At 45.8% G+C, this 57671-nt stretch carries 47 protein-coding genes (1 of these 47 running past the window's edge); 32 read left to right on the top strand and 15 right to left on the bottom strand.

From position 1 onward, the window contains the following. Positions 1-2357, top strand: partial view of a glycoside hydrolase family 3 protein gene (locus ACFI6J_RS03500; RefSeq protein WP_156087125.1) — the 3' portion only. Its footprint begins 196 nt before the window's first position; the window shows 2357 of its 2553 coding nt (coding positions 197-2553); its start codon lies off the left edge, out of view; the stop codon is at positions 2355-2357. A gap of 232 nt (positions 2358-2589) precedes the next feature. Beyond that, entirely contained in the window at positions 2590-4077 is a 1488-nt protein-coding gene (gene nhaC, locus ACFI6J_RS03495; RefSeq protein ID WP_348670367.1) for a Na+/H+ antiporter NhaC, read from the top strand. 133 nt (positions 4078-4210) lie between these two features. Here nhaC and ACFI6J_RS03490 read toward each other — a convergent pair whose 3' ends face one another. The 3 genes from ACFI6J_RS03490 to ACFI6J_RS03480 all read right to left on the bottom strand — a co-directional run bounded on the left by ACFI6J_RS03490 (position 4211) and on the right by ACFI6J_RS03480 (position 11924). Beyond that, positions 4211-6094, bottom strand: a complete 1884-nt coding sequence (locus ACFI6J_RS03490; RefSeq protein WP_348670366.1) for a GGDEF domain-containing protein — start codon at positions 6092-6094, stop codon at positions 4211-4213. 136 nt (positions 6095-6230) lie between these two features. Further along, positions 6231-9176 carry a TonB-dependent receptor gene (locus ACFI6J_RS03485; protein WP_321824911.1) on the bottom strand — a complete coding sequence of 982 codons (2946 nt, stop codon included), beginning with the start codon at positions 9174-9176 and terminating at the stop codon, positions 6231-6233. A 66-nt stretch (positions 9177-9242) separates the two neighbouring features. Next, positions 9243-11924 carry a glycoside hydrolase family 16 protein gene (locus ACFI6J_RS03480; RefSeq protein WP_321824910.1) on the bottom strand — a complete coding sequence of 894 codons (2682 nt, stop codon included), beginning with the start codon at positions 11922-11924 and terminating at the stop codon, positions 9243-9245. A 394-nt stretch (positions 11925-12318) separates the two neighbouring features. Here ACFI6J_RS03480 and ACFI6J_RS03475 point away from each other — a divergent pair, with 394 nt between their 5' ends. The 5 genes from ACFI6J_RS03475 (at position 12319) to ACFI6J_RS03455 (ending at position 18985) form a co-directional block, all read left to right on the top strand. Next, the gene (locus ACFI6J_RS03475) at positions 12319-13311 is read left to right on the top strand and encodes a cation diffusion facilitator family transporter (protein WP_168532766.1); all 993 of its coding nucleotides are present in this window, start codon (positions 12319-12321) and stop codon (positions 13309-13311) included. 115 nt (positions 13312-13426) lie between these two features. Beyond that, positions 13427-14422 carry a YeiH family protein gene (locus ACFI6J_RS03470; RefSeq protein WP_342284780.1) on the top strand — a complete coding sequence of 332 codons (996 nt, stop codon included), beginning with the start codon at positions 13427-13429 and terminating at the stop codon, positions 14420-14422. Between the two features lie 158 nt (positions 14423-14580). Further along, positions 14581-15663 (top strand): methyl-accepting chemotaxis protein, encoded by a 1083-nt coding sequence (locus tag ACFI6J_RS03465; RefSeq protein WP_458733681.1) that lies wholly within the window; start codon positions 14581-14583, stop codon positions 15661-15663. 88 nt (positions 15664-15751) lie between these two features. Then, positions 15752-17257 carry a sensor histidine kinase gene (locus ACFI6J_RS03460; RefSeq protein WP_278343837.1) on the top strand — a complete coding sequence of 502 codons (1506 nt, stop codon included), beginning with the start codon at positions 15752-15754 and terminating at the stop codon, positions 17255-17257. 156 nt (positions 17258-17413) lie between these two features. Beyond that, the gene (locus tag ACFI6J_RS03455) at positions 17414-18985 is read left to right on the top strand and encodes a methyl-accepting chemotaxis protein (RefSeq protein ID WP_168463116.1); all 1572 of its coding nucleotides are present in this window, start codon (positions 17414-17416) and stop codon (positions 18983-18985) included. A 129-nt stretch (positions 18986-19114) separates the two neighbouring features. Here the strand turns inward: ACFI6J_RS03455 and ACFI6J_RS03450 are convergent, their stop codons facing one another. The 3 genes from ACFI6J_RS03450 to ACFI6J_RS03440 all read right to left on the bottom strand — a co-directional run bounded on the left by ACFI6J_RS03450 (position 19115) and on the right by ACFI6J_RS03440 (position 21741). Continuing rightward, entirely contained in the window at positions 19115-20428 is a 1314-nt protein-coding gene (locus ACFI6J_RS03450) for an ABC transporter permease (RefSeq protein ID WP_462585705.1), read from the bottom strand. After that, positions 20428-21231 (bottom strand): ABC transporter ATP-binding protein, encoded by an 804-nt coding sequence (locus ACFI6J_RS03445; protein ID WP_278343839.1) that lies wholly within the window; start codon positions 21229-21231, stop codon positions 20428-20430. Before ACFI6J_RS03445 ends, ACFI6J_RS03450 begins: the two co-directional genes overlap by 1 nt. 222 nt (positions 21232-21453) lie before the next feature. After that, on the bottom strand, positions 21454-21741 hold the full coding sequence (locus ACFI6J_RS03440) for a YebG family protein (protein ID WP_061096102.1): 288 nt from the start codon (positions 21739-21741) through the stop codon (positions 21454-21456). A 246-nt stretch (positions 21742-21987) separates the two neighbouring features. Between ACFI6J_RS03440 and rpsF the strand changes: the two genes are divergently transcribed. From rpsF to ACFI6J_RS03405, 7 genes are all read left to right on the top strand, one after another. Further along, positions 21988-22389 (top strand): 30S ribosomal protein S6, encoded by a 402-nt coding sequence (gene rpsF / locus ACFI6J_RS03435; RefSeq protein ID WP_014951120.1) that lies wholly within the window; start codon positions 21988-21990, stop codon positions 22387-22389. Between the two features lie 11 nt (positions 22390-22400). Then, complete coding sequence (gene rpsR / locus ACFI6J_RS03430) at positions 22401-22628, top strand: 30S ribosomal protein S18 (RefSeq protein WP_012519954.1); 228 nt, start codon at positions 22401-22403, stop codon at positions 22626-22628. A gap of 26 nt (positions 22629-22654) precedes the next feature. Next, a complete protein-coding gene (rplI, locus tag ACFI6J_RS03425) occupies positions 22655-23107 on the top strand; it encodes a 50S ribosomal protein L9 (RefSeq protein ID WP_012519953.1) in 453 nt (150 codons plus the stop codon). A gap of 459 nt (positions 23108-23566) precedes the next feature. After that, the gene (locus ACFI6J_RS03420) at positions 23567-26752 is read left to right on the top strand and encodes an efflux RND transporter permease subunit (protein ID WP_462555567.1); all 3186 of its coding nucleotides are present in this window, start codon (positions 23567-23569) and stop codon (positions 26750-26752) included. A 13-nt stretch (positions 26753-26765) separates the two neighbouring features. Further along, positions 26766-27854: an efflux RND transporter periplasmic adaptor subunit gene (locus ACFI6J_RS03415; RefSeq protein WP_101566222.1), complete on the top strand. Its 1089-nt coding sequence runs from the start codon at positions 26766-26768 to the stop codon at positions 27852-27854. Positions 27855-27950: 96 nt separating this feature from the next. After that, entirely contained in the window at positions 27951-29996 is a 2046-nt protein-coding gene (locus ACFI6J_RS03410) for a TonB-dependent receptor (protein WP_061096100.1), read from the top strand. Between the two features lie 13 nt (positions 29997-30009). Beyond that, the gene (locus tag ACFI6J_RS03405) at positions 30010-31140 is read left to right on the top strand and encodes a PepSY-associated TM helix domain-containing protein (protein ID WP_076011982.1); all 1131 of its coding nucleotides are present in this window, start codon (positions 30010-30012) and stop codon (positions 31138-31140) included. Here ACFI6J_RS03405 and ACFI6J_RS03400 read toward each other — a convergent pair. Both ACFI6J_RS03400 and ACFI6J_RS03395 read right to left on the bottom strand, forming a co-directional pair. Next, positions 31118-32548, bottom strand: a complete 1431-nt coding sequence (locus ACFI6J_RS03400; RefSeq protein WP_462555574.1) for a histidine kinase sensor domain-containing protein — start codon at positions 32546-32548, stop codon at positions 31118-31120. The genes ACFI6J_RS03405 and ACFI6J_RS03400 overlap by 23 nt on opposite strands. Continuing rightward, complete coding sequence (locus ACFI6J_RS03395; protein WP_014977663.1) at positions 32545-33234, bottom strand: response regulator transcription factor; 690 nt, start codon at positions 33232-33234, stop codon at positions 32545-32547. The genes ACFI6J_RS03400 and ACFI6J_RS03395 overlap by 4 nt, the downstream gene beginning before the upstream one ends. A gap of 289 nt (positions 33235-33523) precedes the next feature. Here ACFI6J_RS03395 and ACFI6J_RS03390 point away from each other — a divergent pair, with 289 nt between their 5' ends. After that, entirely contained in the window at positions 33524-34636 is a 1113-nt protein-coding gene (locus ACFI6J_RS03390; RefSeq protein ID WP_342313169.1) for an MBL fold metallo-hydrolase, read from the top strand. Between the two features lie 21 nt (positions 34637-34657). Here ACFI6J_RS03390 and ACFI6J_RS03385 read toward each other — a convergent pair whose 3' ends face one another. Beyond that, entirely contained in the window at positions 34658-35308 is a 651-nt protein-coding gene (locus ACFI6J_RS03385) for an MOSC domain-containing protein (protein WP_252119292.1), read from the bottom strand. A gap of 383 nt (positions 35309-35691) precedes the next feature. Between ACFI6J_RS03385 and ACFI6J_RS03380 the strand changes: the two genes are divergently transcribed. From ACFI6J_RS03380 to dnaB, 5 genes are all read left to right on the top strand, one after another. Then, on the top strand, positions 35692-36267 hold the full coding sequence (locus tag ACFI6J_RS03380; RefSeq protein ID WP_014951111.1) for an RNA polymerase sigma factor: 576 nt from the start codon (positions 35692-35694) through the stop codon (positions 36265-36267). Then, positions 36260-36772: a hypothetical protein gene (locus ACFI6J_RS03375; RefSeq protein ID WP_462555671.1), complete on the top strand. Its 513-nt coding sequence runs from the start codon at positions 36260-36262 to the stop codon at positions 36770-36772. The genes ACFI6J_RS03380 and ACFI6J_RS03375 overlap by 8 nt, the downstream gene beginning before the upstream one ends. Positions 36773-36785: 13 nt before the next feature. Beyond that, on the top strand, positions 36786-37787 hold the full coding sequence (locus ACFI6J_RS03370; RefSeq protein ID WP_014977658.1) for a DUF4097 family beta strand repeat-containing protein: 1002 nt from the start codon (positions 36786-36788) through the stop codon (positions 37785-37787). A gap of 254 nt (positions 37788-38041) precedes the next feature. Further along, positions 38042-38512: a hypothetical protein gene (locus ACFI6J_RS03365; RefSeq protein WP_014951108.1), complete on the top strand. Its 471-nt coding sequence runs from the start codon at positions 38042-38044 to the stop codon at positions 38510-38512. Positions 38513-38627: 115 nt separating this feature from the next. Next, positions 38628-40013 (top strand): replicative DNA helicase, encoded by a 1386-nt coding sequence (gene dnaB / locus ACFI6J_RS03360; protein ID WP_014951107.1) that lies wholly within the window; start codon positions 38628-38630, stop codon positions 40011-40013. Between the two features lie 126 nt (positions 40014-40139). On the opposite strand, the gene ACFI6J_RS03355 is transcribed toward dnaB, so the two are convergent. The 5 genes from ACFI6J_RS03355 to ACFI6J_RS03335 form a co-directional block, all read right to left on the bottom strand. Then, complete coding sequence (locus ACFI6J_RS03355) at positions 40140-41336, bottom strand: OmpA family protein (protein ID WP_014951106.1); 1197 nt, start codon at positions 41334-41336, stop codon at positions 40140-40142. Positions 41337-41437: 101 nt separating this feature from the next. Continuing rightward, a complete protein-coding gene (locus ACFI6J_RS03350; protein ID WP_014951105.1) occupies positions 41438-41875 on the bottom strand; it encodes a secondary thiamine-phosphate synthase enzyme YjbQ in 438 nt (145 codons plus the stop codon). Further along, positions 41865-42329 (bottom strand): chemotaxis protein CheX, encoded by a 465-nt coding sequence (locus ACFI6J_RS03345; RefSeq protein WP_014951104.1) that lies wholly within the window; start codon positions 42327-42329, stop codon positions 41865-41867. The genes ACFI6J_RS03350 and ACFI6J_RS03345 overlap by 11 nt, the downstream gene beginning before the upstream one ends. Then, entirely contained in the window at positions 42319-42792 is a 474-nt protein-coding gene (locus ACFI6J_RS03340; protein ID WP_014951103.1) for a transcriptional repressor, read from the bottom strand. The genes ACFI6J_RS03345 and ACFI6J_RS03340 overlap by 11 nt, the downstream gene beginning before the upstream one ends. A 35-nt stretch (positions 42793-42827) precedes the next feature. Continuing rightward, positions 42828-43292, bottom strand: coding sequence for an Rsd/AlgQ family anti-sigma factor (locus ACFI6J_RS03335; protein ID WP_014951102.1), 465 nt, complete (start codon positions 43290-43292; stop codon positions 42828-42830). Positions 43293-43453: 161 nt separating this feature from the next. Here ACFI6J_RS03335 and nudC point away from each other — a divergent pair, with 161 nt between their 5' ends. The 3 genes from nudC (at position 43454) to ACFI6J_RS03320 (ending at position 46294) form a co-directional block, all read left to right on the top strand. Continuing rightward, positions 43454-44287: an NAD(+) diphosphatase gene (gene nudC / locus ACFI6J_RS03330; RefSeq protein WP_156087087.1), complete on the top strand. Its 834-nt coding sequence runs from the start codon at positions 43454-43456 to the stop codon at positions 44285-44287. A 268-nt stretch (positions 44288-44555) separates the two neighbouring features. Further along, positions 44556-45647, top strand: a complete 1092-nt coding sequence (hemE, locus tag ACFI6J_RS03325; protein ID WP_014951100.1) for a uroporphyrinogen decarboxylase — start codon at positions 44556-44558, stop codon at positions 45645-45647. A 23-nt stretch (positions 45648-45670) separates the two neighbouring features. Then, positions 45671-46294, top strand: a complete 624-nt coding sequence (locus ACFI6J_RS03320; protein WP_014980563.1) for a hypothetical protein — start codon at positions 45671-45673, stop codon at positions 46292-46294. A gap of 62 nt (positions 46295-46356) precedes the next feature. On the opposite strand, the gene queG is transcribed toward ACFI6J_RS03320, so the two are convergent. Further along, complete coding sequence (gene queG, locus ACFI6J_RS03315; protein ID WP_462555590.1) at positions 46357-47499, bottom strand: tRNA epoxyqueuosine(34) reductase QueG; 1143 nt, start codon at positions 47497-47499, stop codon at positions 46357-46359. Between the two features lie 6 nt (positions 47500-47505). Here queG and ACFI6J_RS03310 point away from each other — a divergent pair, with 6 nt between their 5' ends. From ACFI6J_RS03310 to hflC, 9 genes are all read left to right on the top strand, one after another. Next, positions 47506-49005, top strand: a complete 1500-nt coding sequence (locus ACFI6J_RS03310; protein ID WP_462585702.1) for an NAD(P)H-hydrate dehydratase — start codon at positions 47506-47508, stop codon at positions 49003-49005. A gap of 74 nt (positions 49006-49079) precedes the next feature. Beyond that, complete coding sequence (tsaE, locus tag ACFI6J_RS03305; RefSeq protein ID WP_014951096.1) at positions 49080-49562, top strand: tRNA (adenosine(37)-N6)-threonylcarbamoyltransferase complex ATPase subunit type 1 TsaE; 483 nt, start codon at positions 49080-49082, stop codon at positions 49560-49562. An 85-nt stretch (positions 49563-49647) separates the two neighbouring features. Beyond that, entirely contained in the window at positions 49648-50997 is a 1350-nt protein-coding gene (locus tag ACFI6J_RS03300) for an N-acetylmuramoyl-L-alanine amidase (RefSeq protein ID WP_462555597.1), read from the top strand. Positions 50998-51091: 94 nt separating this feature from the next. Beyond that, on the top strand, positions 51092-52951 hold the full coding sequence (mutL, locus tag ACFI6J_RS03295; protein WP_462555600.1) for a DNA mismatch repair endonuclease MutL: 1860 nt from the start codon (positions 51092-51094) through the stop codon (positions 52949-52951). A 43-nt stretch (positions 52952-52994) separates the two neighbouring features. After that, a complete protein-coding gene (miaA, locus tag ACFI6J_RS03290) occupies positions 52995-53888 on the top strand; it encodes a tRNA (adenosine(37)-N6)-dimethylallyltransferase MiaA (RefSeq protein WP_462585736.1) in 894 nt (297 codons plus the stop codon). A gap of 78 nt (positions 53889-53966) precedes the next feature. After that, positions 53967-54215, top strand: coding sequence for an RNA chaperone Hfq (gene hfq / locus ACFI6J_RS03285; RefSeq protein ID WP_014951092.1), 249 nt, complete (start codon positions 53967-53969; stop codon positions 54213-54215). Between the two features lie 17 nt (positions 54216-54232). Next, entirely contained in the window at positions 54233-55522 is a 1290-nt protein-coding gene (hflX, locus tag ACFI6J_RS03280) for a ribosome rescue GTPase HflX (protein WP_014951091.1), read from the top strand. Between the two features lie 67 nt (positions 55523-55589). Continuing rightward, complete coding sequence (gene hflK, locus ACFI6J_RS03275; RefSeq protein ID WP_014951090.1) at positions 55590-56741, top strand: FtsH protease activity modulator HflK; 1152 nt, start codon at positions 55590-55592, stop codon at positions 56739-56741. Between the two features lie 5 nt (positions 56742-56746). Then, a complete protein-coding gene (gene hflC, locus ACFI6J_RS03270) occupies positions 56747-57628 on the top strand; it encodes a protease modulator HflC (RefSeq protein ID WP_014951089.1) in 882 nt (293 codons plus the stop codon). The last annotated feature ends 43 nt before the right edge of the window (positions 57629-57671 follow it).

The raw sequence follows: 57671 nt of genomic DNA, 5'->3' as shown, positions 1-57671 counted from the left end.
TGTCTACCATGACTATCGAGCAAAAAATTGCGCAGATGATCCAGCCTGAAATTCGCAATATCACGGTAGAAGATATGCGCAAATATGGATTTGGTTCTTATCTTAACGGCGGTGGTGCATTCCCTAATAACGACAAGCACGCCACACCAGAAGACTGGGTAGCACTTGCAGAAAAGCTTTATCAGGCTTCCATCGATGACAGTTTGGACGGCTCGACAATTCCTACAATGTGGGGGACAGACGCTGTTCACGGTCATAACAATGTTATAGGCGCAACCTTGTTTCCTCACAACATTGGATTAGGTGCGGCAAATAACCCTGAACTGGTAGAGAAGATTGCGCACATTACAGCTAAAGAGGTCATGGCGACGGGTATCGATTGGGTATTTGCGCCTACCGTTGCTGTGGTACGTGACGATCGCTGGGGCAGAACCTACGAGAGCTATTCTGAAGACCCAGCCATTGTTAGAGAGTATGCCGCTTCAGTGGTTAAAGGTCTTCAAGGCGCGGCTGACAAAGACTTCTTAAGCGACCAGCGTGTAATTAGTACAGTAAAGCACTTTGTAGGTGACGGCGGTACGGTTGGCGGTGATGACCAAGGTGACAATGTTGCCAGCGAACAAGAGTTATTTGATATTCACGCCCAAGGCTATGTGGGCGGATTAACGGCGGGCGCGCAGTCTGTCATGGCGTCGTTCAATAGCTGGAATGGCGAGAAGCTTCATGGTCATAAATACTTACTAACCGACGTACTTAAAGAGCAAATGGGCTTTGACGGGTTTGTTGTTGGTGACTGGAACGGTCATGGGCAAGTTAAAGGTTGCAACAACGAAGATTGTGCGCAGGCCATTAACGCAGGCTTAGATATCTTCATGGTGCCAAACGATTGGAAGGTGCTGTATGACAATACCCTAGCTCAAGTAAACGACGGCACCATCCCTATGTCGCGTATTGATGATGCGGTACGCCGAATTCTTCGAGTGAAAGTACGCGCTGGACTTTTCGAAAAGCCAAGCCCGGCAAACCGCCTGTTATCTGGCGACCGTTCGCTTATTGGCAAGGCAGAGCATAGAGAAGTGGCGGCGCAAGCGGTGCGCGAGTCTCTGGTACTGCTGAAAAATAAAAATAAAACCCTCCCGATTTCTGCAAGCAAACGCATATTGGTAGCGGGCGATGGTGCGGATAACATCGGCAAGCAATCAGGTGGTTGGAGTATTACGTGGCAAGGCACAAATAATACCAACGATGACTTCCCCGGCGGCAGCTCTATTTATGACGGCATTAAAGCGCATGTAGACAATGCTGGTGGTAACGTACAGCTATCGGTTGACGGTAGCTTTGAAACTAAACCTGATGTCGCCATAGTGGTGTTCGGTGAAGAGCCTTATGCCGAGGGTCATGGCGATAGAGAAACCTTAATTTATCAACACGGGAGCAAGACAGATCTAGCGTTGCTAGAAAACTTGAAATCTCAGGGCATTCCGGTGGTGTCGGTGTTTATCAGCGGCCGACCGATGTGGGTTAACGCAGAGCTTAATGCATCTGATGCATTTGTTGCAGCTTGGCTTCCTGGCTCTGAAGGTGCAGCGGTGGCAGACGTTTTGTTTGGTGAGCAGGACTTTAAAGGCAAGCTGTCTTTCTCGTGGCCGTCAGAGCCTCAGCAGATCGTTAACAAGGGCGATGAAACCTATGAACCTTTGCTGCCTTATGGCTTCGGCTTAACGTACAGCGATGACAATGTTCTAAGCGATACGCTAAATACTGAAATTAAGGTGAGTACTGACAGCAACAAGCCGATGGAAATTCTAAAGGGCTCGGTTGAGGCACCTTGGGTATTATGGCTCTACTCTGGTGATGATTCTCTGGCAGTGAACGCAAGCACGCATACTGTTGGAGCCATTACTTATCGTACGGTTGATAAGGAAGTGCAGGAAGATGCGCGTAAAATCACTTTCGATGGCACCGAGTTCGCCGCTATGCGTTTTGCAAGCAAGAGCTTCTTCCGTGAAGATTTAAGTGCGCAACTACTTACGCATGGTGCCTTAAGCTTTAACGTTAGTCGTCACTCAGACATAAATGCACCTGTAACCGTAGGCATGAACTGTGAAGGCGAGGGAGACGCAGCGGGCAGCTGTTCAACTCAAATTGATATTAGCGAGCAGCTAAAGGCAATGCCAGCTGACACATGGACAAACATAAGTATTGACCTACAGTGCTTTGTTAATGAAGGTATCGATTTTACCGGCCTTATTGTGCCGTTTGAGCTGGGAAGTTCAGGGAAGGCTAGCTTGAGTGTGGCAGATATTCAGTTTACCCCTGAGGCTGACAAATCGGCGAGTATAAGTTGCCAAAACTAAACAGTAAGTAGCTCTCAACGCTACTAGAAAAAACAACGCCGCCAACCTCAAAAACTGGCGGCTTTTTTTTGTTTGCACCGACCTTGAGCCTTCCGTTTATCGATCTATTATGCAGTTCATCCCGTAGCCAACCTGTAATATAAACAACAATCGTTGGTGAGATGAAAGTAGATAAGACGTGTTTCCGTCCTGCATTCATTCTTGTCATTCGGGAAAATTACAGGGTAGTAAAATGACAGATGAACAGCGTGAAACACCAAGTCTCTTACTTGCGTTAACACCTGTTGTATTGACGCTTTTAATCCTCGGCACCCAGATATTTTACTTCGGCGTGTTTGAGCCTCATATACCGCTTGCCATTGGCATAGCATTAACAAGTTTTGTTGGTACTTATCTTGGTCTAACGTGGGAAGAAGTGCGGGCAGGAATCTTTAAAGTTATCCATGTTGCGTTGCCGTCGGTAAGTGTACTTATTGTTGTAGGGATGATCATAGGTATTTGGATAGCCAGCGGTACGGTACCCACCATTATTTACTACGGGTTAAAGACCCTGTCTCCCCAAATTTTTCTGGCCGCGGGTATGGTTATCTGTGCAGTCGTTTCAGTTTCTTTAGGCACAAGTTGGGGCAGCGTAGGCACCGTTGGTTTAGCATTAATGGGTATCGGTGAAGGATTCGATATCCCCATGTACTGGACGGCGGGAGCAGTAGTTTCAGGCGCCTTTTTCGGAGACAAGGTATCGCCGCTGTCGGATACCACAAACCTTGCTCCAGCGGTTACATGTACCGACGTGTTTTCACATATCAAGAATATGATGGCAACGACAATCCCTGCCATGGTGCTCGCATTTCTGATTTACCTTGGCGTCGGCTTCTTCGTTATCGATGCTCAGAGCGTCTCATTTGCAAAAATTGCAGGTATCACCAGTGCATTAGAAGATAACTTTACCGTTACGGGGTGGGCGTTATTGCCAGCGCTTGTTGTTATGGGGTTAGCCTTAAAGAAAATTCCCCCCCTTCCTGCGTTATTTGCAGGAGCGGTTGTGGGAGGAGCCTTCGCCATGTTTATGCAAGGGCAGAGTTTGCAAGCCGTTTTCGATTATGCAAATAACGGATATGCCATCCAAACGAATATTGTTGAAATAGATAGTTTGCTTAATCGCGGCGGCGTTCAGTCAATGATGTGGACTATTTCATTGGTATTGATTGCGCTTGGTTTCGGTGGAGCGTTAGAAACGACAGGCTGCCTAAGAAGCATTATCAATGCAATAAAGAGCAAAGCGAAAACCTTTGCTGGTACACAGATAGCAGCGGTTGGTACGGCGTTTTCTACTAATCTGGTGGCTGGCGACCCGTACTTGTCGGTAGCCTTGCCGGGAAGAATGTATTCACCCGTTTATAGAGGCATGGGTTATTCCACGCTTAACCTGTCCCGTGGCATTGAAGAAGGGGGCACGTTAATGTCTCCGCTCATCCCTTGGAATGCCGGTGGTGCGTTTGTGATATCTGCTCTTGGCCTGGGTATTTCTGGCGCAAACTTAGAAAACCTGCTGTACATCCCTCTTGCCTTTGCATGTTGGACGGCGCCCCTAATAGGGATATTTTACGCCTATGTCGGTTGGTTCTCACCCAAAGCCACTAAAGCTGAAAAGGAAGAGTGGGAGTCTTCTGGCGCCGAAATAGCGAAATTTAATAAGGACGGAACGCCCGTTACCGAGTAATGTTGGATAAGCGAAAACAGTCGCTTGAAACGCGCGAGTGACCGTAGCTAAAACTAGTTACTACAGTGTTAAAGTCTGATGACTCTAATACTGTAGTACGCTCGACTTATTGGCGTTCAATTCTTTGGTTTTCTTAGTCATCCTGACTGAAAATACAAACTCTATTCCTACCAAACCTTTTAGCGACATAAAGCGCTTCGTCACACTGCTTAATGAGATTCGATGTTTCAATCCCTGTTTGATACTGCGCAATGCCAGCAGAAAAGGTTTGTGCGCTGATATTTGGCGTAATACGCACTTTTCGATAACTATCAAGGATAGAGCTAACAACTTCTTTAGCCTCGGCAGCCGACGTGTTAGGAAGGCACAGAATGAACTCCTCTCCACCATAACGTCCAAATGTATCTGTTTTTCTAATGGACTTGGAAACGTGTTCACAAAAGGCTTTGAGTAAATCGTCCCCACACTCATGGCCATAGTTGTCATTGATTTCTTTGAAGTTATCTAAATCGATTAACACCAAAGATAAGTCGTTTTTATACGCCTTTGCTTCATTTAGCTCTAACTGCACTGCGCCGAGTAAACTTCTTCTATTACGAATGCCTGTGAGCGTATCTACGGTCGCTAATGTTTCCTGTTCTCTTTTCAATCTTCGCTGGACAGCATATAGATAGCTAATGAGGGCCAAAAGTCCTAATAAAGTCAGCGCCCCAGCAGTAAGAATTAGATTCATTCTGTTGCTGTTTGCAAGTTCCAGTTGAGATAATTCGTGCTGTTGTTTTAAGAGTTGTAGTTTTCGCTCAGCTAACGCACTTTCATAATAGTCGCTAAACAGTTCTTTTCTGTCGTCAGTTTGATAGTAAAGAGATTGATAAAAGTTCTTACTGTCTCGCAATGCTGAAATGGCAGCCTCTTTGTTCCCCAGCTGCTCGAAAAGAGAAGACTGAATAGATTTGAATTGTGCCCAATGTAAATCGGGTGAGCTGTACTCGTCACTCAAGTTGTCGATAATTAAAGCTGACAACGCGTTAGCCCTTTCAAACTCACTCTGTTCTACTAGTGCTTTGAACCGAGAAATTTGATAAGTATTAGTATCGTATGAGGTTGGTAGTAAGGATATGAAACTCTCAGTTTTTTCAATTAATTCATGTGCCTCTTTTACTTTTCCCAGAGCATAGAAATTTTCAATTTTTAAAACTAGTCCATAGGTGTAGGTATTCCAGTCCTCAATGGATGTAGCGTATTCGGTGTATTTTTCGAGCATGTCGAAAGCCTCATCTATTCGACCTAAGTTATCGAGGCTTCTTCGTTGGCAGTCTAGGGCAATTTGGTAATACCGATGGGGGCTAGACAAAGGCCTAGTATAAAAAAAGGTCTCTGCACGAGAACACAATTCTAAAGCACGCTTATTCTCCCCTAAGTAAGACATATTGAGCCCTATCTCAAGCTCCATGTTTTCTATTGCACCGTCTCCAAAGAAGCGTTTTTCGGTTAATGAAGGCAGTTCGCCTAACACTTTCGCGCCTGAGTTTAGGGATGCTCTAATTAGTCCCATTCTCGCTAGAAAGATGGATTTAGTCGCAATAGCGTCAAAGTAAAGCTCAGGGTCATTGTCGTTGGCAAACGCTATTACTTCGTCAATAGTGCTATGAGCTAAACGCCACTTTTCCTGAATGGCGAGGTTATAAGCTGACAGAATGTTGTGTCTGAAATACAACGCTGGGTGTGAACGCTTTATATCTTTTAAGTGGTCTTTCGGGGCAAGTTTGTACTCTTCGAATCCCGTGGGATGATCAACCATAGATTGCAGTAAAGCAATGTAAACAGATGCAAGAGATGACTGTTCAGATAAGGTATCAGAGTCAGAGACTAATGCCGTTAACTCTTCTTCACTGTCGGGTTTACTGCCTATAATTTGGGAATACGCTTGGAAATATCTATCATCGTCAGATGCGAAGGTATTGTTTATTCCCAACAAAAATAGCACTAGTACGCTAATACACTTCTTATACTTCACTCTTCTTCTTCTTTTATTACTCGTACCTGAGCTTGTTTAGCGAGGTTATCAAATATTGGAAGAAATGTTTGATAATTCTAGCGTGCTAGAACAAAAAAGGGCCTGAAAAGGCCCTTAGTATTATTGCTCTATCAACTTAGAACGTATATCTAGCGCCAAGCGTGTAGCGAGGTCCGTACTGACGAGCAAATAAGAATTGCTCTTCGAATCGGCCGTAGCCACGCTCTGTTTCGTCGTTAATGTTTACGCCTTCTAGGAAGACAGTTAGGTGCTCATTCACATCATAGTTGATGCTGGCATCAACTTGACCAAAGGTGTCGAACTGAGTTGCTGGGTTATCTGAAGAACCTTGTGCTTGGCCAATACCCACAACATAGTCTGAGCGCCATGCATAGGTCACTTTAACAGAAAGGCCTTCTTTCTCATAAAACACTTGGAAGTTGGCCGAGTCACTGATACCTACTAGCGGGTCTTGCTCGTTCAGGTTGTAAGGATCGTATTCAACGTCACCGTCAACTAACGTTGCGTTGGCGCCGAAACCAAAACCAGTGTCGCCAAACGTGTGCTGTATAGCTAGCTCAATACCTTCAACCGTTTTTGAATCGCTGGAATTACCAGGCTGTGTGGTACGCCAGGTAATTAACGGGTCGTCCGCATTAGGGGTTACCACACCGTTTTCGTCAGCATAGCCGTTATCAATAAAGTAATTATAGATAGCGCTATCGGTGGCTTGCTCACCAGCTGCCGTTAATGCGGTCACGGCTTCGTTCCAGCGAGGGCCTTGATAGATGTCACGTAAACCTTCGAACTGCTGATCTTGACCTGTGGTTGTAATGTAGTTTTCAACCGACTTTCTGAATAAACCCACGGCAAGCATGCTCGACTCGTCGTAGTACCACTCAAATGAAAGGTCTAAGTTAGTTGACTCGAACGGTAGCAAGCTGGTGTTACCCGCCGATGCGGTTCTCGCGCCAATTTTAGGGCTTCCACTGAATGCCAAGCCACCTTGTAGCAAGCCAATCGGCGCTCTGGTAATTGATTTACCCCAAGAGAAACGCGCAACAATGTCATCCGTCACATCTACTTTTACGTCGAACATGGGTAATAAAATGTCATATTCGCCTGTAAAGTCTTGCACCTGTAGCTCGTCTTCAAACTGGGTGATCCACTCAGAAGCTGCGACCCAATTTACCTGTACAGGTACACGAACCTCCGCAGAGCTTGGCACTTCTGTTTCTTCGTAGCGTACACCAGCATTTATTTGCACGTAATAATCACCGACCTCGAAGTCCCACTCTGACTGAACATAAATAGAGTCGGTAATTTCCTCTACGTTACTGACAGAAGGCGCACCGCTGAAGTAAGGGTCGATAGAGTAAGCGTTACTCTCGCCAACGACATCACCAGTAATGAAAGCAAGTTGACGGGCAATGGCTTCGTCAAAATCATAGGTGTAATAGTAACCTGGATTCATGCCTGCGCCGCCACCGTCAAAGGCGTCTAGGAAGCCTGATGTGTCATTGCGAATAAACATGCTGTCTGGGAAAATTTCTGTGAAAGATGGACTAAAACCCGGGCCGCCGCGTAGTCCGCTCCACGCTTCAAAACCCGTCAATGCTTGTTCTGTTCGGGCGTAACCAAAGTCAATTTTAACCAGTGGAATGTCGAAAGCTGAGTTATACCACGTGCCGTCAAGCTGCAGCTGCTCAATATCGGAGCGACCTGGTGAGTAAATGAATTGGCTGAAGTTAGAGTCAATTTCACTAGGTAAGATTTCATTCGTACCGTTGTTCCAGTTCACATAAACTTGTGGAATCTCGCCTGCTCTGTAGTCGTAAACTTTTGACTCAAGCTGGTTTGAGCCCAGTATAATTTGGCCAGAGCTACCCAAACCTTTGTCATAACCGTTATCAATCTCGTTGTAAGAATCGTGGTAATCCAGACGGAAATGCCAATCGTCAGACACTACCCAGTCTAGGTTTACACCAATTGAACGCGCGTCAACTCGCGTGGTTTCGCGACTGGCAGTAAACGAGCCGTCGTCGCCACTAATATCGGCATAGACTGCTGTACCATTTTCGTCTAATTCGTACGCATTAATATTAGCGCCAAAGTTATTCCAAATACCCCATCCCACTGTGTTGGTGCCAGTAGTGGAGCGTGTTGCAGTGTAATCTATCGTTGCCGTAAAATCGTCAACTGGGCGAAATTGGAAAGTAACTTGGGCGTTTGAACGCTCACGCTGAACGTCAGTAATGCTGTAGTTCATGTCTTTAGGGAAGAACGCAGCGTCGGTAATATTGGTGCGGTTATCAACCACATTTTCAGGGTCTAAGTCAGGTAGTGCAGCGTTTTCTTGAAGCTGCCAGCCTTGAATATTTGCCGCTTGCTGCTGAAAGTCACGTTCTTGGTGAGAGAATGACAAACCAAATCCAAACATGTCATCGGCAAACGTGTTGCTGTAGACACCAGCAATTTCAGGGGTTACGTCATCACCCGCTTCGTTAGACGAGTCGTAAATGCCTTTCACTGAAAACGTGGCATTTTGTCCTGATTGCGCCAACGGCTTCATGGTAATAATGTTTACCGTTGCACCTAGTCCCCCGCTGGGATTTTCTGCACGGGCGGTCTTCTGAAGCTCAAGCGTGTTTACACCTTCAGAAGAAAGGTTGGCTAAATTGAAGGAACGGGTAAAGCCCGTCCCCGGCATTTGTCTACCGTTCAGGGTAATTAGGTTGAACTCAGGACCAAAACCACGAACGGTAATTTCACTACCTTCACCGTTTGAACGACTAATACTTACACCTGTAATGCGTTGAAGTGCCTCAGCCAGGTTGGTATCAGGAAATTTACCTAGTTCTTCAGCGGATATGGCATCTACTACGCCGCTTGAGCTGCGTTTCAAATCCATAGAGCGGATCATACTGCCGCGAATACCGCTTACTTGAATAACTTCAACTTCGCCCTCTGCCGGAGTTACCGCTTCTGATTCTTGTGCGTAAGAGGGAATAGCTAGGGTAGAGCCCATCAACAAAGCCATTGATGTGGCAAGCTGGGTCTTTTTAAATGGTGTGTTTTTCATAATTGCCCTACTAATTCTTATCAATTGGTCACTGCCGCTTTAAAGGCTAAAGCGGCATTTGCTTTGTTACTGTGCTGCTATTTCTACATTGTCGATGCGATAAACTGCACCTTCGCCTTGCCCCCATGCTGGGAACATCATGATGACGTTGATAGCGCTGATATCTAAGCCTGCGTCATATAGGGTTTGTAGTGGGAAAGTGTATGTTTGCCATTCACCTTCAACCGGATCAGCACCTTCCAAGCTGGCCGACATTGGAAGTTCAACAGCAGAAGAGACATTAATGGACTCTACTTTGAACAACCAAGGAGCAGAGGCGTCGTTAGGCATTGAGCTTACTTTCATTTCAAACTTAATCGCGCCATTTGAAAGTAGTGATGAAGCATCGAATGATACGGTTTCATCAGCTAAGAAACCCATCACCGTTGGTGTAGCGCCAATGCGAAATTCTGCTACTGTGCCGTGTTCCGCGTCGTCTACTTCTTCAGTTGGCGTTGAGCCACCACAACAATCCCAGATTGACCATTGTTCAGCTGCTGTATCAGCAAAGAGCGTGATGCCCGCACCTGACGCATCTTCGCCGCTATCAGGGTGGTAAAATTTCACATTGTCTAAGCGATAAACCGCGCCTTCACCTGTGCCCCAAGCTGGGAAAACCATAATGACGTCGATAGCACTCACGTCCAAACCACGTGCCTGCAATTCTGAAATGGTAAATGTGTAGGTTTGCCATTCACCTTCCACAGGCTCCTGACCCTCAACGCTATCAGAGAGTGGCAATTCAACAGCAGTAGATGCGCCATTAGACTCGATTTTGAATATCCAAGATGCTTCGGCGTTACTAGGCGCACTCACTACGCGCATATCAAACTGCAATAAGCCACCGTCGGTAAGTGCTGTAGCATCGAATGGGGTGTCACCGCCGCCAGATTCTGGGCGCGTGATAAAGCCCATTACGGTCGGTTCTGCGCCAATTCGAAATTCTGCAGTTAGACCGTGTTCTTCGTTGTCCATTTCTTCAGTAGGGGTAGAGCCGCCACAGCAGTCCCACATAGGCCAGTTAGGGTTTTGCCCATCTTCGAAGATGACTAATTCTGGGTAGCTAGCTCCGCCTTCTTGCGAAATTTCTACGTTAGCCATGCGATAAACCGCGCCATTGCCGGTATCCCACGCAGGGAAAACCATGATGACATCGATAGCACTTGTATCTAAGCCTGCTGCTGCAAGCGCGCTAAGTGGAAATTCGTAAGACTCCCACACACCCTGTTCAGGCGCAGCACCAGCGGTGTCTGCGGGTCCTACATAGCCGTCCATCAGTGGAAGTTCTGCGGCAGTTGAACCTTCAGAACTTTCAATCTTAAATAGCCAATTAGTTGTCGCATTTGCAGGCAGCGATGTAACTTTCAGATCGAATTTAACACTGCCAGTTTCTTCCATTGGAGACGCATCAAACGGAGACGCTTCACCTTCTGGGTCGGTAATGAATTGAGCTCGACTGATAAAGCCCATTACCGTAGGTGTTTCATTAATAGCAAATTCGAAAACCTGTCCTTGCTCGGCATCTTCTACGAGTGCTGGTGTTGACCCACCACAGCAGTCCCACGCAGGCCAGTTTTGATTAGGTGTTCCGTCGAAAATAGTAAGGTTTTGTGCAACACCGGTTGACGGTGGTGAAGGGATAGGCGCCTCGCCTTCCACTAATGCATCGTCTAGTGAGTTGTAACCTGGGCGAACAGTTTCACAGCCCTTGCCGGTGTCTGGGTTCGATGCACATTCGTACACTCGAACATAATCGACCTCGTAAGTCTGACCTTCGGCAAACGCTTCAGCATCAATACCTGTTTCGTTTACGTTAGCTGGCCAGTCGCCACCTACTGCAAAGTTAAGGATAATGTAGAATTCTTGATCGAATGGCGCGTTGTCCCAGTGAGTGGTTAGCTCACCTGTGCCTTGCTCAAAGTATTCCGCATACCAGCCGCGGTGAGAAAGTCCAGTTGCGTCACCGTTTGCGTTATAACGAACTTCTGAACGACGCTGCGTAGCGTAAAGGTAATCGTCCATGTACCAGCGAATTTCGCCTTCTTGCCATTCAACGGCGTAGGTGTGAAAGTCGTCTGCTGGATTCGCTCCATCAGGAAGCGAGTAGGCTTTGCCTGAGCTATCGTTATTTGGCCATTCTTGACCATAGTGAAGGGTGCCGTGAATATGGCTTTCAGGATTGCCATCGGCATCTAGTGCCTTAAGGTTTACGGCTTCCATGATGTCAATTTCGCCAGAACGAGGCCAGCCACCGTAAACCTCATCAGTAGGCATCATCCAAAACGCCGGCCAACTGCCTTGACCAGAGGGTAATTTAGCACGCATTTCAATACGGCCGTATTTAAAGTCTGCTTTGTAGCGCGTGTTTAGACGGGCTGACGTATAAGGCTTTTGCGCTCCTTCTTCCGCGGGTAGAGCAACAATTTTTAGGCTACCGTCAGACACAAATGAATTGTCTTCGCTGTCGGTATAACACTGAGATTCATTATTGCCGCCACCGTCGCAGTTTACTTCATGAGTCCAGTTGTCATCGTCAATACTGTTCCCATCGAACTCGTCGCTCCATACCAGCTCCCAGTCAGAAACGGGTGCCGCAGGATCAACAACGTCGATGTCTGTAGATGTGGTTGCTCCGCCTCCACAGCCAAATAGGGTTGCGACTGAGATCGCGGCAGCTATCCGCGAAAGTTGAGATGCTTTTTTCGTCATTGTTTTCAGCCCTGATCTAAAGAAATTGGGTTTTTATGTAGTGGCAAATGCCACGTAAAAAGCTTTTTGTAAGCGCTTACAATTTAGGTCAAATAAAAATGGCTGTTTGAAAGCGCTTACATTACATTAAGCGACTGACACATAAAGATCAATACTGTTCTCAAAAAATTAACATTTGGCTGTCGGTCTTATTTTTGTTGTTTTTCGTTTATTTTTAAATAAAACAATAACATAAGATTGTATTAGAGGGTGGGTTAAAATTTAAAGGTGCTTGTTTCACTGACTATTTACAAATTATCTCAGAGACTTGTTAATGATCTGTGCTCGATATTTTGTTCGCACCTGGGTACACATCACGTTAAGCTCAACGTACGATCTCATGTGAGTTGTTATTATGCATCACCACAATCACAGCACTACCGCCTCTAATCATCATAAAGGTCAGCATCACGGCCATCACCACGGTGCGCATGCTGAAGCGCTAGGCACAGATTCCACACGCATTGGATGGGCGTTCTGGCTAAATTTCATCTTTACTATTATTGAATTCATCGGGGGGTGGCTTACTAACAGTGTCGCCATAATGGCAGATGCTGTTCACGATTTAGGAGACTCTCTATCCATAGGTCTGGCGTGGTATTTAAGTAAGCTCGGGAATAAAGCATCTACCGAAAAGTATACGTATGGCTTCAAACGGCTGAGCCTTATGGGAGCTATGATCAACGGCGTTATCTTGGTGATTGGCTCAATTTGGGTGTTGTCTGAGGCCATCCCTCGTTTATCTAACCCCGAAATGCCCGTTACAGAGGGTATGATTGGATTAGCGATCCTCGGTATTGTCGTGAACGGATTTGCAGCTTATAAACTCCACGGCGGTCATTCGATGAATGAAAAGGTGCTTAACTGGCACTTAATTGAAGACACGATGGGGTGGGTAGCGGTACTGGTAGTAGCCATTGTGCTCCATTTTGTTGAATGGCCTATACTCGACCCAATTTTATCTATTGGTTTTACGCTATTTATTTTGGTCAATGTTGTTCGGTATGTTGTGCAGACCATGTCTTTGTTTCTACAGGGCGTACCTGACTTGGCTACAAGGAATGCTATTAGCAACACGCTTTTGAAAATCGAGCACGTTGAAGAAATTCACCATGTACATTTTTGGTCGCTTGACGGAGAGCAGCACGTGCTTACTGCACACGTGGTAATAAACTGTGCAATAGACAATGACAAACTGAGAGCACTCAAAAAGGAAGTTCACGAGCGTTTAGCCCCCTTTGAACTTGCTCATACCACGATAGAGTTTGAGTTGCCGGGTGAGCCATGTCGTGATGATAATGACCATTTACACGCCCACTCTCATGAACACCAGCACGAAGAGATATAAGTTGCGTTTAACTCTGGCGAGAGTAGGGATTCGTTCTCTAGAGGCCTACGAAAATCAAGCTATTGTAGTGATAGGCCTTTTAAGTAATAACTATAATTAATTAATAAATAAAAGTATGAATATTAGATATCAAGCGATTCTCCCGGGAGTAAGCGTTTCGGTCATAACCGGCTTGGCGGCTCTTTTTCTCAGCGATCACTACGGTTCCCCTGCCATGCTGTTTGCTCTTCTGATAGGAATGGCTGTTTCTTTCCTCTATCGAGCCGATTCACCAAGTACCGAAGGTATTGATTTCTGTGCCAGTACTCTATTACGTACAGGTGTTGTACTCCTTGGTTTAAGGCTCGCACTTGAAGATTTAACGGCACTGGGTTGGGATACGCTGGGCTTATTGTGCTTTGCCATTTTAACGACTATTTTGCTTGGAATTGGCCTCGCTAAAATTTTTGGGTTAAAAGGGCAGTTAGGTGCCTTAACAGGAGGCGCAGTTGCCATCTGTGGCGCATCCGCTGCATTAGCTATATCTACCATTCTACCCAAAGGCCAGCACCATGAGCGAGATACACTAGTTACCGTTATTGGCGTTACCGCTATGTCTACAATCGCCATGGTACTCTATCCTATTATCGCTGTTCAGCTAAACCTGTCAGACAGTGAAGCCGGCATTTTTCTAGGTGGCACTATTCATGATGTTGCGCAAGTTGTAGGGGCAGGGTACTCGATTTCTCAGGAAGTAGGTGATATGGCGACGCTAACTAAACTTGTTAGGGTGGCTATGCTAGTTCCAGTAGTTATGATTATGGTGTTAGTCGTAGCAAAAACCTTATCTGTTGGTATCAAAAGCCGCCAAACAAACAGTCCTAAAATACCACTGTTTTTAGTCGGCTTCGTAATGATGATGCTCGTGAACAGCTTCTTTGTTTTACCTGAAAGTCTTGTAGAGATGGGGAGTCAAATCTCACGTTTTTTCCTCATCGTTTCCATAGCCGCGATTGGAATGAAATCAAACTTGGGTCAGCTCATCAATGTTGGTGTGCGACCAATAATTATTATTTTCGCAGAAACCTTATGGTTAGCACTCATCATTTTAGGGTACTTACACTTTTCGTAACGTTAGATAAGAAACTGGACGCGTCGTTTTAAATGTATCGAATTTAGAAAATCTGCCGATATTCAATGCATAACGCTACTTCAGACTAATAGTTAACTGGTCTGAATATCTGTTAATCTGAACAAAATAACTCTGTAAAAACATATCGGTAACCACACATGTTTGTATCTCGCAGTAAATACGAAGAAAAAGAAGCGCAAGTACGTATACTAGAAGCAAGAGTGCAAGAAGCCTTAGACAAAATTGACGTTTTAGAGGCAGAAAATAGTGAGCTCATTAATGCCATTGAGGCTGCAAGTAGCCAGCACGCATCGTCGAACGATTCCGTTGTAATGAAGTGCATTATTGATGGTATGCGTCAATTAGAAGGTATTCGTGAAACGGTGTTGACCACTTATCAGCGTATTGACGCTGAGAATCAGTCAGTGGCTAATATTCATGAGTTGTTTAGTGACTCTGCTACTACGTTAAGCAAAATTGTTACCGACATGAGCGGGCTTAATGTCCAAATGGGCAGCATGAGTGAGCGTATATCGGGGCTATCAACAACAGCAGATAACATTAATAAATTTGTTACTACTATTACGAGTATTTCTGACCAAACTAACTTACTTGCACTAAACGCTGCTATCGAAGCTGCGCGAGCAGGCGATGCAGGCCGCGGGTTTAGTGTTGTTGCTGATGAAGTACGCGCATTGGCGACAGAAACCAACAAATCAGCAACAGAAGTATCTGAGCTGGTGAACGGTATAATTCAGTCTACTTCCAAAGCGGTTTCAGGTGTTAATGAGCTGCGCGGTAACAATGAGCAGCTAGGGACCGGCATTAATCAGCTAAATGGCAGCTACGAAGTTATGGTACAACACTGTGACAGTATGAAGTCCACTATTAGCGAAGGCGCAATTGCTACGTTCATTCAAACAGTAAAATTGGATCATGTAGTGTGGAAGGCCGAGGTTTATGCGGTGCTGTGCGGTTACAGCAATAAATCTGTAGCGGACTTTGGCGATCATAAGAACTGCCGCCTTGGGCAGTGGTATAGCGACAATGCTAACAAAGCGATTGGCCAGACAACGGCATTCAGAGAGATTGAAGCGCCGCATGCAAGAGTACATAGCAGAGGAATAGCCGCAGTGCTAGCTAAACAAAATGGCGACAACGCTGAAGCTGATGCTAAGCTTATAGAAATGGAACAAGCCAGTGAGAGAGTAATAACACTCCTTGATAGGCTAGTTAGCTAGCGGCCGCAGAACTCTATGGTTCGATAGGCCCTATTGAGACGCATGGCGCTCTGAGATTTTATCGGCGATTTAAATGGAGGGCTTCTTGGTGAGTGAAACATCGTATTCCACCGAACACGAGCGTATTCTTGCGCTGGAAGCCCGCGTTAACTCGTTAGAGCGACAACTTAAGCGTCAAAAAATTGCGCGTAAAAACGCAGAATCTTTCTTAGAAACCTATTCTCAAGATGCTTATCTAGCAAACCAAGCGCTTAGAAAAGCACTAAATGATTCGAAGCAGCGAGAGCGAGAGCTGCTCTACCTCAACAGAGCTGCATCACAGCTTTCCAATGCCCAGCCAGGTAAAAGTTTTATATTCTCTGCCTTAGAATCGGCGGTGGAATTTAGTAATGCCCATTGTGGAAAAGCATTCATTGTGAAAAATGATGAACTAGTAGTGGGTGAAGATAACCAAGTACTTACTTATGAAGAGGGTTGGCGTAGCTCCCCAGAGCTTGCCGAATTGATTAAGTTTGAAACACCACTTTCCTTAAGGGACAGTTACTCCCATTGGTGTGTTACTGCAGTTCAGCGACCCGACACTCAAAAAGAAGCGCGCTTACTTCACTTCATGCATGAGATGGCAGACGGCGAATTCGCTTGGCTCGTGTTACTTACCAAAGACGATCACTTAGAAGAAGAAACGCTTCACGTTCTTGATACCTCCAAACATTATCTAAACATTACGTCTCGTTACCAGAACAAAAAAACTGAGCTCACCAGTCGGCAAATAGAATTGAGTTCGGTTAAAAAAGACAGAGACTTTCTAGAAGAAAGGCTGGTTAGTGCAGACAAGATGGCGATGTTGGGGCAACTTGCTGCGGGTATAGCACACGAAATCAATAACCCTATCGGCTATGTTCGAAGCAATACGGTGGTTGCAAAAGAAATTTTTAGCGACTATCAACACGCGTTAGAAGAAATAGGCAAGCTTTGTCGCACTGCTGGTGGAGAGGTAGAGTCGCAGTTCGAGGCGCTTGAAAAGCGCTTTTCATTACAAGAAAGTGCGAGCGAAATTACAGAGATGTTCAATGAATCTCACGAGGGCATTGAACGTATTATTGAAATTGTAAAAGCGCTGCGAAGTTTTTCGTATCCAGGCTCAGGAAAGCACACGCAAATAAGCGCTGTAGAAGCTATGAATACGGTTATCAAGCTAACGAACAACCTGCACAGGTACAAAAACAAAGTTAATTTAGAAGTACCGGATAAAGACGTTTATTTCCTTGGTAACGCAGGACAAATCCAGCAGGTATTGGTTAATTTCGTAACCAACGCTATCTATGCTACCCCAGAAGGAAAGTCTATCACCCTAAAAGTACAAAAAGATGAAAAGAACGCCATGCTTATCGTAGAAGACGAAGGTATCGGTATGTCGAAAGAAACACTGGATAGAATATTCACGCCCTTCTTTACAACTAAGCCTCCTGGTGAAGGAACAGGGTTAGGCATGTCTATTTCCATGACTATTGTCGAGGAACACAACGGAAAAATTAATATCACCAGTGAAGAGGGTAAAGGAACAAGCGTTGCGGTTTTATTGCCTCTAGTCTAAAGTATAAAGTGCTTCCCTAAATAGCTGATAGATTATAGAATTTCGTTAATCTTTGCTTCCTGCTAGACAGAATTATTTTATGTTCTAGTCTTAGGAGATAAGCAACATCTTATACGATTATCGGATGGTTGCTTTGCTACATGGAGAAAGCACCGAATGAGAAACAATCAGCCAGTTACCCAAAAAGAATATAAGTTTCCAGCACATCATCGCCTGATATCTTCGACCGATAAGCGCGGTGTTATCCAGCATTGCAATAGCGAATTTGTAGAGGCGAGCGGATATACTCGTGAAGAACTCATTGGTAAAAACCACAATGTTATCCGTCATCCAGATATGCCAGCCCCCGTATTCAAAGAGATGTGGCGTACTTTGGAATCTGGGCAGAGCTGGTTAGGTCTCGTTAAAAACAGAAGAAAAAATGGCGATCATTATTGGGTTTCGGCATTCGTAACGCCTGTGTACGAGGGGGAAACCGTTGTCGGCTATGAGTCCGTTCGAGTTCCAGCGTTGAATGATGAAATAACGCGTGCTTCCGGTGTTTATGCAAGAATGCAGCAAGGAAAGTCAGCGGTATCACCAATGTCGCGCTTAGCTCAAAACCTAATGCATCTGGCGCCTACGTTGCTGATAAGTGCTGTCTTAGTAATAGCTCTTGCATTTACCCACGGCGCCGCTGCGGCTGGTATTGCGCTAGCAGGGGCAATTATTTTAATGATTGCCCAAGAAACCAAGACAAGAAAAGACTGGGGCGCGCTGCTTTCTCTTAGCCCAGAAAGCTACGCTAATGAAACGGTGGCACAAACCTACTTCCCAGACCCCCCTCACATAAGCCAAGCCAAACTTGCACTGGGGTGTGAACTTGCCAGAAATCGCACGGCATTAACCCGAATTAAAGATGCGTCAGCGGGGCTCGAATCGATAGCTAACACCACGCATCAACAAGCAGAAAGCACCAGTGCCGCGGTTGTTCAGCAAAATCAAGCTACACAGCAAATTGCGTCTGCGGTAACGCAAATGAGTCAAGCGATTCAAGAAGTTGCCGAACGAGTAGAAAGTAACGCAAAGAGCGCAAGGACAGCGGCATCTAATGTAGAGACAGGCAACCAAAAAGCAGAACAAGCCATGCAGGCGATTGTCGCGTTGCGCGAGGCGGTTGAGTCTATCTCTACCACAGTGACAGAATTGGCTCAGTCAACCAGCGATATTGGCGAAGCGGCCAATATCATCTCGACCATCGCTGAGCAGACTAACCTGTTAGCGCTTAATGCTGCGATTGAAGCTGCAAGGGCTGGCGAACAAGGAAGAGGTTTTGCGGTTGTTGCCGATGAGGTTCGTACTTTAGCTTCGAAAACTCGCGAATCGACCGATAAAATCCACAACATCATTAATGAATTGGCTGAGCGTTCTGACCGCGCTGTTAGGGTATCGACGGAAGGGCTAGCTTCAGCAGAGCACGGCAGTGCTATAGTAGAAGAAACCCGAGGTGCATTGTTTGAAATTAACAATGCAGTGAAAGGTATCGCTGATGCCACGGTAGAGATGTCTTCAGCGGTAGAAGAACAAAGCACGGTGGCAGAGCATATTAACCAGCAGTTAGTAGAAGTCGCTGACGGCGCGTCTGAAACCCAGCGTTCATCTGAAGCATCGCTTGCAGCAAGTCACGATTTGCGCGCAACGGTTAATCAGGTTCACGAGCTAATATTGCGTTTCAGTACAGATAAGTGAGTAGGAGAGTAATACTCACTCCAGCTCGCTTAAGCTCGCTCCATTAAAAGACCTATTGCCTATTTGCGCACAGATGTGGGGCTAAATAGAAGCTGACAAAACCCGAAACAACGCTGTAGGCATGGGTATTTATGAGTTCGCGTTTAGTCCCGCGTGTAGGCCGCGTCTGTAGGCCGCCACAGCGGGGAATAGTGAAACCAAGTATGTGCACCCCAGTATCAGTAAAATGATAATAACACTGCTTTGTCCAAACAGCGGGCTGCTTAAAAACAACCCATAGGTACTGCTTAACCAAGGTTTTAGTGCGCTCATAAGCCCAGCTACCAAGCCTAAACTCAGTGCGGCACTCACAATCGTAAGCAGCATCGCTTCAATCTGTATGAGTAGCAGTAAGGTAAACGGTCCTGCGCCTATAGTTCGTAAAACGGCGATTTCTTGATAACGCTCCCTCATCGTTGCTAGCAGTATAGTCGCAAGCCCAATAAGCGCGCAGATGACGATAAGACCGGAAAGGCCAAGCAATAGCGATTCAACATTTCCCATAATTTGCCAAAGTTCTGCGAGTGCCATGCCCGGTAGAATAGCCATTAGCGGCTCTTTTTTACTTTGATTAATTTGATACTGAAGCTGCAGTGCAGTTACCCGATGTTTAAGCCCCAGCATCACCACTGATACTGACTCAGGCGTAAACGCTTCGCTATTGTAAACTGCATATTCTTTTGTATGCTCGTCATGCTCATGCTCATGCTCATGCTCGTTCGCCTTGTCAGCAGATTTACGGCCTAACATTGAGGTGGGCGAATGTTTAGGTCCTGTGTGGGCTTCTTCAAGTCCCTGTAGGGTAACGTATACGGCTTTATCTACGGGCGTACCGGTTTTCTTAACTATGCCTGAGATAGTGAAAGGGTGATCATCATGGTTGTTGAACGATACGCTACCCAGACCATGGGAAATAATAATCTTATCCCCTACCTTGTACCCCAATGATTTGGCGATATCTGCGCCAATAACGGTAGACAGTGGCTGCGTAAATGTCGAGCCTGCTGCCATTTCAAGTGATTGCATATCACCGTATTTAAAGTGGTCGAAAAAGCTGTTGGTCGTACCTACTACTCTAAAACCTCTGTGGGTATCACCCAAAGATAGTGGGATAAGCCACGATACCTGCTTGTTAGATTGAAGCGCCGCAATACTTTTATATTCAATACCTTTGGTGGGAGTGCCTATATTAAACACTGATGACAGGAGTAAATTAAGCTGTCCACTTGGTGCGCCAACAATAAGATCTACACCAGAAACGGTGCGCGTAAAACTGGTTTTAACTTGGGTGCGAATAACGTCCACGCACAAAAGTAAACTAATGCTGATGGTAATGCTTAAAAGTGTGAGGATTGCCGTTGTTTTCCTGCGCTTTAAGCTTTCAATAGCAATGGTACTTAGCATTACGCACGCTCCTGTGCTTTTGTGGCCTCATCGCCTCGCGTTTTTATGTGGTTTGTACTTGGGCTTAATTCACTCATGCTGCAGTGGCGGTCGAAATAACTCTCCATGGCTTTATCGTGACTAACAAAAATCATGGTGCTTTCACCTGCAACGTCTTTTAGCAGCGACATAAAACTATCTCTGGCATCGGTATCTAGGGCAGAGGTAGGTTCATCGACAATTAATAATTGTGGGTCGTTAATCAGTGCTCTGGCAATGGCAACGCGCTGCTGCTGACCAATACTCAATGCGTCAGCTTTCGCATGCAGCACGTGAGAAGGCAGCTGTAGCTTGTCCAGTAAATGACGAAGCTTTGCGTCTGATGCTGTCTTGCTGACGTTTGTACTTGCAAAATACACCGCCGCATTAATGTTCTGTGCCACAGAAAGGTAGGGAATAAGATTAAATTGTTGAAAAACAACGCCGATATTGCGTGCTCTAAACTTGTCCCGCTGTCGGTTCGATAATGTGGAGAAAGGCTGCGCTAATAAGGCAATGTCGCCCTGAGTTGGAGTTAATGTTCCGCACAGCAAATTGAGCAATGTGCTCTTTCCGCTACCCGAAGGCCCTGAGAGAAAAACGTGCTCACCTTGCGAAACTTGCCACGCTTTAATGTCAATGATGGGGGGGCTTTCTTTGGTGTACGAAAACTGTAAATTGCTAACTTCAATCGCTTTGTTGCGCTCTTCAGTCACTGCACTGCGGCCTTCAACTACTGCATTGCGCTGGGAGTGAGTGCTATTGTTTTTATTGATGGTATTCACGCTAAGCCCGACCTGTATTTACGTCTTATGTTCACATTAGCAAAAGCGACACGTCTGTTCACCCAGTTAAAAACCAGAGAAAACACATTGCCGCGTTGAGGTAATGTTATCAAATAACATTTTTTCGTATAGCTATGCTATCAGATCTCATCAGCCTAAAGCGGCAATTGCTCTTATTAATTGCTCATCATAACGACGCAAAAGAAAGGCGCGCCTAAATTATCAGCCGTTAGCTTGTAGCTTTACCACTTCTGCGCTTTCATCTTCTAATACGCTTTCTGCGGTAGCGCCTTTGAAAATCTTACTGATTTTATCTTTGTTTTTAGACAGCATAATGGTGAGTTCTTCCACTACGCTATCGTCTAGCTTAATGCCCTTCGCATAAATGTAGTCAGCAAGGTTATCCGCTGCATCGAGCATTTTGTCATACTGATCGGCTTCTTTTTTGTCGGTAGTTACCAATTTTTCTACCCCTTTGTGCGTAACAACATACTGTGTGGTAATGGCCATGGTAGGTCCCCTGTTTGTTAAAGACACAAAAACTGTACAGTATTTTACTGTATAAATAAACAGTATTTTGATTAAATGTCTGAGCGTAGTGTTTGGGGAAAGGGCAAATGATTGTTCTAAAGGTGATTAATGCTTGTGCAATTAGTAACTGCTGCGTATAATGCGCGCCCTTACAGCCATCCCAATTCGTTCCTTGTCTCCATACAGTCGGCTGTACTGTCGAGGCTACAACCGTAAGGAGCTATAATGCGTCATTACGAAATCGTATTTATGGTTCACCCTGATCAGAGTGAACAAGTACCTGGTATGATCGAGCGTTATACCACAATCCTAAAGCAAGACGGTGGTCAGATTCATCGTTTAGAAGATTGGGGCCGTCGTCAACTGGCTTACCCAATTGAAAAGCTGCACAAAGCCCACTACGTACTAATCAATGCTGAAGCGTCTGCAGAAGCTGTTGATGAATTGGAAAATGCTTTCCGTTTCAACGACGTGATCCTACGTAACATGGTTATGCGCACTAAGACTGCTGTGACTGAGCCTTCTCCAATGATGAAAGAAGAGCCTCGTCGTGAGCGTCGTGACGATTCTGCTCCTCGCCAAGATCGCGCGGAAAAGAAAACTGAAACCACTGAAGACAACGCTTAAGGAGATCACCCATGGCTCGTTTTTTCAGACGTCGTAAGTTCTGCCGTTTCACTGCAGAAGGTGTGACTGAGATTGATTACAAAGATATCGCTACTCTGAAGAACTACATCACTGAGAGCGGTAAAATTGTCCCTAGCCGTATTACTGGTACAAGCGCAAAATATCAGCGTCAGCTGTCTTCTGCGATCAAGCGCGCACGTTTCCTTGCGTTGCTTCCGTACACTGATTCACACAAGTAATTTGGCGAATATAAGGGTTAGCTAAGATGAATATCATCCTACTAGATAAAATCGCCAACCTTGGCGGCCTGGGCGACCAAGTGACTGTTAAGTCTGGTTACGCTCGTAACTTCCTTTTCCCACAGGGTAAAGCGGTTCCTGCAACTAAAGACAACGTTGAAAAGTTCGAAGCACGTCGTGCTGAACTTGAAGCGAAAATTGCTGAGCAACTAGCTGCTGCTAACGCACGCGCTGAAAAAGTTGCTGAGCTTGCTGAAGTTACAATCGCAGCTCCTGCTGGTGACGAAGGTAAACTATTTGGCTCTGTTGGTACTCGTGACATCGCTGATGCAATCACTGCAGCTGGCGTTGAAGTACAAAAAGCAGAAGTTAAACTACCTACTGGTACTCTTCGTGAGACTGGTGAGTATGACATCGACTTACAACTTCACTCTGACGTTATCACTTCAATCAAAGTGATCATCATTGCTGAAGCGTAATCGCTGACGTATTTGAAAAAAGCCGCTCCTAGAGCGGCTTTTTTTTGCTCTAAATTTTTGTTCGATACTTAAAGACCAATACCAATCCGCATAGATGATTGCCCACCCAGAAGGCGCTGGCAAGTTTCCTAACAAAGCGTGGGAATGCAGGAATGGCCGTTGCTTTTCAAATTCCCAGAGTGAAGCTTGCCAGACCTTCCCGAAGGGCGAGTTTAAAATATCCCTACCCTCACTCCACGTCGCGACGCCTAATTAACGATGGGTGTAAGCAAATATGTCCAGCGCCGACAAATGGCGTATTTTTGAGGTCCACTCATCTGCGATAAATAACGTTTTTTAAACGGTATTTAAACAAAATGTTAATAATCGCTGAAATTCTTAGTGTCATGGCTTTAAACTTTTTCTGTCATTCCTGCGACCTATAGTAAACCAAACAATAAAAAGCATAAGTGCCATATTATGGACATCACTAAGCAAGCAATAAAAAACGCGACTGGGGTAGGTATCGGAATAACGCTACTGGTATTTTTAGGGCTATATAGCCTGTTTAATTTACCGGTACAGCTGTTTCCTGACATTGAAAGACCGAATATTAACATCCAGACCTCGTGGCGCGCTGCTTCGCCCCAAGAAATTGAGTCGGAGATCATTGAACCTCAAGAGGAAGTGCTGCAAGGGATCCCTGGCCTTGAGTCGATGAATGCATGGGCAAACCAAGGTAATGCGTGGATTAATCTAGAGTTTGGTTTAGATACGGACATGCAGAAAACGCTCATTGAAGTGATTAGCCGCATGAATCGCGTACCGCCACTACCTCGCGATGCCTTGTCTCCTAATATTATGCTTGCTGGAAGTGGGGGAGACGCCCCCGCTTTGACCTACTTTTTTCTTCAGCGCCTTCCGGGCAATCCAAACGAAATTAATACCTATGTAACCTTTTTTACCGATGTCATTAAACCTCAGCTTGAATCTATCCCGGGCGTTGCAAGGGCGCGTATGGAAAGCGGGGTTGGCGGCGTTGAGGAGTTTCAAATTGTTTTCGACCCGTTTAAAGCGGCGCAGTTAGGCATTGACCTAACGGCAGTTGCCAACGAGTTGGGGCGTGCGAATGATATTTCAGGTGGCTTTGTCGATGTGGGCAGAAGACGCTATACCCTGCGTTTTGAAGGTCGCTACGAGCCTACGCAAATGGGTGAAATGATCCTCGAATGGCGAGACGGCAGCCCTATCACGCTAAATGACATTGCCGAAATTAAAATCACCCGCGCTGACGGTGCAAACTACAGTGTACAAAACGGCAATCCGGCTATATCTATTCGCGTAGACAGACAAAACAACGCCAATGTTTTAGCTACCTTAGAAGCCGTAAAAGCAAAAGTTGCACAAATAAACGAACAGGACTTGGCCCCTGAACAGTTAGTAATGGCGCAAAGCTTCGATGCCTCAGTGTTTATCTATAGAGCGGTGCAGCTAGTTACCAGCAATTTATTTATAGGCGTGCTGCTTGCCATTGCCGTGCTTTGGCTCTTTATGCGCCAGCTGCGGGCAACGCTCATTGTGGCATTGGCCATTCCTATCTCACTACTTAGCACTTTTGTGGTGCTTCAACTTACCGGTCGCTCGCTCAATATCATTTCACTGGCAGGACTCGCCTTCGCGGTAGGTATGGTGCTAGATGCCGCTATTGTCGTGCTGGAAAACATTGTAAGAACGCGCAAGAGCGCCGAAGCCGAAATCGAAAATAAAGACCCAAATTCACAAACGCACATGGAGGATTGTGCCCATCGGGGAACGAAAGAAGTGTTTGGTGCCCTCATGGCGTCAACAGCCACCACCGTTGCTATTTTTATTCCCGTCATGTTTTTGGAAGATGTTGAAGGGCAATTGTTTGCTGACCTCGCTCTTACCATTGCCATTGCAGTGTGTATGTCGCTAGTGGTTGCGGTAACGGTATTGCCCGTCGTTGCCGCTAAATACCTTAATGGCAACATGCCAGCTGATAGCTTACAGCGGGTATGGGCTAAGATAACCCGCGCTATTATGTCGCTATCAAGTACGCCGCTTCGCCGCCTTGTATTAGTCATAACACTCATGGGCGTGCCTATTACAGGTAGTGTTTTGCTTATGCCTTCCATGGATTATTTGCCGCCCGTAAAACGCGATGCCGTTGACGCCTTCTTAAGTTTGCCTGCGGGTGCCAGTGAAAACTTTATTAGTGAAGAAGTGATGCCAATTATCGTTGAGCGACTGCAGCCCTATATGGACGGAGAAAAGCAGCCAGCGCTGAAAAACTACTACATTATCACATGGCCAAATGGCGGAAATTTGGGTGTGCGCGCTAAAGATCAGTCTAAGGTCAAAGAGTTAGAAGCCATTGTTCGCGATGAAATTTTAAAGGATTTGCCGGATACACAGACCTTTTCACAACAGGGCAATTTGTTCGGCGGCTTTGGAAACGGTCGCTCAATCGACATTCATCTTCAAGGTACCGACCAAGCCATGCTCGGCATCGCTGCGCAAGCAGGTTTAGATAAATTGAGAGAAGTTTTCCCTAACGCTAATGCGCGTTCGAATCCTCCACTAGAGCAAGCTGAACCAGAGCTTCGCTTTTACCCTAATGACAGCCGAATGATGGAAGTCGGGCTAAATCGCGGCAGTATGGGGAACCTGGTACGTGCCATGGGTGATGGTATGTATGTGGGGGAGTACTTCGATGGCACCAAACGCATGAATATTATCTTTCGCTCAGCACCTTGGTTCACACCCGAAGACTTAAACAGTACGCCAGTCATGACACCATCAGGCGAGGTGGTGCAATTAGGCGAACTGGTAGGTATTGAAAGAGCCGTAGGTCCGAGTCGTATTCAGCGCATTGATGGTCGAAGAACCCTTACGCTAAACGTAAATCCGCCAGAGGGTATGAGTTTAGAAGAAGCCATGAAAGTGATTACCTCTGAGGTTGAGCCCGCCATTATGGCCATGATGCCTACCGATGGCGCTATCAATTATGGTGGTAGCGCGGATAGCTTAAAAGGCGCTATTGCCTCGATGGCTGATAACTTTCTTTTTGCCATGGTGTTGCTACTGCTGTTAATGGCGGGGTTGTTTAAATCGTTAAAAGACAGCGTGCTGGTAGTACTTTCTATTCCGTTAGCCACGGTGGGCGGGGTTATCGCTATTCGTATCATGAACATCTTTACCTTCCAGCCCATGGACCTGTTAACCATGATTGGCTTTATAATTTTGCTAGGGCTCGTGGTGAACAATGCTATTTTACTTGTGCATCAGACTCGTATAGGAGAGCAAGAAGGGCTGACCCGTGATGACGCGGTAGAACAAGCCATCAAACTACGTTTACGGCCTATCTTTATGAGCACGCTGACTTCAATCTTTGGCATGCTGCCCCTGCTGTTGCTACCAGGTGCAGGCAGCGTTATTTACCGAGGTCTTGCTGCTGTTATTGTGGGAGGAATGACGGTGAGTACCATATTCACCTTGCTATTACTGCCTACCTTGCTGCGTATGACGACTTCAACGTCACCTGTAAATATACTCAAACCCCTGGCCGAGCGCATAGAGAGCGCTGGCGCTTCGCCGACTACCTCATCCACCGTAAAACAAAATAAATACAACGATCATGTGTAAGGAAAAGACAACCATGAAAGCAATGACTTCAACTCTCGCCCTTAGTGTGTTTGCCTTATTTGCAAGCAGTGTATCGTTGAGCGCACACGCACAGGATAGCAATCAACCACCGCCGGTGCTGGTTCAAATAGATGAAGCCAGAGAGCAAGCGATTTCACAACTAACCTGGGTTCCTGGAACGGTACTAAGCGTTATCGATGCAAACCTTGCTTCTGAGGTAGACGGTCGCATCACTTGGATGGCAGATGTAGGTGATGTGGTGAAAGCGGGGGAGCCTTTAGTTAAAGTCGACGATACTCGCTTAAGCATTACCCGCAATCAAAATGCCTCAAATATTGCCAGATGGCAGTCGCAGGTTGAACTGTTTACCAAACGACTCGGGAGGTACAAAAACCTTCAGGCCAGTCAAAACACGTCCAGAGGCGAGTTAGAGGAAGTGGAAGCAGACTTAGAGAATGCTAAGCAGGAGTTAGCGCAAGCCAAATTGGATTTAGAATTCACCGAATATCAGATAGCACAAAGCAGTATTCGTGCTCCCTTTACGGCTTTGGTGGTTGAAAGGCTGCAGTCGCCGGGCGAATACACTGGGGTAGGGCAAACCCTGCTTCGCGTGGTAAACCCTGATAGCGTTGAAGTTCAGGTGCGCGCACCGCTCAACGTATTACCCTATATTGCTAACGGCATGAGCGTTAGCGTTCACAATAACGTGAACCAAGTAGAAGAATCTATTCGTGCCATTGTACCGGTAGGCAACAGTACATCGCGCATGATGGAGCTACGAATTGCCATCAACCCCGGTGACTTTCCTATAGGCAGTGCAGTGCGCGTGGCGCTGCCTAGCAGCGATACTCATGATGGTGTCACTATACCCCGCGATGCACTGGTACTAAGAAAGTCGGGCACCTTTATCTATCAGCTCAATGAAAATAATGAAGCGGAGCAAGTTAAGGTGACAACCGGGGTGGGGATGGGCGATAGAATTGAAGTGTTTGGCGATGTGAACCCAAAGCGCTCGGTTGTGGTGAGAGGAGCTGAACGTCTGCGTGCAGGCCAGAAAGTACGTTACAACAATGAGCGTGAGTCTTTGACAGCGAAGAACTGAGAGAATTGTAACAAATGTAAAAGTGCTATCCATTTAGACTAAAGTTAATGAGAATGTTTCTTATTTGTAATTGTTGATTATCAAATGGAGACATCCTTGAAAAAGTTAGTTTTAGCCAGTGCAGTATGCACGCTATCCAGTCCGGTAGTATTTGCGCAATCCCTAGAAAACCAGAATGAAGAAACCAAGTCTATAGAGCGAGTTGCTGTGGTAGGCGCAGCAACTAACTTGAGCATTACTGCCGAGGATATTGAGCAGTTTCAGGCAAACGATTTAGCTGATGTTTTTAGAGAGTCTCCGTCGGTCAGCGTTGGCGGATCAGTAGGTGTCGCGCAGAAAATCTTTATCCGTGGACTAGAAGATGCCTACCTGAATGTAACCGTAGATGGCGCGCAACAAACCTCAACCCTATTTCACCACATTGGCCGCGTAACGCTAGATCCCGATCTTTTGAAGCAAATCGATGTGCAGGCTGGTGCAGGTGAAGCAACCAGTGGCCCAGGTGCCATTGGTGGTTCAATCCGCTTTAAAACCAAAGATGCACAAGATTTATTGAGAGGCGACGAACAATTTGGTGGTCGAGTAAAAGCGAGTTATTTCTCAAACGAAGGCACCCGATATAGCGGCAGCCTTTATGGAAAGCTAAGTGATTCATGGGGCTTGCTAGGTTATTACAGCACGGTTGACAGAGATAACTTTGAAGACGGCGACGGCAACGAAGTGCTGGGTACTGCCGCAGATCAAGATCTCATGTTCCTTAAAGCCAGTGGTTACATTGCGGATAATCAATACCTTTCAATAAGTGCAGAGCAACGCGATGAAGAGGGTGAGTTTTCGGCAAGACCTAACTGGGTAGTACTAGAAGGTGCTCCACTTTATCCTAGTGAAGCAGAGCGTGATACCTACGTAGCGAACTACCGCTTTGACCACAGCGCATTGGTTTTCTTAGAGGCCACTGCATACCAAACTTCATCATCGTTCCGCGGCGGCCGTTTCGATTTCTTGTCTGATATCGATACCTATGGTTTTGATATTAGAAACACCACCGACATTTCAAACCACGTATTCACCTACGGTATCGACTATCGTAAAGATGAGGTAGAAAGTGGTCCTGGCGTAGGTCCTGTGCAGAACGCAGAAGAAGGCAGCGTAATGGGTATTTACGCGCAAGCTCATAGCAATATCACACCAGAGTTGTTGTTGAGCTACGGTGTTCGTTATGACGACTTTGATTTTCAGCAACAAATCTTGATCGATGACTATTACGGCACACCCGTTACCGATGAGCCATCTGGACTAGACGACAATGAACTTAGCTTTAACGTCGGTCTTGAGTATCAGCTTACCGAAGCTTGGACCCTTGGTCTTGGTTACGCAGAAGCGGCGCGCGGTAAGCAAATTGGTGATGGTTTCACGCTTGACGAATACTTATATGATGGTGAGGACGTTCCCGTTGTAGCCAGTGACGTGGTGCCTGAAACTGTCACCAATATTGAAGCGTCAATCGAATACAGCGCGAATAACCTTAATGCGCGCCTTAGCGCCTATGAATCTACTATTGATGATGTGCTATTTAGCGGTTATCAAGGAAACTCGGTATTTAATAATATCGGCGACCTAGAATCATCTGGCGTAGAGTTTAACCTTGCGTATCGCTGGGACTCTGTTGACGTGTACTTTGGGTTTTCAAGCGTAGATGTTGAATTGATGCCTCGTGAAGATCTGTACAGCGTACCCTATAACAGCATCGATATTAACGGATACGAGTTTGTTGGCTTAGGCAATAGTCGCGGTGATACGTGGGTACTTGGTGCAGATTACACCGTTACTGCAGACATTAGCGTTGGCTTTAACATCACTATGGTTGACGACATCAACATAGATACACTACATCAGGCCTTGGAAAACGGTTGGACCGACTCGCTTTATTCACTTAACAAAGCAGACTATACCCTAGTGGATATTTATGGCGAGTGGGAAGTCACAAACGACCTTCGCTTAAATCTGGCGGTAACGAACTTGTTTGATGAAGCGTATATCGACCATTCAAGTGTGGGTGACTACAGCGAAGTATTCCCAAGCGTTATTGGTCCGCAAGAAGCTGGACGAGATATTCGTTTGTCTGTGACTTACGATTTCTAAGCAACGCCTTTAGATGAACTTTTCCACGTTTAAAAGGTGGGTCTTTTGGGCCCACCTCTTTGCTGGCTTATTGGCCAGCATTGTCGTTTTCATTATGGCTTTTACCGGTGTATTACTCACTTACGAGCGCCAGTTCAAAGAGCTAAGTGAAATGGCTTATGCACAAACGATTGATATCGAAAAGTCGGTAATCTCGACTGAGCGGGTTGTATCAATACTTCGTGAAAAGCATCCTAACGAAGCGCATATTTTTGTTCGATGGGTCAATAGCGAGGGAGCGGCAATTCCCGCATGGGCCGGCGAACACAGCTATCTTATTCACCCCTATACCGGAGATATATTAAGAGAAGGAGAAGGGGTCGTTGAAGAAGCATTTCATGTCATAACTGACCTGCATCGATATCTTTTAATGGAAGGGGATTACCAATTAATTGGCAAAACCATAACGGCTTATAGCAATCTTATTTTTATTTTTTTGCTGTTATCGGGAGTCATCATATGGTTGCCCAAACACATATCGAAAAAATCCTTAAAGCAGCAAATGTGGTTACGGCAAAAGTACACTAATAAACAGCACCGTCGCCGACATTGGCATTTTGTTTTTGGTATGTGGTCACTGCCTTTTTTAGTTGTGATTGGACTAACGGCTACCCTGTTTTATTTTGAGTGGGCAAACAAAGCATTGTATGGAATGTACGGTGAACAAGTCCCTACTCGCGAAAAGAAAGCTATGCCTGAGACGCTAGACGCCGACGTTGTTAGTTACGACACGCTATTTACCAAAGCTCAGCAACACGCCAATGAAAATGGCTATCAGGATTGGTATTCCATGTGGATGGAAATTGGCAAAAGTGAGGGTGTTGCACGGTTTTATATCGATAAAAGTATAGGGCACCGGCAAGAGTTAGCGTATTCACTGTATTTCGACACGGGAACCGGTGACATCACTAGGACACTTTACAAAACCGATTGGCCCAAAGGGAGTCAGGCTTGGGGTACTTCCCGCTTTTTGCACACGGGAGAATACTTTGGCTTTATAGGGCAGACCATTGCAGGGCTGGTAAGCTTGCTTTGCTGTATCTTAGTTTATACTGGCACACTACTTGGTGTGCAGAGACTTCTCAATTTGCGAAAGCAGCATTAAAAGACTTAGGCAGGGTAATGGTAACGACTAGCCCTGTTTGCTTTGTAGCACTAGCGTCTCTATGTAATGCGTTGTCTTTGATTAGTGCAGCGCGATTTATCGCTGATATGTCGCCGCCCACAGCGGCAATTTGACGTTTCGCCAGTGCAAGCCCAAGACCAAAGCCAGAGCGCTTTGCGGCATGTACGTAGTTTTTGGCTGCCCGTGCCTTGTCTACCCTGAAAAAAGGTTCGAATATGGCGTCTAGCATTGATTCAGGGACGCCGGTGCCTTCGTCTGTAACCGTGATAACATAGTTATTATTATCGCTGGTCAGCGTTAAACTCACTTTGCTTTGCTCAGGGGTATGACGCAAAGCATTACGAATAATATTTTCTAACGCCTGCCCCAAAGCAAGCTGGCTGCTCTTTTCAATATTCGCGCATTCAGGTGTGTCGACATGCAAGGTTCTATCAGGGTATTCAAACCGCGCATCTTCACAAATAACATTGATAAGTTCTACCAAGTCAAAGTCATCGCTGTTCAATTGTGGCGATTCTGTATTTAGCCATGCAAAGGTTAGGGTATCTTCAACAAGCTCTCTCATCGTGCTCGCTTCATAACGCAGGCGTGAAAGTGCTTGTTCACGATTAATGTCTTGCTCTACAAAGTCTATTGCCATATCAATGCGGGCAAGAGGCGTGCGAAGCTCGTGAGAGAGATCAGCAAGCAAACTTCTTTGATTATAAATGAGACTGCTGGTTCTTTGGGCCATCTTGTCGAACGTTTGGGCAAGCCCAGTAAGTTCGTCATTTCGCTTGGGCATTGCAGCCATTGCACGGGCTTCTAAATTGCCATTTGCGAAATCTTTTGTGGCATTTTCTAATTGCTTAAGTGGCGTCATTAGGTGTCGATACAGCATAAAACTCAACAGACTTAATATCACTAGAGGTAATGCAATTTGAAGCGTTAAGCGTGTGGCGAGCAATAACGAACCTGGGCGCATACGCTGTGGAAGTTGAATTAAAAAGTGCGTGTTGTCATCGACGAAGGGGACTTCCATCACAGGGTTCTCTGAAAAGTACAAATGTATTTTCCATTCGGGGCTGCGGCCTATTTGAAATCGGTCAACAAACTCATCTAACATTTGGGTGTCAGCGAATGTGGTCATTTGAGAGTGAACTACGGCAAGCCACGTGTCCTCCTTTGTCTTCACTTCTTGCAAAAAAGCAGCTAACGCTTGTTCTCCATCCTCCAGGTAGATTTTCTCCGCTTCTTGACCATAGGAATAAAGAGTTTCTTGATGAGCTTTATCGATAAAACTCATGCTGGTCTCGGTATGATTGGTAAGCCACGCGATGGCCCAAAATAACAGAACAGTACCAACGGCAATAAATGCGCACAGTCGCCATAGCAGTTTATTTTTCACGAAAAGCGATATCCTTGGCCGTGGACAGTGGCAAGGCGTTCAGGGGGCATGCCAGTCTCAACGAGCTTTTTGCGTACTCTAGACAAATGCATATCTAAGCTTCGGTCGTACCTCGAAAAGGGTTTGTTAAGCACACTGTGATAAAGAAATGCTTTGCTCAACGTTTCCCCTTTGTTATCTACTAACATCCAAAGAAGCTTAAATTGTATTGGCGTGAATTCGAGTAGTCTTGAGTGGTATTTGGTAACTTGCTGAATGCGATTTAAATAAAGCACATCAACAATGATTTCCGACTTTTGCGTGCCTGAGTCGTTTAGTGTTTTGCTGCGTCGCAACAGTGCGTCGATGCGAAGCATCATTTCAGTAAAATTGAAGGGCTTGGGTAAGTAGTCATCTGCGCCCTTACGGTAGCCTTCAATCCTTTCTTGCTCGGCACCTGACGCGGTGATCATCATCACCGGGGTTTGCTTTATTTGCCTTAATTGGTTTAACAGCGACAAGCCGTTTAAAGAGGGAAGGCGTATGTCGAGTAACACAAGGTCAAAGTTCTCCTCAAGCACAGCTTGTAATCCAGCATTACCGTCACTTTCGTGGCGAGTGTCAAATCCTCGAGACTGCAACAGCTGTGTGATTTGTTCACTTAACGTCGCGTCATCTTCAACAATGAGTATTCGGGTTTTACGCATAATGGCTTCAGGAAAGAATTTTAAACATACTATTAATAATAGTTATCATTTGGAACTAATCGGTTTGTGACGATGAAGGCGGCCGCTAATGCGCGCTTTTATATTGTTACAAATTTACTGTGGTGCTGATGGTTTCTCGCTTTACAATAACGGTTAACCGCTATCTTAGTGCTTGCGCTAAACTGCGGTTCTCTTGATGTCTGCACAATTGAGTAAATAAAGCATAGACGCAGCAGTCAACTAAGCGCTTTGCCTCCTAGGTTGGAGCTACAAGGACACGATCTTAAAAATGGTAATGAGTTTAAAGAAGTTAACGACGTTGTCGGCGTCGCTAGTAGTAGCAGGAAGTGTCGTGACTGGTTGCGCCAGCTCTAATCATGTTACTCAGATAGAAGGTGAAAATGCTGTAATCAAGCACACCAATGAGCCTGGGTATGAGGACAGATTCAGCAATATTTACGACGGTTTTAAAGCATATCCCGTCACGTGCACTAATGATTGCTACCCAGCGTCTGCCGATATTGAATGTGAAAGTGACATGCAAAATTGTCAGTTCGTTGGCAACAACCCGACAGTGAACTCGAACACCGGCTTTAATGTCACCTGGTTAGGGCACGCAAGTTTTTTACTTAACACCGCAAGTGGTGAGCAAATACTTATTGACCCTGTGTTTGGGCAGTTTGATTGGCCCGTCAATTGGGCTTTTCGATTGGCGGAGGGGTTCAGCCGCAACGAACCCGCTGAGGTAGGTGAAGACAAACTCGCACAAACCGATGCTGTGGTTTATTCCCATATTCACTATGATCATTTCAATAAAGCCGATATTGCCGAATTAGGCACAAAGCCCGAATATCTTGTTCCGTTAGGTTTCGCAGAGCACTTCCCTAATAGAGGCTACACCATTAAAGAAATGGCGTGGTATACCAGCAAAAACGTAGGCAAAACCTCTATTCACTTCGTGCCGGCCCATCATTTCAGTAACCGAATTTGGGTGCCTTATTTGTACGAGGACGACAATGCGACACTGTGGGGTGGTTGGGTATTTGAGAGTGAAGGCAAAACATTGTTCTTTGCGGGGGATACGGGATATTCACCGCACTTCAAGGATATTAAAGCGCGCTTTGGTGAAATAGATGTTTGCCTGTTACCTATAGCGTCTTATTTCAGCGAAACCTCACCTAAATGGTATCGCAAGGTACATACTACGCCAGAAGATGCCATTGTTGCGGCCCAAGACCTAGGCTGTAAAGCCGTAGTGCCTTGGGGCTATGGAAATGCCAGCTGGATGATGGGTGACAAGACGTCACATTCTGCGCTATTTCGTCTTATGAAAATGAAGAAGCAGCTAAACCCTGCAATGCCTTGGGTTATTTTGAATGAAGGTGAGCAGGCGTCTTTTTAATTTAAGTTACGGATAAATGGCCTATTTATCCGCAATCTTATCCGCAATTTTTTGGCATTTTTCGCGCCATTCGTCATCAAGCGCCTCAAGTTTCGCTAGCTTTTGTGCCAAGGATTTGTCTGCTTTGGTATGGGCGCATTGCATTAGGGTGTGAACGTTAACGGTATCGTCCTCACGGTGCAGTAGTGTTACTTCGTCGCCAACACTGATGGTTCCGGTTTTAATAACCCGGTAATACCAGCCAGTGATACCTCGTTCTCCGACAAATCTATCTAAATTGGGCACTTCGAAGCGTTGCGAGATTTTATTGCAAGGGGCACGGGGTGCGCTTACTTGCAGTTCTACCTCGCCGAACTTCCATATATCGCCGATATAAACGGTAGCATCGTCCATGCCCTCTACACTGATGTTTTCGCCAATGCTGCCCAGCGAAAAGTCGCCTTCAGGAAAATGCTTTCTTAATGTCAGATAGTTGGTCGGGTTGAACTGATGCAGCACTTTCTCCGGTCCACCGTGAAGCCGTTTGTTGGCCTGTTCGTCTTCATCGGTTCTGTCCATATGCACCGTTAACGCGTCGACGGGGGCTTTAACAATACTGCTTGGTGCCCCACGAGGGCCTAGCGGCTGAGGTTTTCCAGCAAACAGAGCGTTAACAGAAAATGAGGTAGACATGGCATCTCCAAAAAATATTTTTGTGCATTTAAACCTTTCTACTATAGGGTACGACTAACCTTATAACACTAACAAGTGCTTATACCAGTCCGCATAGATAATTACCCACTCAGCGAGAGTTAAAATGTTCGTAATCGCGGCGTGTTACCGCAGGTATAGTGGTTCTACACCAAGGTGACACAGCAAAGAGTACGGACATTTTAAACTCGCCCTTCGGGAAGGTCTGGCAAGCTTCCTAGCTGCATTCTGGGAATTTGAAAGGGAACAGCCATTCCTGCATTCCCACGCTTTGCTAGTAAACTTGCCAGCACCTTCTGAGTGGGCAATTATCTATGCGGATTGGTATTTTGCTAATCAGCACCACAAATAACAAAGAGAAAAGAATGGAACACACACAACAACGTGTTGTACACGCCAATGTGGTGTTTGGTAATAAAAGCGAAAATGAGCTGATATCTAAAGCGAAAAAGGGCGATAAGCAGGCGTTTCGGTCCCTTTACGATGAACATATTGGGCGAGTCTACGCGCTTTGTTACCGGCTTACAGGTGAAAAGGGAATGGCAGAAGATGCTTCGCAAGAAGTCTTTATTCAGCTATGGAAAAAATTGGGTAATTTTGATGGGCAAAGCCAATTTTCCACATGGTTACACAGTGTTACGGCAAACATTACCATCTCCTATATGCGCAAGCAGAAGGGGTGGGTGCAGCGCATGTTTAACTTGGAAAACAGCGGCATTAACGAGATGCCGGCTGAAGAAAACAGCACAGATGTGGATTTAGAAGCATTAGTTATTCGCTTACCCGAGCGAGCCAGAATGGTTTTTGTCCTCCATGCAATTGAAGGTTACAGACATGAAGACATTGCCAGCATGTTGAACATGGCAGTGGGCTCAAGCAAAGCACAATTTTTCCGTGCTAAGCAATTATTGAAAGATTTTATGGGAGTCGATGATGAGTAATTTTGACGACAAGCTTGCTCAGCATATTTCTGGGATATCAAAAGAGAAGCAGCCAGAACGAGATTTGTGGCGAGGTATTGAACTCGGCATAACATCGCAGCAAGGCGACGCTTCACAAGACGACGCTTCATCATCTGCGGTTACATCAAAACAGTGGATGGCAATAGCCGCAAGCGTTTGTTTAGTTACTGTATTGTGGTTCGCGGCTCCTTTTGCGTTTAAAGCTGATGAAAGTCGAAGCGATGGCTATGCCCTGATTGACGCAATGAGTATGCAGCAGCAACAACAAGTGAATAGTCTTCTTGCTAGTTATGAAAGTACAACGGCGCTAACGGAAGATTGGCAAGAGCAATTAAAAGAATTGGACGATGCTGCAGATGTTATTAAAGCGGCATTAAAGGACGATCCAGACAACTCAGCATTAATTAAAATGCTGCATCACGTATATCAACAGCAGATTGCCTTAATTGAGCGAGTGCACGCGCCAAAGTGGCAGCAAATTTAATAAGGGTTTAAAGATGAATATAAATACGAAAAGTACATTTTTGCACACGTTCATGGCACCTTTGGGGGCCAAGGTATTACTTACTACAGCGCTGCTAAGTATCGCTACTGCGGCGTTTGCAGGAGAAAAAGTAGATAAGACCATCGACACATCGTCTTCGCCGAAAGTGGACATTGAACACATCAACGGAAAAGCAGATATCCGAGTTTGGGATAAGTCTCAGGTTCGTGTCACCGGTGAACTGGGCGATCAAACTGAAGAGTTTATCTTTGAAAGACGTGGAGATGTCGTGGTTATACACGTTGAAGTCGAGCGCCACTCAAAGAGCTGGTTTAATAAAGGTAAAGATGGCGACGACCTTGTTATCTATATACCTTCAGCAAGCGACCTTCACTATACCGCGGTCAATGCTGATCTTATTGCAGAAGGTATAACAAAAGCAGTAGATGTTGAGGTGGTAAACGGCGACGTAACCCTTAAAAACATAGGTGAGCGGGTTGAAGTTGAGTCGGTTAATGGCGATATCGTGCTTGAGAATGTGAGAGGCCGTTTAGAGGCGGAAACAGTGAATGGCGAAATTGAAGCGTCACACTCAGGAAACACGCCAGTGAGCTTTGCGTCAGTTAATGGCAAGCTCGACATCACTTCCGATAGCCCAGACGTATCAGTAGAAACCGTCAACGGTCGAATCGATGTGTCTCTTCAAGCGGTAGACGTACTGCAAATCAATACGGTTAATGGAAGGACTTACGCAAGTTTAGGTCTTAATAAGAACGGTAGCGTAAAAGCGAATTCTGTAGGCGGTGCGATGGAATTTGTCTTTCAAGATGGCGTATCGGCACAATTTGATATTGAGACGCACGCTGGCGGCAACATTGTAAACAATATCAGTGATGAAAAGTCGCAAAAGCCTAAGTATGGCCCAGGTAGCTGGCTACGCTTTATCCACAACGGTGGGGCTGCAAATGTAGACATCTCTACGGTACACGGGCGAATTGAAATAGACCAAAAGTGAATAAGCTATAGGCAACACAATTGAAACTTTAGGTTGAAAAAATGAATTTAGTCCACATTTATTAATCAGACATGTGGTGATTAATGAAAAGCTGCGAGTGATCGCAGCTTTTTTTGTTTGGTCGCTAAAAATGTGTAGCTGAGCGTTTGTAAGTAACAAAAGTGCGTTTTAATGGCTCTTAGTTACAAGTTAGCGGACCTGCACGCTTCACCCACATCATCACATGGTTTGTTATTTTTTGATTGGAGGTTAAATTGAGTATTGTTGGACACGTCAAAAGGTTTTGGCGATTTCATAGTCTAATTATTGGTGCGTTTGGAATATGCGCATTTACGCTAGGCTGTGCTGTTCAGGAACCCGCTTATTACGAAGGTACTTGGGTGGTGACTAAGGCCTATAATGTAGGTGTTTCAGCTCACTCATCAATAGAGTCAGAAAAGTTCTTGGGTCGCTCGGTAACCTATGCTTCAGACTCGGCTAAACTCGATCAGGCATTCTGTGAGTCACCGGTGTATTCAACGAAAAATATCAGTAATCAAGATTTTTATGCTGCTTTTAAAGCCTCTCCATCATCGCTCGGCTTTAGCGACGACAAGATTACTGAAGTAAGTTTGTCGTGCCTTGATAATTCAGCAATCATGGGTTCTACACTCATTTTTCAGGAAGGTGGCAGCGCCTACACCTTGGTTGACGGTACGTTTTTAAAGCTGGAGAAAACGCTTTAAACGATGTTGTCTTTTTGCGCTTTCGCAACAAAATGACGACTTCCTTTGTTGAGTGATGGACGTTAAAAGCGCATAATATCCAACTGACTTTTGTGCATTGGAATAGGTTTCACTCGTGGCGTCTGCGTCTAAAAACGATAAGAATGTTGAAAAATTGAAGGTTCCACCTCATAGCATTGAGGCTGAGCAATCTGTTTTGGGCAGCATGCTTATTGACCCTGAAAGCTGGGACAAAGTCGCGGAGCTTGTTACCGATAACGATTTTTACAATCGCTCACACCAAATTATCTTTCGTGCTATCACTCGACTACTAAACAGTAGCCAGCCAATAGATCTTATAACAGTATCAGAAGAGCTGGAAAAGCATGATGAACTGGAAGATGCTGGTGGTTTTGCCTACTTAGGTGAACTTGCCAAAAACACGCCAAGTTCTGCGAACGTTGTGTCTTATGCGCAAATTATTAGTGAGCGCGCGATAACCCGAGAGCTTATTGGCGTGGCGCATGAAATAGCGGAAGTTGGGTACAACCCCGAAGGCCGTGACAGTGCAGACATTCTTGACCTGGCCGAAAGTAAAGTATTTGAAATTGCCGAACGAAGAACTGGTGAAAACGAAGGTCCTCGCGATGTCGAGTCTATCTTAGGGAAGACCATTGACCGTCTAGAAGAATTGGTGAAAACCAATAAAGACGTTACCGGTGTTACTACCGGCTTTACCGACCTAGACAAAATGACCAGTGGTATGCAGCCCTCTGACCTTATTATCGTGGCGGCTCGTCCATCGATGGGTAAGACTACTTTCGCCATGAACTTGATTGAAAACGCCATGATGGCAGAAGACAAACCTGTACTTGTTTTCAGTCTTGAGATGCCCTCAGAACAAATCATGATGCGTATGTTGGCGTCATTAAGCCGCGTTGACCAAACCAAAATTCGTACTGCGCAGCTGGATGATGAAGATTGGGCACGTATCTCCAACACCATGGCTATGCTCAAAGACAAAGATTGTTTGTTTGTTGATGATTCGTCAGGCCTTACACCAATGGACGTGCGAAGTCGCGCAAGAAAACTCGCTCGCGAACGAGGTGGAATCAGTCTCATCATGGTGGATTATCTTCAGTTGATGCGCGTACCTTCTCTTAGCGATAACCGAACATTGGAAATTGCAGAGATCTCTCGCTCACTGAAAGCATTGGCTAAAGAGCTTGAAGTGCCGGTAGTTGCCCTTTCACAGCTTAACCGTACGCTAGAACAACGCGCCGATAAACGTCCTGTAAACTCTGACCTTCGTGAGTCTGGCTCAATCGAGCAGGATGCCGACCTTATTATGTTTATTTATCGTGATGAGGTTTATCACGAAAACAGTGAGTATAAGGGCATTGCAGAGATTATTATTGGTAAACAGCGTAACGGCCCAATTGGTACCTGTCGACTTACGTTCCAAGGCCAATTCTCACGATTTGACAACTATGCAGGCCCTGCCATAGCCGACGAATATTAGCCCCTCTTATAGCGACTAAAGGCTTCGACTGCGGCCACGGTCTACATTTTAAGGGTTAACAAGTTAAAGTATTTCAGACACAAAAAAGGCGCCGTAAGGCGCCTTTTTCAATTCATATACACTGAATTACTTTTCTTCAGCTACTTTCACTGTGTCTTTAACTGTCACTGAAATGCGACGGTTAACACGGTGTGCTTCAGCATTCTTACCATTGTCTAGAAGCTGAGTTTCGCCGTAACCGATAGTCTCTAAACGAGAACCTTCGATACCGTACATGTCTACCATTACTTCTTTGAAGTTCGCAGCACGACGCTTAGAAAGGTCCATGTTGTAAGCTTCACTACCTGGTGCAGAAGTGTGACCTTCAATTACCGCAGTTGTTGAAGGATACTGCTTCATGAACTCAGCAAATTCAGAGATTTCTGGATCTTTTGGCATTTTAACTACAGCACTTTCGTTGTCGAATAGAACGCGTAGTGTGATTTCTACTGTCTCTTCGTCAAATACTGTACAACCTTTTGCATCAACTTTTACGCCAGCTGGTGTATCAGGGCACATATCTTTGCTGTCTACAACGCCGTCGTTGTCCGAATCTTTAATTGCACAGCCAGTTGCATCTACTTTAGTGCCAGCTGGAGTGTTAGGACACTGGTCAACGTTGTTTAGAACGCCATCGTTATCATCATCGATGCTACAACCATTTGCGTCAACACGAACACCCGCTGGTGTCATTGGGCACTGGTCTTTGCTGTCTACAACGCCATCGTTGTCGCTGTCTTTAGGTGCGGCAGGAGTGCCTTTACCAAATGGGATCGCGATACCAACTTTAACACTGTAGTCATTGTAATCTTCACCGAAGTCGTGATAAGCGGCGATTTCAGTAACAAGTTTAACATCTTCGTGGATGTCCCAGTGTTTACCGATACCGATGTTACCAAGCGTAGTTGATTCGCCTACTGCTTGACGCTTAACACCACCAAAAACGAACCATGCATCATTTGGCATGAAGTATAGTGCGTCAACACCAACCATTTCACCGCTTTCATCACCGCCGCCTGCATAATCAAGGTCTAGGGCTGTAAATTCAACACGAGCTGCCCAGCTTTGAGTAAAACGGAAACCGTATTCAAAAGCTACGCCACGACCATCGTCGTAAAGGCCGCCGTCAGTTAGATCTAACGGACGTGAGTCGTCAGTGTTGTAATACATGCCAGACAAACCAAACCAGTTTTTGTACTCTGGCTCAGAAGAGTCTTGTGCAAATGCATTAGTCGAAGAAATTACAGCAAGAGATAGCGCTGCCATTTTAAAGTGTTGTTTCATAGTCACATCCTGTTTAACGTTGAGTGATTATCGATTTTTGATAATTTTGTGTTGTGCTTAACGTTTAACGCTAGCACAAATTGTGCCATTTATAATATGGGTTAGGCTGCGATCCCTTGTAATGTGGCAATAATTGTTCGTCTTCCACCATGATCTCGGTGTTCGCCGAGCATGATACCCTGCCACGTGCCAAGTGCAAGCTTGCCTTGTTGGACAGGTATAGTAAGTTGACACCCTAGTATACTCGATTTTAAGTGAGCAGGCATATCATCTTTACCTTCATAAGTATGCCTGAAAAAAGAAAGCTCTTCTTTTACACTATGGTTGAAGAACGCTTCCATATCATGCCTCACTGTAGGGTCGGCATTTTCATTGATTGTCAAACTAGCGCTTGTATGCTGAAGCCATAGGTGCAAAAGGCCGACTTCAACATGACGAATACTGGGTATTGCAGATTCCACCTGCTGTGTTATCAGGTGAAATCCTCTCGGGTAGCTGTCGAGTGTAATTTTTTCAGACTGCCAGAAATTATTTGTCAAAACAGATTTCCAAATGCGCTAATCCTTCGTCGCACATGAAAGGAAGAATAATTTTAGCACCATCAACCTGGTGACTAATCGTATGTTGCTTTCCTGATACAACGATGGGTGTTGCCATTCCAAACTCGTAACCCCGCTCAGCAAGGTCTCGTTTTGCGTTACCGCAAATCATGTTGGTAACTTCGCCAACCATGTCGCCTACTTCTGCATCAAGCTTCTCAGGGCGCTCTCCAACCATTCTCTCCATTATGGTCAGGGCCAAAGACTCGTCAAAAGTAATAGACATCGAGCCGCGAACGTCAGGGCCCACCATGCCAATTAGCCCCGATACATCGCCTTTGGCGATATCACTTTGTTTGCGCTTGGGCTTGCCAGGGGTCAATTTAGTTTGAGCCATGGTTTCAAGCACGTTCAAAAGACCAGCAATAAACGGGTTCACAAAATCAGCATTCATGTACACTCTCCTGGGCAGCGTGATCTTCCGTTTGTTGACAATCGGCACATAATCCATGGGCCTCTATAGTTTGTTTCGATACTTTGAATCCGTGTTGCTTTGCTTGGCTATCAAGGGTCTCTTGAAGACCTTCAGATTGAATTTCAGCAACATCACCACAGCTGTCACAAATTAGAAACTGAACAGGGTGGTTACAACCAAAATGATAGCAGGCCACAAACGCATTGGTAGACTCTAAACGGTGAATAAACCCAAAATCGAGAAGAAAATCAAGGGCGCGATAGACTGTCGCAGGTTTGGCACTAGACTCTGTTTCTTTCAGTGAGTCGAGTAGTTCATAAGCACCCATAGGGCCGTGCTTTGAAACAAGAATTTCGTACACCTTTTCTCTAAGCGGTGTGAATCTGGCGCCGCGTTGCTCGCAATAAGCCCGTGCCTTATGAATAAGTGTGGTTTTGTTCATTGATGATAACCGTAAACTCGACTTTCATTGTTATATTAAAGCGTCACTTCTGGATCACGTTTTTTAGTGTGTACATGAGCTATTAACTCATCTTCCAAGGAGAAACGCTCTTCTAATGTCTCACCAAGCTTGGCTAGCGCTGAGTCAAATTCAGCTGCCTGCTCGGGCGTTACTGCTTGTGCAAACGTATCATTAAATGCGAGTGCTGCGTCAGTGGTTTTTGTCAATCTGGGGTAAAGTTTATCTCGTAGTGCAAGGCCTTCATTGTCGTTTTCAACCAACATATCGAAAACCTCAAAGTGTCCTACCGACAAATAATCGAGTAATGCGCTGCAAAAGTTGTCTATTTCATCTGGGTCAGGTAAACACTCGCTTCGCTTGTTAATACCTGCTAGTTCACAGAAAGAAACTAACAGTGCCTGTCTGTCCATTAACCAGCGGTCAATAACCTGGCTTTTCCCGCCCCATTTTGATTTAACGCTTTCTAACTGTTGCAACATTTTGATGTGTTACCCGTTTAGCGACAATAAGTTTCAGTATAACACTGTGCACTAGCGACACAAATTTTGCGCGAAAAAGTTCGTTTCAAAATGTATGGTGGCGATCTATACGCTCAGTATTTAGTGTAGTATGAAGCATTAAAGAACAGGAGTGATGTGCAATGATGATAAAGTTGGATGAGGCGAAACTAGCTGCTCAGCAAGCCCTGTGGGTAGTTTTTAGTCGCGGCAAAATTGTAGTACAAGAATCGTCTGAGTCTATCCCCATTGCTTATCTGAGTGATATTCCATTTTTAGCATCTTATGTCGATGAAATTCATCAACTTCCGCCGCTCAATGAGACGGCGCATAGAGACCTGCCCGTATACGTCGTTGATTTGGGCGCTGAGCATGTTGAGGAACCCGGTTGGGAACGGGTATCGCTTAGACAGCTTCTTTTTGCCGAATACGATATAGCCTTTTCCGTTATTGGGCGAGCCTGGCAATACATCCATTTCTTGCGTACTCATCAATTTTGCGGGCAATGTGGAGCCAAGACTGAACGCGTAGATTGGGAAATGGCAATGCATTGTCACCGCTGCCAACATCGCAGTTATCCAAGAGTGTCTCCCTGTATCATTGTTTCTATACACGACAGCGAAAAAATACTTTTGGCCAAAGGCGTTCGCCATCGAGAATCTAATATGTATTCAACTCTTGCTGGCTTTGTAGAAAGTGGTGAAAGTCTGGAGCAAGCGGTCCACAGAGAAGTTTTCGAAGAAGTTGGCGTTAAGGTTAAAAACTTGCGCTATTACAATAGTCAGCCATGGCCATTTCCACATTCCTTAATGGTCGGGTTTATTGCCGAGTATGACGAAGGGGAAATTCGTTGTCAGGAGAACGAGATAGATGATGCGCAATGGTTTGATATAGATGCGCTGCCGACTATTCCACCGAAAGTGTCTATTGCGGGACAATTAATTGCTGAAACGGTGTCTCTAATCGGCGACAAATAAAAAACCCTGCCGAGGCAGGGTTTCAATAAGTCTAGCACGGTCCCATGTAGGGCTTCTTTTCTTTAACGGTTATAGTAATAGCAAACACTCACTTTAAGTGCAAGCGTCTTTTTAAAGTAATGTTCAAGTATTGTTTGTCTTTAATAATCGACACTACACCGATTTGTCGTTAAAACATTGATTTTTTAATACAGGTTTTAGCACACCTTAGTTAAGAATACTGGTATACTTTCGCGCTTAAATATCTTCAGTAATTTAGGTGAGTTATATGTCGCAAAATTTCCCCAGTGTTGATAAGCCCGCGTTAAAGAACGATCGTTACTTACGTGCGTTACTTAAGCAGCCGGTTGATGTCACACCTGTATGGATGATGCGACAAGCCGGGCGCTACCTCCCAGAGTACAAAGCGACTCGTGCAGTAGCAGGCGATTTTATGTCGTTGTGCAAGAATGCAGAACTTGCATGTGAGGTGACGCTACAACCTTTACGTCGTTTTCCTCTCGACGCTGCAATTCTCTTTTCGGATATTTTGACCATTCCAGATGCGATGGGCCTCGGTCTTTACTTTGAAACAGGTGAAGGCCCTCGCTTTAAAAATCCAATCACGTGTAAAGCGGATGTGGATAAAATAGGCCTTCCTGATCCAGAAGGTGAATTACAGTACGTAATGAATGCCGTTCGTACTATTCGCCGTGAGCTTAAAGGTGAAGTGCCATTAATTGGTTTTTCTGGAAGCCCTTGGACACTCGCGACTTACATGATTGAAGGTGGTTCAAGTAAAGCCTTTACCAAAATCAAGAAAATGGCATTTGCTGAGCCAGCAACGCTTCATGCGTTACTAGCAAAACTGGCTGATTCTGTTACTGAGTATTTAAATGCTCAAATCGCTGCGGGCGCGCAGTCAGTCATGGTATTTGATACTTGGGGTGGCGTGTTATCTCCTCGTGACTACAAAGAATTCTCGCTTCAGTACATGGAGCGCATTGTAAGTGGGCTGACCCGTGAAAATGAAGGCCGTAAAGTACCTGTTACCTTGTTCACCAAAAACGGTGGCATGTGGCTAGAATCGATTGCGGCGACAGGCTGTGACGCAGTAGGTTTAGACTGGACTATCGACATTAAAGAAGCGCGTGCGCGCATTGGCGATAAAGTTGCACTTCAAGGTAATATGGATCCATCAATGCTGTATGCTCAACCGCAAAGAATTGAGCAAGAAGTGGCGTCCATTCTAGAAGGTTACGGTGAAGGTAGCGGTCACGTATTTAATTTAGGTCACGGTATCCATCTTGACGTACCACCTGAAAATGCAGGTGTGTTCGTTAATGCGGTACATGAACTTAGTAAGCAATATCACAAGTAAGCGACTTCGATAAAGGAAGTAAAATGAAAACGTGGCTTGTGTTGTTGCTGATAGCGTTTGCATTGATAGCAGGGTATAAATTTTCTGGCTATCAACACCAACTCAGTGAATCCAATGCAGAAAAAGAGCGACTAACCAATGTGTTAGCGCGCTCTCGTGCCACCGAAACGAGTGAGCTGAAAGTTATTAAGCCCGCCGCCAAGTTGGTTTCAAATGAAGCAGGTGCGGTGCTCTTGGATACAAGCGTTACGAAAAACGGCGAGATGAATGTTGCCCCCGTTGCCGAGAATGTCCAAATCATGGCGCCAGAGGTTTTCTACACTAAAACCGAAGGCTCACTCAATACGTTTTTTGCGCTGCCGCCTAACAACGAGCGCTTTGTTTTAGACTCGGTAAAATGTGAGAACGGACATTGCGAAATAACGGGTGAGTATGACGGTTCTGAAACTGAGCTGTCGCGAGTTATTGAAGCATTGGAACAGGAACCGTGGTGGGAATTCGGCTCGCCTATCATAACCACGCAAGTGGCACAGCGAGGCCTCAAACTTAACGTTTCTTTCGCCGCATCCCATTCGCCAAATGCTCGTGTGCGTTATCGGAATAGCACTCAGGCCGATTTAAACAGTCAGCTTGCCTCAGCGGGTTAACCCCAAAACGTGTATATCGCCAATTGAATTCGCGGTATGCCTTATTCAAACGTGTACTGGCGTTAGGCGTCTCTTGGTAAACCTTTTTCAATTACGCGAATAAGCCGCGCTTGCTGCCTGTTTTTTGCATCAGACGCTTGTTGCTTCTCTTGCTGCCGCCTAAGGGCCCAATCAATATGTCTGTCCACCAAGTCACTCACGCTCCCTCGTCTTTCTTTCAAAAGCAGAATGCTTTGTTCATCATACGGAGCGTTTCCTAACGCAACGGCAATATTACGCTGCCACTTCTCAAAGCCAATCCGCCTGATGGGAGAGCCTTCCGTATTTCGCAAAAAGGTTTCTTCAGACCAGCCGAAAAGCGCATTGAGACTTTGGCCGTGTAACACTTGTCGCGGGTGGAAATCTTCTTCACTGGTAACGTCGGCAAAGCGATTCCAAGGGCAAACAAGTTGGCAATCGTCACAGCCATAAATGCGATTGCCCATCATGGGGCGCAAATCTTCGGGAATATCTTTGTCTGATTCAATGGTGAGATAGGAAATACAGCGACGGGCATCTACTTTATAAGGCGCAACAATTGCATTGGTCGGACAGATGGTTAGACACGCCGTGCAGGTGCCGCACCCCTCTTCAACCAGTGAGTCAGTGGGTAATGGCAAATTGATGAACAGCTCACCTAAGAAGAACCAAGAGCCGGCTTCTTTGTTGAGTGTCAGGCTGTGTTTCCCCGTCCAGCCAATACCCGCTTTTTCAGCAATAGCGTGTTCCAATACGGGGGCTGAGTCTACAAACGGGCGATATTGGGTATGCGCCAGGGATGCGGTGATTTTCTCACCTAATTGCTTCAGACGTTTGCGCAGCACTTTGTGGTAGTCACGGCCCAATGCATAGCGGCTGATGTATCCTATTTCTGGCTTTTTTAAATGCTTAGCAAACGAGGCGTCGGGAGGTAAGTAGTTCATGCGAACGCTGATAACCCGTAATGTCCCTGGGACCAACTCATCAGGCCGGGCACGCTTCATCCCATGACTCTCCATAAAGGCCATGTCACCGTGATACCCATTGTCTAACCATTCCTGAAGGTGTGCCTCGTGCTGATGTAGATCAATATCGCTGATGCCAACCTGCTGAAAGCCTAGCGCTGTACCCCAAGCCTTGATATTGTTGGTTAATTCAACAAGGTCGATAGAACTAAATTCGGACATGTGCTCATGCTAGATACTCAATTAACGTCAAGTTTATCATACAAATTATTTCGGGCCGATCAGGTTAGGGAAAATGAGGGACAAGCCGCCGCGAATTCGGGCTGCGATATGTTCACGTTGATGCAACGAGCTGGTGATGTGGTGTTTAAGCAGTGTCTTGAGCTTATGCCAAACTCAGACGTTTACTTAGTGCTGGTGGGCCAAGGTAACAATGCGGGTGACGGCTACATTGCAGCAATAAACGCAAAACTTGCGGGTAAACAAGTGCATTTATGTGCGGTTGAGCCCGAACGTACGCTGGAAGGGGATGCCGGCAAAGCGCAGCAGCGCTGGCTCGATTCCGGCGGCAGTATTAATGGGTTTGACGCTTCGCTTCTAGAGAAGTCCGATGTAGTGATTGACGCGCTACTTGGTACAGGTATTAATAGCTATATTCGCAATGAGTTTGCAGACATCATTGATGCGGTGAATGCGTCATCAACACCGGTTGTAAGCGTGGATGTACCGTCAGGGCTTGATGCAAATACAGGACAGAGCCTGGGGCGATGTGTTCAGGCTGATATCACCGTTACTTTTGTGGGCATTAAGCCGGGGCTTGTTACTGGTGCGGGTAAACAATCGTGCGGTAAGTTAGTGTATGCGGATTTGGGTATCGGCAAAGCGTTCCAAGCATTAGCTAAAGCGAGCGCGACCATGCTAAATATCGACCACTTTAAAGGTATGGGGCCACGGGAGATTAACAGTCATAAAGGGACTTATGGTCGACTGTTGTGCATTGGCGGTAACCGCGGAACAGCAGGTGCCATTCGACTCGCCAGTGAAGCCGCGCTGAGAGGCGGTGCGGGCATGGTACGCGTGTATACCCATGAGTCGTCAGCCGTTCAGGTCAGTGCAGGCAGACCTGAACTCATGGTCACCGACTTTAATTTGGAAGATGCATTAGCTTGGGCAACCTGTGTGGTTATTGGACCGGGTCTTGGGCAAGATGAATGGGCAGAAAGCGCATTTGAAACCACCATGAAGCATTGTCAAAGCCAAAATAAGCCTGTGGTCATTGATGCTGACGCGCTAAATCTGTTGTGTCAGCAGTCAACCGCGTACACCTTGTCTGACAGTATTTTAACCCCTCACGCGGGCGAAGCTGCGCGTTTACTCGGTGTTTCTATTGATGATGTAGAAAGCGACCGTTTTAACTACGCAAGGCAGTGCTCACAGCGATACCATGCGGTCTGTGTACTAAAAGGGGCGGGCACGCTTATCGACAATGAAAAGAAAACCTGGGTTTGCCGTCACGGTAATCCAGGTATGGCTACCGCAGGAAGCGGTGATGTATTAAGCGGAATATTGGGCGCGTTGCTCGCGCAAGGCGTAGAAACAGATATTGCAGCGAAATATGGTGTAGTGCTTCATGCTAAGGCTGGCGATGATATTGCCCAACTGTATGGTCAACGTGGTATGATAGCGAGCGATTTGTTTGACGCAGTACGTGCGCTTATAAACCACTAGTTAGCGTGGTTTTGTCTTGAACGGGCAGGCATCTACTGTGTTATTCGGCTTTCTATTACTGTGGAATATTGTTGATGTCTTACCCGCATACCTCTTTTTTTGCTAATGAAGTAGATGATACTGCGCAGCTTGCCAGAGATTTAGCGCAGGCTGTTTCGAGTCAACTCCCTACCGATGCTGTTATTTATTTAAACGGCGACTTAGGTGCAGGGAAAACGACATTTAGCCGATATTTCATTCAATCTTTAGGTCATTCAGGTAGCGTTAAAAGTCCAACCTATACATTGGTTGAACCTTATGAGTTGGATGGCGTCAATATCTATCACTTCGACCTGTATCGCTTAGCCGACCCAGAAGAGTTAGAGTTCATGGGAATTCGCGATTACTTTGGTTCGGGCGCTATCGCGCTTATTGAATGGTCGGAAAAAGGGGGCGAATACTTGGCATCCCCAGACTTAGTGATTAGTATAAATATTACGCCATCGGGTAGGCAGTTTAATTTGGAAGCAAAAAGTGCCCACGGTGCGAAATTGCTTCAGCAATGCAAGCGCGTTTAGCGCAAATGCGAAATGAAAGAAAAACTGAATAAATAGCCGCTCCGGAGTTGACGAGAGCAGCATAACAATAACAGAAAGGCTAATTATGGTGCGCAGTATAGTTTCGGTATTATTATTGTGTTTCGTCGTGCAATTCGCACACGGTGCGCAAAATAACATCGACGGGGTTAGGATATGGCCGTCGCCGGACAATACGCGCGTTGTTTTCGATATGAAATCAGCGCCAGAGTTCACCTATTTTGCACTTAAAAATCCGCTTCGGCTTGTTATCGATCTTAACAACACCAGCGACACCGCTAAGCTTTCTGGCATTGAAAACAGCGGTGATTTGATTAAAAAGCTGCGCTACTCCACACCGAAAAACAAATCATCTGCCAGAGTGGTTGTTGAGCTCAATAGAAATACCAAGCCTTCGTTATTTGCAGTAACCCCCGATGGTGCTTACGGACACAGGCTGGTTGTCGATTTACCAGATAGCGCGCCGAAGCCATCGCCAACGTTATCAGCGTCGGCATCAACTGGCTCTGTCGTTATTGATGATTCTACCAGTGCCCGAGACCGAGACATTATCGTCGCCATCGACGCCGGGCATGGTGGACATGACCCAGGTTCAATCGGTCCGGCTGGTACCTATGAAAAGCACATCACCCTGAGTATCGCCAAAAAACTGGAAGACATGATAAACCGGGAGCGAGGTATGCGCGCCATCATGACTCGTGGCGATGATTATTATGTTTCTCCTAATCGACGTCCTGAAATTGCGCGCGAGAAAAAAGCCGATTTGCTTATTTCCATCCACGCCGATGCGTTTAGTCAGCCTCAACCGCGAGGTGGTTCGGTGTGGGTACTATCCATGCGAAGAGCAGACACTGAATTAGGCCGCTGGCTAGAGAAATCTGAACGTCACTCTGAATTACTCGGTGGTGCAGCTGAAGTGATCAATGATAAATCAAGCGAGCGATATCTTACTGAAACCATACTGGGTTTATCGATGGATCACAGCATGGCGACCAGCCACGATTTAGGTAATAAAGTGGTTGAAGAGCTAAAGCAGGTGACCAGTCTGCATAAAAGAAAACCACAAGCCGCCAGTTTTGCAGTTTTGACCGCGCCTGACATCCCCTCTATTTTGGTCGAAGTTGGTTTCATTTCTAATCCGCAAGAAGAGAAGAATCTGAACTGGTCTAAACATCGCGAACGCTTAGCGAATGCCATGTTTAATGCGACTAAGCGTTACTTCAAGCAAGTTCCCCCTGATGGTACACTGTGGGCACAAGAAAGGGCGAACAACCGAACGCACAAAGTAAGAAGCGGCGAGTCGCTCTCGTTATTAGCACAGCGTTACAATGTAAAAGTAAGCAGCATCAAAGCAGCGAATGATCTTTCAAGTGATGTTGTACGCGTAGGGCAGGTACTAAATATTCCGAGAACCTAAACCTAGGTTTTGTTTCATCGGCTTTTTCAGCACTCATTGCACTTACATGTCGTATCGCCACGAATCCATATAGTTAATATCATAGGGTAGTCCTTTGCCTATACAGCTTTTATCTCCCCAACTTGCAAACCAGATTGCCGCTGGTGAAGTGGTTGAGCGCCCCGCGTCTGTGGTTAAAGAATTACTAGAAAACAGCCTTGATGCTGGTGCCACCAAAATAGAAGTCGATATTGAAAAAGGTGGCCACAAACGCATTCGAATAAAAGACAATGGGTCAGGCATTGTCAAAAGTGAACTGCAGCTGGCATTAAGTCGCCATGCAACCAGCAAAATCACCACTCTGGATGACTTAGAACAAATTCTCTCTCTTGGCTTTCGTGGCGAAGCGCTGGCCAGTATTAGCTCGGTAAGCCGGTTAACACTGACATCGCGCACTGAGTCTCAAGGAGAGGCGTGGCAGGCCTACTGTGAGGGTAGGGAAATGGCGGTAAATATTCAGCCAGCGGCCCACCCTGTTGGCACCACAATTGACGTGGCAGATCTGTTCTACAACACGCCAGCAAGACGTAAGTTTTTACGCACCGAAAAAACCGAATTTCAGCATATTGAAGAAGTCATAAAACGCATAGCACTGAGCTATCCCAAGGTTTCATTTGTTTTAAAACACAACGATAAAGTAGCAAAGCGCTTTATCGCCGACAAAGCAGGCAGTTTAGCCACCCGAATTGGCGCTGTGGTTGGACAAAAGTTTGTTCAAAACGCCGTACATATTAGTACTGAGTATGAAGGTCTTCACATTGATGCTTGGCTAGGTAATGAGGCCATGCTTCGCAGCAGTAATGATTGCCAGTTCAGTTTTGTTAACGGCAGAGGCATGCGAGATAAGCTTATTATGCACGCTATTCGCCAAGCGTACGAAAGCGTTTGGGGGGTGGTGGAGCAACCAAGCTTTGTGGTGTACTTAACGGTTAACCCTAAAGATGTGGATGTAAATGTTCATCCCGCCAAGCATGAGGTGAGGTTTCAACAAGGCAGATTGGTACACGACTTTATCTGTAAAACCGTGAGTGATGCGCTGCATGCCATGACCGACGAACAGCCTTTATCAGGAATGGACGCAAGCCGTCCTTCGGGCTCAGATTTCATGTCTTCTCAGGTAGAACACGATTACATTAGGCCTTTACAGAATCAAACGTCGGATAATGCACAGGCGTTCAACGAGTCTTCTCGTTACTCGACGGGGGGAATCTCGCAAGGCGCGCCACAGTCTTATGGGCAATTTACAGGCAGTCCAAGAAATACATCCTCGGGAAGTGCCAGTGGTGGACGAAGTGGTGGCGCTGCACATAAGCAAAGTCGAGGGCCAAGTGCGGCATATCAGTCAAATTACAATGCGTTAATGACGCCAAATAGCGACATTATTAACAACAATGCAGACCCGATGCCCGTTGCAGAGCACGTTAATCTAACTTCCCAGTGTAGAATTTACCCAAAATCAGAAAAAATTTACCTTCTTTGTGCAACTAAAGTTGCAAGTATCTGGTTAAGCGAACTATTTTTAAAAGCGCAGCATGGACAACCGTTGTTAATGCCCGTTGCTGTTTCGCTCAATAATGTCAATGAGCAACTGGTTACACTGCTAAACGACGCGCATTTTGAAGTGAATAAAGTGGCTGGCAAATATCGGCTGCAACAGGTGCCGGCCGGCACCAGGCACTTGCCGTGGCTCAAGTTGTTTGAATACTTCTTATTAGTTGAACTAAATGATGAAGTAAATTCACTTGATGATGCCGTAAAATCATTGGTTTTGCCTGAACATGTTTTAGATGAAGAGACATCAAATGCGCTGTGGTACTGGTTGGATCAGCAAAGCGAAGCGAAACAATGGGAAATTATTGAGCAATTTGCTAAAGTGCGCCCCTTAAATTTAGTGCTAGATGTGTGGGGAGAATAACGTGTCCAATGGCATAAATTCTGCATTACCTGTAATAGCAATTATGGGCCCCACAGCGTCAGGCAAGACGGGGTTGGCGTTAGATATAGCAGCTCAGGTCGATAGTGAAGTAATTAGTGTAGATTCAGCCCTTGTATACAAAGGCATGGATATTGGCACAGCGAAGCCGACGCAGGAAGAGCAAGCGGGGGTAGTGCACCACTTAATTGATATTATCGACCCGGCAGATAGCTATTCGGTGTCGCAATTTGTAAACGATACGAATGGGCTTATCGGCGATATTTTAGCTCGAGGCAAGGTGCCAATTTTGGCTGGAGGTACAATGATGTACTTTAATGCCTTGATAAATGGAATTTCGCCACTACCTAAGTCAGATGAAAAGATACGAGATGATATAACACAGCAGGCACAACGCTTGGGTTGGTCTAAATTACACGATGAATTACGTGGTGTAGACCCAATCAGTGGTGAGAGAATCCACCCCAATGACCCACAGCGTATTACTCGTGCACTGGAAGTGTATAGAAGTACCGGCAAGACGTTGACATATTGGCAACAACAAGAGGGTGAAAAGTGCCCTTATAACATTGCACAATTTGCCATAGCGCCCGCAGACAGGGCAGTGTTGCACGAACGGATCGCGACCCGCTTTGATTTGATGTTGGAGCAAGGGTTTGAGAATGAAGTAGTAAAACTCTACGAACGCAGTGATCTTCATGAAGATTTGCCTTCTATTCGTTCGGTAGGGTACAGACAGATGTGGCAGTACCTAGACGGCCAATTGAGTTACGCAGAAATGCGTGAAAGAGGCATTATCGCTACAAGGCAGCTCGCCAAGCGTCAGCTCACGTGGTTACGGGGCTGGGAGCAGGTTACATGGCTAGACACATTTGCTAACGATAATTTGACTAAAATTACAGCGAAAGTCACACTTTAAATGTTTGAGTGTGGTATATATTAGACGTGCAGTGATAGTGAAATTCCTATCACGAATAATAAAAACTAAGGATATCAAATGGCTAAAGGGCAATCTTTACAAGACCCATTCTTGAACGCTTTGCGTAAGGAACGTATTCCAGTATCAATTTATCTGGTAAACGGTATTAAACTTCAGGGACAGGTTGAATCTTTCGACCAGTTCGTAATTTTACTGAAGAACACAGTAAGCCAAATGGTGTATAAGCACGCGATTTCTACTGTTGTTCCAGCACGCGCTATCACAATGCCTAGCGCAGGAGATTCTGAAAATACTAAAGGTGAATAATTTAAAAGGTAACGCGCTTGTTTGACCGTTATGAAGCCGGTGAACAGGCTGTACTTGTTCATGTTAATTTTTCCGACGAGAACAGTAAAGAAGACTTAAGTGAGCTTGAATTGCTTGTGTCTTCAGCAGGGGTTAATGCGGTAGAAGTTATTACGACTTCGCGCAGTGCGCCTCATGCTAAGTTTTTTGTTGGTTCAGGTAAGGCAGAGGAAATAGCAGCGGCAGTGAAAGCACACGATGCCAACGTTGTTATTTTCAACCACGCGCTTTCTCCTTCTCAGGAGCGTAATTTAGAAGCGGTGTGTAAATGCCGGGTGTTAGATAGAACGGGGCTAATTCTCGATATTTTTGCGCAGCGCGCAAGAACACATGAGGGTAAGCTTCAGGTCGAACTAGCCCAGTTGAGGCATATCTCAACTCGTCTCATCAGAGGATGGACCCACCTTGAGCGTCAAAAAGGTGGTATTGGTCTTCGCGGTCCAGGTGAGACACAGCTAGAAACTGACCGTCGACTACTTCGTGGTCGTATTAAAGCCATTCTTCGTCGTTTGGAAAAAGTGCAAAAGCAACGCGAGCAGGGTCGCCGCTCGCGCAAACGCGCTGAAATTCCAACGGTATCCTTAGTTGGCTATACGAATGCGGGAAAATCGACGCTGTTTAACACCATTACCGACTCACACGTTTACGCTGCCGATCAGCTGTTTGCAACGCTAGATCCCACGTTACGCAAAATCGATTTAAAAGACGTAGGGCCGGCTATTTTAGCCGACACGGTAGGTTTTATTCGACATCTTCCCCACGACCTCGTTGCTGCGTTTAAAGCGACACTTCAAGAGACTCAAGAAGCAGATTTACTGCTCCATGTGGTTGATATTGCTGATGCAAAATATCGCGAAACCATGGATGAAGTTAATGATGTACTTGAAGAAATTGAAGCTGGAGAGATTCAACAATTACTAATCTGTAATAAGATTGATAAACTAGACGACGTTCAACCGCGTATAGAAAGAAACGACGAAGGCGTGCCTGTCAGAGTGTGGCTATCTGCACAAACAGGCGAAGGAACGGAATTATTGAGCCAGGCTTTAACCGAATGTTTAGGTAAAAGTATGGTGAATTACACATTAAAGATTCCGCCTGCACAAAGTCGATTGCGCGGCGTGTTGTACGAACTAAACTGTATTGCTAGTGAAGAATACGACAGTCAGGGAGACTGGGTAGTTGATGTAAGAATGCCCGCCGCTGACTGGAACAGACTTGAAAAACGTCTGGAAAACGGAATATCAGAGTATGTTGTGCGACATTAGTCAGTGCTAGTCACTGCATTGAGCATGCGAAATTCAAAAATATAACAGTAATCTATGGAGTATCAGCATGGCTTGGAATGAGCCGGGTGGCAATAATAACGACCCGTGGAAGAATCGCGGTGGGAAAGAGCAAGGTCCCCCAGATTTGGACGATGTTTTTAAGAACTTATTTGGTAAGTTTGGAAAGTCAGGTGGCAACGGTGGCGGCTCAGGCAAAAGCCTAGGTGGTATCGGCGCTGGTATTCTTGTAGGTTTACTTGTCGTAATTTGGTTCATTAGTGGTTTTTACACTATTCGTGAAGCAGAGCGTGGCGTAGTGCTTCGCTTCGGTGAGTATCACGAGCAGGTTGAGCCGGGTCTTCGTTGGGCGCCAACGTTCATTGACTCAGTAATCCCAGTTGATGTTCAGTCAATTCGCGACCAGTCATCTTCAGGCTCTATGCTTACAGAAGACGAAAACGTGGTAAGCGTTCAAATGGAAATGCAATTTCGCGTTGTAGACCCATATCGTTGGACGTTTGCCGTTGAAAGCCCTGAGCAGAGTTTAAGTCAGTCTCTTGATAGCGCTATTCGCTACGTAGTTGGCCACTCTAAAATGGACGACGTACTTACCGACGGCCGTGAAGTAACGCGTCAGCGTGTATGGGAAGAGCTTCAAGCGATCATTGAACCCTACAACATGGGTGTTTCCATTATCGATATGAACTTCCGTGATGCCCGCCCACCAGAGCAAGTTAAAGATGCTTTTGATGATGCGATTGCTGCACAGGAAGATGAACAACGTTTTATTCGTGAAGCTGAAGCTTATGCGAGAGAGATTGAGCCACGTGCACGTGGTCAAGTAAATCGTATGAATGAAGAAGCGCAAGCCTATAAAGAGCGTGTAACGTTGGAAGCGCAGGGTGAAGTGGCACGTTTTGAAGAGCTGCTTCCACAATATGAGCGCGCACCTCAGGTTACTCGCGAACGTATCTATCTTGAAACCATGGAAGAAGTGTTGGGTAACACCAGCAAAATTATGGTTGATAGCAAAGGCGGAAACAACATGATGTACCTGCCTCTGGATAAAATTATGGAGCGTCAGCAGTCGTCGTCTAACGATCGCTCACGCAACACGCTAGAAAGCTTACAAACACCTGTAACTGACACTTCAGGCAGAAGCCGTAATTCGTCGCCAACCTCTGGTTTGCGCGGTGACAGCTACAGAGAAGGGAGATAAGCATAATGAAGAATTTATTAATAGCAGCATTCGTTCTTCTTGTTTTGCTTGCATCAGGTTCTCTGTTTGCAGTTAAAGAGGGTGAGCGTGCCATTGTTATTCAATTTGGTAAGGTTCAGCGCGATGACGCGACCGGTGAAACTCGGGTTTTTGAGCCAGGTTTACACTTTAAACTTCCGTTTATTGACTCGGTACGCCATTTAGATGCGCGTATTCAAACGTTGGATGGAACGCCTGATCGCTTTGTAACAAGCGAGAAGAAAGACCTGATTGTTGACTCTTATGTTAAGTGGCGCATAGAAGACTTTGCACGTTACTACCTATCAACGGGTGGCAACAAGCTGCAAGCAGAAGCGCTACTGAAGCAAAAAGTAAACAACGGCCTACGTTCTGAGTTTGGTACTCGTACTATTGCACAAATCGTTTCTGGTGAGCGTTCAGCGCTTATGAACCAAGCAATGGAACAAGCTTCTACGTCGTCTGACGAGCTAGGTATTGAAATTGTAGACGTACGCGTTAAGCAGATTAACTTACCCACTGAAGTGAGCAACTCGATCTTCCAGCGTATGCGCGCAGAGCGTGCCGCCGTAGCTCGTGAGCACCGTTCAGAAGGTCAAGAGCAAGCCGAAGTCATTAAGGCAAATATTGATGCTAAGGTAACGGTAATGCTTGCTGATGCTGAGCGTAATGCACGTCAACTTCGTGGTGAAGGTGATGCGATTGCGGCACAAATTTACGCTGACGCTTACTCAAAGAACGCTGATTTTTACAGCTTCCTGCGCAGTATGGACGCGTATAAGCAAAGCTTTAACAGCAAACAAGATGTCATGGTTATTGCACCAGACAGCGACTTCTTCAAGTATATGAACAAGTCAAACGGTAACTAAATAGCCGTAATTTAACGCTTTAAAAACCAGTCTTTTTAGACTG

This window comes from Alteromonas sp. G4i13 (assembly GCF_054960505.1).
This window is presented reverse-complemented; position numbering and strand designations above follow the sequence as displayed.

Coding starts and splice junctions, on each gene's coding strand:
- ACFI6J_RS03335 (WP_014951102.1), bottom strand. CDS start 43,292: ATGTTGCAACAGTTAGAAAGCGTTAAATCAAAATGGGGCGGGAAAAGC.
- ACFI6J_RS03485 (WP_321824911.1), bottom strand. CDS start 9,176: ATGAAAAACACACCATTTAAAAAGACCCAGCTTGCCACATCAATGGCT.
- ACFI6J_RS03450 (WP_462585705.1), bottom strand. CDS start 20,428: ATGCTAAGTACCATTGCTATTGAAAGCTTAAAGCGCAGGAAAACAACG.
- ACFI6J_RS03370 (WP_014977658.1), top strand. CDS start 36,786: ATGAATATAAATACGAAAAGTACATTTTTGCACACGTTCATGGCACCT.
- hfq (WP_014951092.1), top strand. CDS start 53,967: ATGGCTAAAGGGCAATCTTTACAAGACCCATTCTTGAACGCTTTGCGT.
- hflK (WP_014951090.1), top strand. CDS start 55,590: ATGGCTTGGAATGAGCCGGGTGGCAATAATAACGACCCGTGGAAGAAT.
- rpsR (WP_012519954.1), top strand. CDS start 22,401: ATGGCTCGTTTTTTCAGACGTCGTAAGTTCTGCCGTTTCACTGCAGAA.
- ACFI6J_RS03465 (WP_458733681.1), top strand. CDS start 14,581: ATGTTTGTATCTCGCAGTAAATACGAAGAAAAAGAAGCGCAAGTACGT.
- queG (WP_462555590.1), bottom strand. CDS start 47,499: ATGTCCGAATTTAGTTCTATCGACCTTGTTGAATTAACCAACAATATC.
- ACFI6J_RS03310 (WP_462585702.1), top strand. CDS start 47,506: ATGCTAGATACTCAATTAACGTCAAGTTTATCATACAAATTATTTCGG.
- nhaC (WP_348670367.1), top strand. CDS start 2,590: ATGACAGATGAACAGCGTGAAACACCAAGTCTCTTACTTGCGTTAACA.
- ACFI6J_RS03355 (WP_014951106.1), bottom strand. CDS start 41,336: ATGAAACAACACTTTAAAATGGCAGCGCTATCTCTTGCTGTAATTTCT.
- miaA (WP_462585736.1), top strand. CDS start 52,995: ATGGGCCCCACAGCGTCAGGCAAGACGGGGTTGGCGTTAGATATAGCA.
- ACFI6J_RS03300 (WP_462555597.1), top strand. CDS start 49,648: ATGGTGCGCAGTATAGTTTCGGTATTATTATTGTGTTTCGTCGTGCAA.
- ACFI6J_RS03395 (WP_014977663.1), bottom strand. CDS start 33,234: ATGCGTAAAACCCGAATACTCATTGTTGAAGATGACGCGACGTTAAGT.
- ACFI6J_RS03455 (WP_168463116.1), top strand. CDS start 17,414: ATGAGAAACAATCAGCCAGTTACCCAAAAAGAATATAAGTTTCCAGCA.
- ACFI6J_RS03340 (WP_014951103.1), bottom strand. CDS start 42,792: ATGAACAAAACCACACTTATTCATAAGGCACGGGCTTATTGCGAGCAA.
- ACFI6J_RS03475 (WP_168532766.1), top strand. CDS start 12,319: ATGCATCACCACAATCACAGCACTACCGCCTCTAATCATCATAAAGGT.
- ACFI6J_RS03375 (WP_462555671.1), top strand. CDS start 36,260: ATGAGTAATTTTGACGACAAGCTTGCTCAGCATATTTCTGGGATATCA.
- rpsF (WP_014951120.1), top strand. CDS start 21,988: ATGCGTCATTACGAAATCGTATTTATGGTTCACCCTGATCAGAGTGAA.
- ACFI6J_RS03390 (WP_342313169.1), top strand. CDS start 33,524: ATGGTAATGAGTTTAAAGAAGTTAACGACGTTGTCGGCGTCGCTAGTA.
- tsaE (WP_014951096.1), top strand. CDS start 49,080: ATGTCTTACCCGCATACCTCTTTTTTTGCTAATGAAGTAGATGATACT.
- ACFI6J_RS03385 (WP_252119292.1), bottom strand. CDS start 35,308: ATGTCTACCTCATTTTCTGTTAACGCTCTGTTTGCTGGAAAACCTCAG.
- ACFI6J_RS03440 (WP_061096102.1), bottom strand. CDS start 21,741: ATGGCCATTACCACACAGTATGTTGTTACGCACAAAGGGGTAGAAAAA.
- ACFI6J_RS03345 (WP_014951104.1), bottom strand. CDS start 42,329: ATGAATGCTGATTTTGTGAACCCGTTTATTGCTGGTCTTTTGAACGTG.
- ACFI6J_RS03380 (WP_014951111.1), top strand. CDS start 35,692: ATGGAACACACACAACAACGTGTTGTACACGCCAATGTGGTGTTTGGT.
- ACFI6J_RS03420 (WP_462555567.1), top strand. CDS start 23,567: ATGGACATCACTAAGCAAGCAATAAAAAACGCGACTGGGGTAGGTATC.
- ACFI6J_RS03415 (WP_101566222.1), top strand. CDS start 26,766: ATGAAAGCAATGACTTCAACTCTCGCCCTTAGTGTGTTTGCCTTATTT.
- ACFI6J_RS03470 (WP_342284780.1), top strand. CDS start 13,427: ATGAATATTAGATATCAAGCGATTCTCCCGGGAGTAAGCGTTTCGGTC.
- ACFI6J_RS03320 (WP_014980563.1), top strand. CDS start 45,671: ATGAAAACGTGGCTTGTGTTGTTGCTGATAGCGTTTGCATTGATAGCA.
- hflC (WP_014951089.1), top strand. CDS start 56,747: ATGAAGAATTTATTAATAGCAGCATTCGTTCTTCTTGTTTTGCTTGCA.
- hemE (WP_014951100.1), top strand. CDS start 44,556: ATGTCGCAAAATTTCCCCAGTGTTGATAAGCCCGCGTTAAAGAACGAT.
- ACFI6J_RS03480 (WP_321824910.1), bottom strand. CDS start 11,924: ATGACGAAAAAAGCATCTCAACTTTCGCGGATAGCTGCCGCGATCTCA.
- rplI (WP_012519953.1), top strand. CDS start 22,655: ATGAATATCATCCTACTAGATAAAATCGCCAACCTTGGCGGCCTGGGC.
- nudC (WP_156087087.1), top strand. CDS start 43,454: ATGATGATAAAGTTGGATGAGGCGAAACTAGCTGCTCAGCAAGCCCTG.
- ACFI6J_RS03405 (WP_076011982.1), top strand. CDS start 30,010: ATGAACTTTTCCACGTTTAAAAGGTGGGTCTTTTGGGCCCACCTCTTT.